At 68.4% G+C, this 57,185-nt stretch carries 48 protein-coding genes (1 of these 48 running past the window's edge); 30 read left to right on the top strand and 18 right to left on the bottom strand.

All coding sequences use genetic code 11. From position 1 onward, the window contains the following. A protein-coding gene (locus QZ814_RS18930; RefSeq protein ID WP_294335136.1) for a LamG-like jellyroll fold domain-containing protein crosses the window boundary here: on the top strand, positions 1–2,765 show its 3' portion. Its footprint begins 658 nt before the window's first position; 2,765 of the gene's 3,423 nt are visible here — the last part of the coding sequence; the start codon falls outside the window, past its left edge; it ends in the stop codon at positions 2,763–2,765. A 39-nt stretch (positions 2,766–2,804) separates the two neighbouring features. Here the strand turns inward: QZ814_RS18930 and QZ814_RS18925 are convergent, their stop codons facing one another. The 3 genes from QZ814_RS18925 to QZ814_RS18915 all read right to left on the bottom strand — a co-directional run bounded on the left by QZ814_RS18925 (position 2,805) and on the right by QZ814_RS18915 (position 6,861). After that, positions 2,805–3,044, bottom strand: a complete 240-nt coding sequence (locus QZ814_RS18925; protein ID WP_294335133.1) for a hypothetical protein — start codon at positions 3,042–3,044, stop codon at positions 2,805–2,807. Between the two features lie 44 nt (positions 3,045–3,088). Then, positions 3,089–4,342 carry an MFS transporter gene (locus QZ814_RS18920; protein WP_294335132.1) on the bottom strand — a complete coding sequence of 418 codons (1,254 nt, stop codon included), beginning with the start codon at positions 4,340–4,342 and terminating at the stop codon, positions 3,089–3,091. Between the two features lie 185 nt (positions 4,343–4,527). Beyond that, positions 4,528–6,861 carry a TonB-dependent receptor gene (locus QZ814_RS18915; protein WP_294335131.1) on the bottom strand — a complete coding sequence of 778 codons (2,334 nt, stop codon included), beginning with the start codon at positions 6,859–6,861 and terminating at the stop codon, positions 4,528–4,530. Between the two features lie 112 nt (positions 6,862–6,973). Between QZ814_RS18915 and QZ814_RS18910 the strand changes: the two genes are divergently transcribed. Continuing rightward, positions 6,974–7,624 (top strand): TetR/AcrR family transcriptional regulator, encoded by a 651-nt coding sequence (locus tag QZ814_RS18910; protein ID WP_294335128.1) that lies wholly within the window; start codon positions 6,974–6,976, stop codon positions 7,622–7,624. Positions 7,625–7,664: 40 nt separating this feature from the next. Then, positions 7,665–8,102, top strand: a complete 438-nt coding sequence (locus tag QZ814_RS18905) for a hypothetical protein (RefSeq protein ID WP_294335126.1) — start codon at positions 7,665–7,667, stop codon at positions 8,100–8,102. Here QZ814_RS18905 and QZ814_RS18900 read toward each other — a convergent pair. Both QZ814_RS18900 and QZ814_RS18895 read right to left on the bottom strand, forming a co-directional pair. Continuing rightward, positions 8,089–8,616, bottom strand: coding sequence for a DUF177 domain-containing protein (locus QZ814_RS18900; RefSeq protein ID WP_294335123.1), 528 nt, complete (start codon positions 8,614–8,616; stop codon positions 8,089–8,091). The two genes, QZ814_RS18905 and QZ814_RS18900, sit on opposite strands and share 14 nt — an antisense overlap. Then, positions 8,613–9,125, bottom strand: a complete 513-nt coding sequence (locus QZ814_RS18895; protein ID WP_294335121.1) for a ubiquinol-cytochrome C chaperone family protein — start codon at positions 9,123–9,125, stop codon at positions 8,613–8,615. The genes QZ814_RS18900 and QZ814_RS18895 overlap by 4 nt, the downstream gene beginning before the upstream one ends. A 116-nt stretch (positions 9,126–9,241) precedes the next feature. Between QZ814_RS18895 and bamE the strand changes: the two genes are divergently transcribed. From bamE to QZ814_RS18860, 7 genes are all read left to right on the top strand, one after another. Further along, complete coding sequence (gene bamE / locus QZ814_RS18890; RefSeq protein ID WP_294335120.1) at positions 9,242–9,730, top strand: outer membrane protein assembly factor BamE; 489 nt, start codon at positions 9,242–9,244, stop codon at positions 9,728–9,730. A gap of 116 nt (positions 9,731–9,846) precedes the next feature. Further along, positions 9,847–10,368, top strand: a complete 522-nt coding sequence (locus tag QZ814_RS18885; RefSeq protein ID WP_294335119.1) for an RcnB family protein — start codon at positions 9,847–9,849, stop codon at positions 10,366–10,368. 224 nt (positions 10,369–10,592) lie between these two features. Beyond that, positions 10,593–11,996, top strand: coding sequence for a glycosyl transferase family protein (locus QZ814_RS18880; protein ID WP_365899007.1), 1,404 nt, complete (start codon positions 10,593–10,595; stop codon positions 11,994–11,996). A gap of 344 nt (positions 11,997–12,340) precedes the next feature. Next, positions 12,341–13,033, top strand: a complete 693-nt coding sequence (locus tag QZ814_RS18875) for a hypothetical protein (protein WP_294335117.1) — start codon at positions 12,341–12,343, stop codon at positions 13,031–13,033. A gap of 69 nt (positions 13,034–13,102) precedes the next feature. Then, the gene (locus tag QZ814_RS18870; RefSeq protein ID WP_294335115.1) at positions 13,103–14,017 is read left to right on the top strand and encodes a sulfite exporter TauE/SafE family protein; all 915 of its coding nucleotides are present in this window, start codon (positions 13,103–13,105) and stop codon (positions 14,015–14,017) included. Between the two features lie 38 nt (positions 14,018–14,055). Then, entirely contained in the window at positions 14,056–14,778 is a 723-nt protein-coding gene (locus QZ814_RS18865; RefSeq protein ID WP_294335190.1) for a TIGR02186 family protein, read from the top strand. A 67-nt stretch (positions 14,779–14,845) separates the two neighbouring features. Next, positions 14,846–16,519: a DUF87 domain-containing protein gene (locus QZ814_RS18860; RefSeq protein ID WP_294335113.1), complete on the top strand. Its 1,674-nt coding sequence runs from the start codon at positions 14,846–14,848 to the stop codon at positions 16,517–16,519. Positions 16,520–16,659: 140 nt separating this feature from the next. On the opposite strand, the gene QZ814_RS18855 is transcribed toward QZ814_RS18860, so the two are convergent. Further along, positions 16,660–18,141, bottom strand: coding sequence for a M23 family metallopeptidase (locus QZ814_RS18855; RefSeq protein ID WP_294335110.1), 1,482 nt, complete (start codon positions 18,139–18,141; stop codon positions 16,660–16,662). A 235-nt stretch (positions 18,142–18,376) separates the two neighbouring features. Between QZ814_RS18855 and QZ814_RS18850 the strand changes: the two genes are divergently transcribed. The 6 genes from QZ814_RS18850 (at position 18,377) to QZ814_RS18825 (ending at position 23,795) form a co-directional block, all read left to right on the top strand. After that, the gene (locus tag QZ814_RS18850; RefSeq protein WP_294335108.1) at positions 18,377–20,854 is read left to right on the top strand and encodes a helicase-related protein; all 2,478 of its coding nucleotides are present in this window, start codon (positions 18,377–18,379) and stop codon (positions 20,852–20,854) included. Next, positions 20,847–21,158, top strand: a complete 312-nt coding sequence (locus QZ814_RS18845; protein WP_294335107.1) for a S4 domain-containing protein — start codon at positions 20,847–20,849, stop codon at positions 21,156–21,158. The genes QZ814_RS18850 and QZ814_RS18845 overlap by 8 nt, the downstream gene beginning before the upstream one ends. A 66-nt stretch (positions 21,159–21,224) precedes the next feature. Further along, positions 21,225–21,563 carry a ferredoxin FdxA gene (fdxA, locus tag QZ814_RS18840; protein ID WP_010545040.1) on the top strand — a complete coding sequence of 113 codons (339 nt, stop codon included), beginning with the start codon at positions 21,225–21,227 and terminating at the stop codon, positions 21,561–21,563. 256 nt (positions 21,564–21,819) lie between these two features. Next, a complete protein-coding gene (locus tag QZ814_RS18835; RefSeq protein ID WP_294335106.1) occupies positions 21,820–22,353 on the top strand; it encodes a CarD family transcriptional regulator in 534 nt (177 codons plus the stop codon). A 111-nt stretch (positions 22,354–22,464) separates the two neighbouring features. Further along, positions 22,465–23,190, top strand: coding sequence for a head GIN domain-containing protein (locus QZ814_RS18830; protein WP_294335105.1), 726 nt, complete (start codon positions 22,465–22,467; stop codon positions 23,188–23,190). Beyond that, positions 23,181–23,795 (top strand): hypothetical protein, encoded by a 615-nt coding sequence (locus QZ814_RS18825; protein WP_294335104.1) that lies wholly within the window; start codon positions 23,181–23,183, stop codon positions 23,793–23,795. The genes QZ814_RS18830 and QZ814_RS18825 overlap by 10 nt, the downstream gene beginning before the upstream one ends. Positions 23,796–23,904: 109 nt before the next feature. Here the strand turns inward: QZ814_RS18825 and pdeM are convergent, their stop codons facing one another. Continuing rightward, positions 23,905–24,567 (bottom strand): ligase-associated DNA damage response endonuclease PdeM, encoded by a 663-nt coding sequence (pdeM, locus tag QZ814_RS18820; RefSeq protein WP_294335102.1) that lies wholly within the window; start codon positions 24,565–24,567, stop codon positions 23,905–23,907. 41 nt (positions 24,568–24,608) lie between these two features. Next, on the bottom strand, positions 24,609–26,015 hold the full coding sequence (locus QZ814_RS18815; protein ID WP_294335099.1) for a M20/M25/M40 family metallo-hydrolase: 1,407 nt from the start codon (positions 26,013–26,015) through the stop codon (positions 24,609–24,611). A gap of 168 nt (positions 26,016–26,183) precedes the next feature. On the opposite strand from QZ814_RS18815, the gene QZ814_RS18810 reads away from it, so the two are divergent. From QZ814_RS18810 to QZ814_RS18795, 4 genes are all read left to right on the top strand, one after another. Beyond that, positions 26,184–27,647, top strand: a complete 1,464-nt coding sequence (locus tag QZ814_RS18810) for an esterase-like activity of phytase family protein (RefSeq protein WP_294335098.1) — start codon at positions 26,184–26,186, stop codon at positions 27,645–27,647. A gap of 102 nt (positions 27,648–27,749) precedes the next feature. Then, on the top strand, positions 27,750–29,336 hold the full coding sequence (locus QZ814_RS18805; protein ID WP_294335097.1) for a toll/interleukin-1 receptor domain-containing protein: 1,587 nt from the start codon (positions 27,750–27,752) through the stop codon (positions 29,334–29,336). Further along, a complete protein-coding gene (locus tag QZ814_RS18800; protein ID WP_294335095.1) occupies positions 29,333–29,953 on the top strand; it encodes a nucleotide synthetase in 621 nt (206 codons plus the stop codon). The genes QZ814_RS18805 and QZ814_RS18800 overlap by 4 nt, the downstream gene beginning before the upstream one ends. 43 nt (positions 29,954–29,996) lie before the next feature. Next, positions 29,997–31,583, top strand: a complete 1,587-nt coding sequence (locus QZ814_RS18795) for a TRAFs-binding domain-containing protein (protein ID WP_294335092.1) — start codon at positions 29,997–29,999, stop codon at positions 31,581–31,583. Here QZ814_RS18795 and QZ814_RS18790 read toward each other — a convergent pair. Beyond that, positions 31,573–32,241 (bottom strand): Crp/Fnr family transcriptional regulator, encoded by a 669-nt coding sequence (locus QZ814_RS18790; protein ID WP_294335091.1) that lies wholly within the window; start codon positions 32,239–32,241, stop codon positions 31,573–31,575. The two genes, QZ814_RS18795 and QZ814_RS18790, sit on opposite strands and share 11 nt — an antisense overlap. A 114-nt stretch (positions 32,242–32,355) precedes the next feature. Then, entirely contained in the window at positions 32,356–34,974 is a 2,619-nt protein-coding gene (locus tag QZ814_RS18785; protein ID WP_294335090.1) for a sensor histidine kinase KdpD, read from the bottom strand. A gap of 473 nt (positions 34,975–35,447) precedes the next feature. Between QZ814_RS18785 and kdpF the strand changes: the two genes are divergently transcribed. Genes kdpF through QZ814_RS18755 form a run of 6 tightly spaced genes read left to right on the top strand, consistent with a single transcriptional unit; the run spans position 35,448 to position 41,397 of the window. Then, the gene (gene kdpF, locus QZ814_RS18780; RefSeq protein WP_019368916.1) at positions 35,448–35,537 is read left to right on the top strand and encodes a K(+)-transporting ATPase subunit F; all 90 of its coding nucleotides are present in this window, start codon (positions 35,448–35,450) and stop codon (positions 35,535–35,537) included. A 10-nt stretch (positions 35,538–35,547) separates the two neighbouring features. Next, positions 35,548–37,251, top strand: a complete 1,704-nt coding sequence (gene kdpA, locus QZ814_RS18775; protein ID WP_294335089.1) for a potassium-transporting ATPase subunit KdpA — start codon at positions 35,548–35,550, stop codon at positions 37,249–37,251. A 12-nt stretch (positions 37,252–37,263) separates the two neighbouring features. Then, positions 37,264–39,282: a potassium-transporting ATPase subunit KdpB gene (gene kdpB, locus QZ814_RS18770; protein WP_294335088.1), complete on the top strand. Its 2,019-nt coding sequence runs from the start codon at positions 37,264–37,266 to the stop codon at positions 39,280–39,282. Positions 39,283–39,296: 14 nt separating this feature from the next. Continuing rightward, positions 39,297–40,118: a transporter gene (locus QZ814_RS18765; RefSeq protein ID WP_294335087.1), complete on the top strand. Its 822-nt coding sequence runs from the start codon at positions 39,297–39,299 to the stop codon at positions 40,116–40,118. Between the two features lie 11 nt (positions 40,119–40,129). Continuing rightward, on the top strand, positions 40,130–40,702 hold the full coding sequence (gene kdpC / locus QZ814_RS18760) for a potassium-transporting ATPase subunit KdpC (protein ID WP_294335086.1): 573 nt from the start codon (positions 40,130–40,132) through the stop codon (positions 40,700–40,702). A gap of 8 nt (positions 40,703–40,710) precedes the next feature. Continuing rightward, the gene (locus QZ814_RS18755) at positions 40,711–41,397 is read left to right on the top strand and encodes a response regulator (protein WP_294335085.1); all 687 of its coding nucleotides are present in this window, start codon (positions 40,711–40,713) and stop codon (positions 41,395–41,397) included. A gap of 19 nt (positions 41,398–41,416) precedes the next feature. On the opposite strand, the gene QZ814_RS18750 is transcribed toward QZ814_RS18755, so the two are convergent. Further along, positions 41,417–41,692 carry a cupin domain-containing protein gene (locus QZ814_RS18750; protein WP_294335084.1) on the bottom strand — a complete coding sequence of 92 codons (276 nt, stop codon included), beginning with the start codon at positions 41,690–41,692 and terminating at the stop codon, positions 41,417–41,419. Positions 41,693–41,717: 25 nt separating this feature from the next. Next, positions 41,718–42,137 (bottom strand): DoxX family protein, encoded by a 420-nt coding sequence (locus QZ814_RS18745; RefSeq protein WP_294335083.1) that lies wholly within the window; start codon positions 42,135–42,137, stop codon positions 41,718–41,720. Positions 42,138–42,476: 339 nt separating this feature from the next. Here QZ814_RS18745 and QZ814_RS18740 point away from each other — a divergent pair, with 339 nt between their 5' ends. After that, a complete protein-coding gene (locus QZ814_RS18740; protein ID WP_294335082.1) occupies positions 42,477–42,899 on the top strand; it encodes a PEPxxWA-CTERM sorting domain-containing protein in 423 nt (140 codons plus the stop codon). 87 nt (positions 42,900–42,986) lie between these two features. Here the strand turns inward: QZ814_RS18740 and pnuC are convergent, their stop codons facing one another. From pnuC to QZ814_RS18720, 4 genes are all read right to left on the bottom strand, one after another. Continuing rightward, positions 42,987–43,568: a nicotinamide riboside transporter PnuC gene (gene pnuC, locus QZ814_RS18735; protein WP_294335081.1), complete on the bottom strand. Its 582-nt coding sequence runs from the start codon at positions 43,566–43,568 to the stop codon at positions 42,987–42,989. A 27-nt stretch (positions 43,569–43,595) separates the two neighbouring features. After that, complete coding sequence (locus QZ814_RS18730) at positions 43,596–44,738, bottom strand: aminoglycoside phosphotransferase family protein (protein ID WP_294335080.1); 1,143 nt, start codon at positions 44,736–44,738, stop codon at positions 43,596–43,598. A gap of 13 nt (positions 44,739–44,751) precedes the next feature. Next, entirely contained in the window at positions 44,752–47,142 is a 2,391-nt protein-coding gene (locus QZ814_RS18725; RefSeq protein ID WP_294335079.1) for a TonB-dependent receptor, read from the bottom strand. Positions 47,143–47,319: 177 nt separating this feature from the next. Further along, positions 47,320–47,991 (bottom strand): PEPxxWA-CTERM sorting domain-containing protein, encoded by a 672-nt coding sequence (locus QZ814_RS18720; RefSeq protein WP_294335076.1) that lies wholly within the window; start codon positions 47,989–47,991, stop codon positions 47,320–47,322. A 332-nt stretch (positions 47,992–48,323) separates the two neighbouring features. Here QZ814_RS18720 and QZ814_RS18715 point away from each other — a divergent pair, with 332 nt between their 5' ends. The 3 genes from QZ814_RS18715 to QZ814_RS18705 are packed head-to-tail and all read left to right on the top strand — an operon-like array spanning position 48,324 to position 54,282. Next, entirely contained in the window at positions 48,324–51,113 is a 2,790-nt protein-coding gene (locus QZ814_RS18715) for an endonuclease/exonuclease/phosphatase family protein (protein ID WP_294335074.1), read from the top strand. Positions 51,114–51,172: 59 nt separating this feature from the next. Beyond that, positions 51,173–52,927 (top strand): type I secretion system permease/ATPase, encoded by a 1,755-nt coding sequence (locus tag QZ814_RS18710; RefSeq protein ID WP_294335072.1) that lies wholly within the window; start codon positions 51,173–51,175, stop codon positions 52,925–52,927. Further along, the gene (locus tag QZ814_RS18705; RefSeq protein WP_294335069.1) at positions 52,924–54,282 is read left to right on the top strand and encodes an HlyD family type I secretion periplasmic adaptor subunit; all 1,359 of its coding nucleotides are present in this window, start codon (positions 52,924–52,926) and stop codon (positions 54,280–54,282) included. The genes QZ814_RS18710 and QZ814_RS18705 overlap by 4 nt, the downstream gene beginning before the upstream one ends. Before the next feature lie 30 nt (positions 54,283–54,312). On the opposite strand, the gene QZ814_RS18700 is transcribed toward QZ814_RS18705, so the two are convergent. Both QZ814_RS18700 and QZ814_RS18695 read right to left on the bottom strand, forming a co-directional pair. Further along, positions 54,313–55,776 (bottom strand): carboxylesterase family protein, encoded by a 1,464-nt coding sequence (locus QZ814_RS18700; RefSeq protein ID WP_294335067.1) that lies wholly within the window; start codon positions 55,774–55,776, stop codon positions 54,313–54,315. A gap of 45 nt (positions 55,777–55,821) precedes the next feature. Further along, a complete protein-coding gene (locus tag QZ814_RS18695; protein ID WP_294335066.1) occupies positions 55,822–56,985 on the bottom strand; it encodes an alpha/beta hydrolase-fold protein in 1,164 nt (387 codons plus the stop codon). Positions 56,986–57,185 lie beyond the last annotated feature (200 nt).

The following is a 57,185-nucleotide window of genomic DNA, read 5'->3' as shown; positions in this document are numbered from 1 at the left end:
ATCCCTGGACGCTGCCGCAGAGCGCCACCGCCTATACCCCGCCGGTCGCCAAGCCGGTGCCGGCGCTGCCGAGCCTCGCGCCCGCAGGTCCGCTGCGCTGGCAGATCAACGGCTGGCAGCTCGCCGCCGCACCCGGCATCCCCGCCGATGGCGGCACGCTGTCGCGCCCCGGCAAGCCCGAGGGCACCTGGTATGCGGCGACCGTGCCCGGCACGGTGCTGACCACGCTCGTCGATCGCGGTGTGTACCCGGACCCCTATTACGGCCTCAACAACCTCAAGATTCCCGAGAGCCTGGCACGGCAGGATTATTGGTACCGCACCAGCTTCACCGTCCCGGCGGAGGCCGCCGGCAGGCGGCTGACCCTGGTGTTCGGCGGCATCAACTATGCCTCGGAAGTGTGGGTCAACGGCCAGCGCCAGGGCGGCACCCGCGGCGCCTTCATCCGCGGCCAGTTCGAAATCGTGCCGACGGCGGGCGAGAACGTCATCGCCGTGCGCGTCTCGCCGCCGCCGCATCCCGGCATCCCGCACGAACAGTCGATCAAGGCCGGCGTCGGCGAGAATGGCGGCCAGCTCGCGATCGACGGCCCCACCTTCGTCGCGACCGAGGGCTGGGACTGGATCCCCGGCATCCGCGACCGCAACACCGGCATCTGGCGCCCCGTCGAGCTGGTCGCGACCGGCGATATCAAGATCGGCGATCCGCATGTCGTGACCGACCTGCCGCTGCCGCGCACCGACAGCGCCGACGTCTACATCACCGTGCCGTTCGAGAACCGTGCCGCCACCGCCCAGCCGGTGACGATCCGCGCCGCGTTCGACGACGTGACCGTGGAGAAGACCGTCACCGCCCAGCCGGGCAAGGGGGAAGTGCGCTTCACGCCCACCGAATTCCACCAGCTCACCGTGCACAACCCGAAGCTGTGGTGGCCGAACGGCTATGGCGACCCGGCGCTGCACGACCTGAAGATCGAGGCCGCCGCGAACGGCCAGGCGAGCGACACCAAGGCGCTGCGCTTCGGCATCCGCGAGGTGAGCTACGACCTGTCGCTGTTCGACCATGTCGGCCAGCTGCGCCGGGTGAACCTGCAGTTCACCGACGGATCGCTTGCCGGCCAGCAGCTGATCGACGTGCGCCACGAAGCGCTCAAACAGAGCCCCACCGGCTGGGCGGAATCGCTCACCCCTGCGGGCGAGACCTCCAAGGCGGTCACCGCCATCCCCGAGGAGACGCTGCCCGAGCCGCACCTGGTGATCCGCGTCAACGGCGTGAAGATCGCCGCGCGCGGCGGCAACTGGGGCATGGACGATGCGATGAAGCAGGTCAGCCGCGAGCGGCTTGCCCCCTATTTCCGCCTCCAGCGCGAGGCGCACATGAACATCATCCGCAACTGGATGGGCAACAACGACGAAGAGGAGTTCTTCGAGCTCGCCGACGAGAACGGCATGATGGTGCTCAACGATTTCTGGCAGTCGACCCAGAATTTCCAGGTCGAGCCGGACGATGCCGCGCTGTTCCTCGCCAATGCCCGCGACGTGGTGGCGCGCTACCGCAACCATCCCTCGATCGTCGTCTGGTTCGGCCGCAACGAAGGCGTGCCGTACCCCACGCTCAACGAGGGCCTCGACCAGGCGATCCGCGAGCTGGACGGCACCCGCTGGTACACCGGCAGCTCGAACGTGGTGAACCTGCAAGGCTCCGGCCCGTACAATTACCGCGCGCCGGTGGGCTATTTCACTGATCTCGCCACCGGCTTCTCGGTCGAGACCGGCACGCCTTCGCTCTCCACGCTGGAATCGGTGTCGGCCAACATGCCGGCCAAGGATCGCTGGCCGCTCTCCGATACGCTCGCCTATCACGACTGGCATTTCGGCGGAAACGGCGACACCAAGAGCTTCATGACCGCGCTGACCACGATGTTCGGCGAGCCGCTGAGCTTCGAGGATTTCGAGCGCAAGGCGCAGATGATGAACCTCGAAACCCACAAGGCGATGTACGAAGGGTTCCTGGGCCATCTCTGGACCAAGAACAGCGGGCGTCTCTTGTGGATGACGCACCCGTCCTGGCCGTCGAACATGTGGCAGATCTACAGCTGGGACTATGACACCCAGGCCTCCTATTACGGTGCGAAGAATGCCGTGGAGCCGGTGCACATCCAGCTCAACCTGCCCGACAACCAGCTGGTGGTGCTCAACACCACGCGCGACGACCAGCGCGGGCTGACCGCCAAGACCCGCGTCGTCAGCCTCGACAATGTCCAGCTGTTCGCGCGCACCGACAAGGTGGATGCCAGGGCCAATCGGGTGACGACGCTCGACGCCGTGCCGCTCGACCGGCTCTACGCGGCCAGCCCGATGCTGCTCGTCGAGCTGACGCTGACCGACGCCAAGGGCGCGCTGGTCTCGCGCAACTTCTACTGGCGCGGCCGCGACGACACCGCGTATCGCGCGCTGGTCAGCCTCGCCTCGGTGCCGCTTGAGGTGCAGGCGAGCACGCCGAAGGTGGACGGCGAGGACAAGGCAATCACCGTCACCGTCGCCAACAAGGGCACGGTGCCGGTGCTCAACGCCAAGTTCACGTTGGTCGATGCCGAGGGCAAGCGGATCCTGCCGGCCTATTACAGCGACAATTATGTCTCGCTGCTCCCGGGCCAGCACCGCGTGTTGAGCGTGCGCTATCCGGCGGGGGTCACCGCCACACCGCACCTCACCGTGCGCGGCTGGAACGTCAATCCGGCGACCGTCGCGGCGACGGGGAAGTAGGCGCCGAGCCTCCTCCCGGTTTCGGCCGGGAGGGTCGGTTCAGGCGGCGACGCGCTGCGGCTCGCGGCTGCGCTCGCCGAGGCCGCTGGCGATCCAGTCACGGATGCGCTCGGCACGGGCGCGATCGGCTTCGAACTTGGCGAGCAGTTCCTCGGCACCGGCGGTGTCGGTGCCGGCGGCACGCATCATCGCGAGGACTTCCTGCTGGGCGGCAATGTGGCGCTCGGCGAGTACCACATTCTTCTCGGCTTTGACGAGGTCGGTCGGGGTATAGCTCATGTGGTTATTATAGGCGTAACCAGGATGGTGCGGGAATCGCGGGGTCAGTCGGCCCAGTCGCGCGCCAGCGTCCGGCTCGCCAGCGCGGTCAGGATGCCTGCGACGAGATACAGGCCCAGCCCCGCGGCGATCGCGTAGCGCAGGCCATCGGCGGCCCCGTATGTCGGTGCCAGCTGCTTGGAGAGTAGCCCGATCAGCCAGGGGCCGACGCCCAGCCCGAGCAGGTTGTTGATCAGCAGGAACGAGGCCGAGGCGGTGGCGCGCATCTGCGGCGGCACCAGGTGCTGGACGGCGGTGATCACCGGCCCCAGCCAGACATAGACCAGCGCCTGCGGTACGAGGAACAGCAGGAAGGCCGCCTGCCAGCTGTGCGCCAGCACGCCCGCCACGAACAAAGGCAGGCCGACGACATAGCTGATCGCGGGCGCGAGCGCGTACCACTTCCGATCGCGCTGCCCCAGCCGGTCGCCCAGCCAGCCGCCGAGCAGGATGCCCGCAACGCCGCCGGTGAGCAGCAGCCCGCCGAAGAACTGACCGACCTGCGCGATGTTCAGCTGGAAGCTGCGCAGCATCAGGCTCGGCAGCCAGAAGGCGATCCCGTACCCGCACATCGACCCGGCCGCCGCGCCGAAGGCGAGCAGCCAGAAGCTGGGCTTGGCGGCGAGGATCACGAAGACGCGGGCCCAGGGTACCGCGTCCGAGGTCGGGGCCGCGCGGGGAGGATCGCGGACGATCCATTTGAACGGGACGGCGATGAGCAGGCCGAGTACGCCGACGACGAGGAAGGCCGTCCGCCACTCCACCGCATGGGCGATATAGCCGCCGAGCAGCGCGCCGCCCGCCGAGCCCAAGGGGATGCCCAGCGAATAGATGGAGAGCGCACGGGATCGCCGCTCGGCCGGATAGGCGTCGGCGATCAGCGCATAGCTGGGCGCCACCCCGCCGGCTTCGCCGACCCCGACGCCGAGGCGGAAGAGGAACATCGTCGTGAAGCTGTGCGCCGTGCCGCAGAGCGCCGTGAACGTGCTCCACACTCCCAGCGAGACCGTGATGACCCAGCTGCGGCTGGTGCGATCCGCCAGCATCGCCAGCGGGATGGCGAGCGTGGAGTAGAGCAGCGCAAAGGCGAAGCCGCCGAGCAGCCCGAGCTGCCCGTCATCGAGCTTCAGGTCCGCCTTCACCGACTGGGCGAGGATGGAGAGGATCTGCCGGTCGAGGAAGTTGAAGATATAGACGAGCAGCAACATCGCGAGGACAATGCCGCGCGGGGTGCCGGGACGGGTGGGGTGCGTGGGCATGGTGGCTCCTCGCCGATGGATCGATGTTGCTGGCCGTCATTCTTACCGGGACGAGGGTCGACGCCAACCCTTGTCATCCCCGCGGAGGCGGGGATCCATTCGCGCAGGTGCTGCGGTTCCTGCCCCCAGCGCTCAGGCCAATGGATTCCCCCCTTCGGGGGAATGACCAAGGAGTGGGTGCAAGGTTAGAACTTCACGGTCCCCGTCACGAACACCTGGCGCGGATTGCCGTAATAGCCGGTCAGCACGCCTTCGGTGCCCAGCGTCGGGATATAATTGCCCGCCGCGTTGCGCAGGAAGTCGCCGGTGTCCGGGTTCTGGGCGAGGAAGTTGTAGCCCGAGACGATGTAGCGCTTGTCGAACAGGTTGCGGCCATGGACGCCGATCGACAGCTTCTTGTTGATGTCCCAGTTCAGGTTCGCGTCGAACAGCGTGAAGCCCGGCTGGTCGAGCATCGGGGTGCGCAGCTCGAACTGCTGCGAGGCGCTGCGGTACGAGGCGGTGAAGCTCGCCGCGACCTGGCCTTCGTTGCCCACCGGCACCGAATAGCCGATCGTCCCGCTCGCGGTCCAATCGGGCGTGTTCTGGATGCGGCGGCGATTGGCGACGTCGATGCCGCGCGAGTCGATGAAGCGGAGATAGCGCGCGTCGAGATAGCCGACCGACCAGCTGAGATCGAGTTTGCCGCCCGGCGCGCCCAGGTCGCGCGCGGCGATGAGGTTGCCTTCGAACTCGATGCCGCGCATCCGCGCCTTGCCGGCGTTGGTGGTGATGCCGATGAAGGTCTGCTGGCCGTTGATCGTTGTGCCGATCGAGCCGGGCACCTGCACATCGGTGTAATCGGCATGGAAGGCGGCCAGCGCGAAGCTCAGCCGGCGGTCGAACAGCGATGCCTTGTAGCCGATTTCGTAGCTGGTGACGTTCTCGGGGTCGAACGACATGAAGTCGTAGACCTGCGCCGGCGTGCACACCGCGCCGCTCGGCGTCTTGCACGCGCTGGTCTGGCCGCGCGGATCGAAGCCGCCGCCCTTGAAGCCCTTTGACCAGCTTGCGTAGAGCGTGTGGTCCTTGCCCGGCTTGAAGCTGATCGAGGCGCGGGGGGTGAACTTCTTGAAGTCGGCGCTGCCGCGGAAGTCGGAGGTGGTGGCGAACAGCACGCCCGCGCCGCCGAAAAAGGGCGAGCCGCCGCCCAGATAGGTCTGGCGTAGCACGCGCGACTGGCGCTGGTCCCAGGTATAGCGCCCGCCCGCCGAGACGCTGAACATCGGCGTGATGTCGTAGGTGAAATCGCCGAACACCGCGACGGTATCGGTCTTCACGTCGCCGAAGGTCAGCGCGGTGACGCCGCCGGGCAGCCGCACGTCGAACACGGTCTTGGCCTTGGCGTCGAGATAATAGACGCCGAGCAGGCCGGACAGGCCGCCGGTGTTCACCAGCAGCTGGGCTTCCTGGCTGAACTGCTTGTTGTTGTAATAGGCCGGCACGTCGACCTGCACCGCCGGCAGCGCGTCGAAGTCGATCGGGGTGGCGCTGTCGTCCTTGCGATAGGCGGTGATCGAGCGGAAGGTCAGCCAGTCGGCGGCATGCAGCTCGGCGAGGCCGGTGATCCCCCAGGCCTTCACGTCCTGGCGGGGCGTGACGAGGCCGCCCTGCGAATCGAACTTGTCGGTCAGCACCGGCGTGCCGCTGACGATGCCGGGGATCAGCCGGTGGCCGCCACGGGTGTTGCTCTTGTCATGGGTATAGTCGCCGGAGACGCGGAAGAAGGCGCTGCTGCTCGGCTCATATTCCACCGTGCCGCGCGCGGCCCACAGGTCCTTGTTGTAATTGTCCTGGCCGGTGGTGAGGTTGGTGCCGAAGCCGCCGCGGCTCAGGCGCGCCCCGGCGGCGCTGACCTTCAGGCCAGTGTCGCCGATGGGCGCGCTGCCGCTGACCACCAGATCGGCCTGGTTGTACGAGCCATAGGTGCCGCGCAGCTGCAGCTGGGGATCGTTGCCGATCCGCTTGGTGACGTATTTCACCGCGCCGCCGATCGTGTTGCGGCCGTAGAGCGTGCCCTGCGGGCCGCGCAGCACCTCGATCCGCTCGACGTCGTAGATGTCGAGAACGGCCGCCTGCGGGCGGTTGAGATAGACGTCGTCGAGATAGAGGCCGACGCCGGCCTCGAACCCGGCGACCGGGTCCTGCTGGCCGACGCCGCGGATGAAGGCGGAGAGCGTCGAGTTGGTACCGCGCGAAACCTCGAGCGAGACGTTCGGTGCCGACTGGGCGACATCGGTAATGTCGAGCGCGCCCTGGGCATTGAGCTGCGCGCCGCTGATCGCGGTGACCGCGATCGGCACGTCGAGCAGGCTTTCCGCGCGGCGGCGGGCGGTGACGATGATCTCGCCGTCCTGCTGGGTCTGCGTCGCCTCGGCGGTCTGGCCGGTGGTTGCGCTGTCCTGGGCGAAGGCGGGCGTGGCGGCGAGCAATGCGGCGCTCGCGAGCAGGGCGATACGAACGGAATCGTGCCGTGACATGGTAATCCTCCCCTGGTGCAACCCATCTTGAACGCGGGTTGTAAGCTGTTACGGGACGCTATACTGAAACCTGAACCGGGTTTCAACTTGGGATCTGTAGGGGAGGCGTAGCATGGCGGGCGAGCGTGGCATTTCAGCCACTTCCGTGCCGGAAGGCGGCGAGTCGCCGAACGATGCGAAGGTGCCGCGCACCGAGCGCGGACGGCGTACGCTGCGCGCGATCCTGGATGCCGCCGCCGCCGAATTCGGCGAGAAGGGCTTTCACGAAGGCTCGATCAGCGGAATCACGCGGCGGGCCGGCGTCGCGCTGGGCAGCTTCTACACCTATTTCGATTCGAAGGACGCGGTGTTCCGCGCGCTGGTCCGCGACATGAGCGATCAGGTGCGCGAGCATGTCGGCCCGGCACTGCGCGGCGCGCGCGACCAGATCGACGCCGAGCGCGCGGCATTGCTCGCCTTCATCCGCTTCGCCCGCGCGCACAAGGAAATCTACCGCATCGTCGACGAGGCCGAGTTCGTCGATCCCGCCAGCTTCCGCCACCATTATGCGAGCACCGCCGACCGTATCGCCGCCCGCCTGCGCGCCGCCGCCGATCGCGGAGAGGTGCGCGACGACGTCAGCGAAATCCACGCCTGGGCGATCATGGGGATGAACGTGTTCCTGGGGCTCCGCTACAGCGTGTGGGACGAGGGCACCCCGCCCGAGGCGATCGCCGACGTGGTGGCGCAGCTGCTCGCACGGGGCATCGGGACCGATCGCTGAGCGGCTTGCGTCGGCGCGGGAACGCGATACCGTGCATTATATGAGTGATACACTTGGTGCCGATCGTCGCGCACTGCGTCTGGCAAGCCTGGGCCTGCTGTTCGGCGCGGCGGTACATCTGTTCGCCTGGTGGGCGGGGCCGGCCTGGATGGCCTGGCTAGGTGCGCCCCCGTCGGCCATCGCATCGCGCGCGGCGGGAAGCTGGCCGGCGCTGGTCGGGACACTCATCCTCGCCGGCGGCCTGGTGGCACTCGCGGTGCTTTGCTGGATCCCGGTGCGCGGCACCATGCATCGCCTGGCGCGCGGGCTGCTGGTGCTGCTATATTGGGCGGGCCTGCGCGACCTGCACACGCCGTTCGGGAATTTCGTGATCCTGGGCGGGGCCTTCGCGCCGGGATCGATGGTCGTGCTGGCGATCGGCTTGCTGGTGGCGGGCGGGTTGTTCGGCACCCGCCCGCACCATCTCACTTCTTCGTGAGCAGATCCTTGAGACCGGCCAGCGCCTTGGTCGGCTCGGCTTCTTCCTCGCTCTTCACGCCGGCGGCGCGGAGCACTTCGGCGGCGCGGGGGCTGCGCGGATAGGGATCGAGTTCGAGCGCCATCGTCTCCGCCGCGGCTTCGCCCAGATCGATGGTGCCGCCGGTGTAGAAGACGGTGTCGCACTCGTCCTCGCTCAGCTCCACTTCGTCCTCGCCGGGGCTCGTCGTCTCGGGCACGAAGCGGATCGCGAAATCCTGCTCGACTTTCGCCGGCAGCGGATCGTCGGTGACGACGCAGAGCTGGGTGAGCCGGGCGGACAGGTGCCCGCGCGCGACCACGCCCTGCGCGTCGCGGCGCAGGTGATAGACGGCGTTCAGCGTGTCGATCGACTTGAGGCCGAAGCGGCGGCTGAGCGCGGCGCGCTCGGCTTCGTCGGCGGTGATCTGGACCTCGCTTTCGCCGGCGCCGATCTGGTCGAGCCGGTGGGGGCGGGAAAATTCGGGGTCGGTCATTCGGGAAGCTCTCCTGCGATTACCCGCGCCAGCGGCATCGCCGCCAGCGCATCGCGAAAGGCGCGCAAGCGCGCGTCGACATGGGTGAGGGCGGCCGGCGCCGGCGCCGTGCCGCGATAGAGGTTGCGGACCAGCGCGGGGCCAAGGTCGCCTTCCGCCAGCCCGCTGCGATAGGCGCCGAGCCGGCCACCGAGCATGCCCATCATCCGGCCGACATGCTTGCCGACGATGATGTCGCCGATGCCGATCTCGCGCAGCTGGCCGTCCATGTCGTCGATGAAGCATTCGGCCACCGCGGTGCTGGTGGGGATGCCGGCGGGTTCCGCCTCCAGCCGCAGCAGCACGATGCACAGCACCGCAGCGATCATGTCGAACCGGCCGTCGACCGTGTCGGGCACCCCGCCGTCGGTATACCAGTGCGCCGCCCGGCCGCGTGCGACGACGCCCGCATAGAGCTGCGGGGCGGTGCCGCGATCGGGTTTGCCGAAGAGCCGCTGGAGCATTCGCATTGCCGTTGTTCGTGCCTTCCTCGGTCGCGACCTTGTTTGGCCGCAATTTGCCGCATATTGAGGCCTTCGGCCCGCGATGCAATCCGGGGGCCGCACGTGTTTGCCTGGAGATCCTGATGTCGCTTCCCGTTCGCACGCTCGGCGCCGCCGCGTTGTTGGTCGTGCTCGGCACCACCGCCTGTACGCCGGTGCGGCTGCATCAGGGCTATGTCGTCGATCACGATCTCGTCGCTTCGGTGCAGCCGGGCATCGACACCCGCGACTCGGTGCTGCAGACGCTCGGCCATCCCAGCTTCACCAGCCAGTTCAACGAAGGCGAGTGGTTCTACGTCTCGCGCGACAGCAGCAACTTCGCCTTTCGCAACCCGAAGGTGAAGTCGCAGACCACGGTGCGCGTCCGGTTCGATCAGGCGGGCAACGTCACGTCGATCGACCAAACCGGCGTCGAGCTGGCCGCATCGATCAGCCCCTATGGCAAGACCACGCCGACGCTGGGCCGCCGCCGCAGCTTCTTCTCCGATCTGTTCGGCAATATCGGCACGGTCGGCGCGCCTGGTGCAGGCGGCCCCGGTGGCGGTGCCGGCGGCGGCGGTGGCGGCCAGTAATCCTCGCCTTTCGTTTCGCTGACGACAGCGTTCGCGGAGCGTTCAGCGAGACTTCTCCATTCCTGTGCCCAAGCCGGCCTTCGGGCCGGCGGGTTCGATCAGGATGGAGAAGACCGATGAAGAAGCTCGTACCCCTCGCGATGCTGACCGCGTTCGCGGCACCTGCGCTGCTGGTTTCGGGTAGCGCGATGGCCCAGTCGCAGGCGGAATTGCGCGGCGATCGCCGTGATATCCACGATGCCGAGCACGACCTGCGCCGCGCCGAACGCTCGGGCGATCCGCGTCGCATCCACGAAGAGCGCCGGGACCTGCGCGACGCCCACCGCGAATATCGCGAGGATCTGCGCGACCGCGACCGTCGCTGGGCCGAGAATGACTGGCGGGTCTGGCGCGATCACAACCGCGGGCTGTATGCGCGCGGCGAATGGCGGGCGCCCTTCCGCTATTACCGCTTCCAGCCGGGTGCCCGGATCGGCACCGTCTATTATGGCCCGCGCTATCTGATCGGCGATCCGTGGCGCTATCACCTGCCGCAGCCCGGCTTCGGCCGCGCCTGGGTGCGCCACTATAACGATGTCCTGCTGGTCGATACCCGCCGCGGCACCGTGATTCGCGTGCTCCCGGGCTTTTACTGGTAAGCAGGAAAAGAGAACCGGCCGTACCGATCAAGCGGTGCGGCCGGTTCAAGGTGCGGGTTGTCCAAAGAATCGGGCAGGCAACGGCCACCAGCACGCCGAGTTCCCTATCGCTTCGGAAAATCAACGCGGCGCGAGAGATGGTCGCACAAGCCTTTGCTGCGTATCTGCACATATAGGTTGATATTATCTTTTCGACCATAGATAGTAACATAATCCGACTCGGGATGCATCGTTTGGGGCGGGCGATGATGATCGAAGTAGTCGATACGATACTCTGTGAGATGCTGGTTGCATCTGTCGTATTCATGTTGATCGGCGGCATAGATGACCTGCTGATTGATGCGCTATTTATTTTTAGCTGTTTGTTCAGAAGGCGTAAGGCGAGCGCGCCGTTTGACAGCGCTTCCATCGTGTATGACGCACGATTTGCTATATTCGTCCCTGCATGGGATGAGTCGGCGGTAATCACCGAAATGTTGCGCGCAATGCTCGCGCAGTGGCAGTCCCAACCCTATCGAATCTACGTCGGTACCTATCCGAATGATCTGGCGACCATCGCTGCGGTTGCCGAGGTCGCGCAGTCGGATGTTCGTGTTCGGCTCGTCGTGGGCCCGCATCCCGGCCCAACCACCAAGGCCGACTGCCTCAACCGGTTATGGGAGGCGCTGGAGCGGGACGTCGCGGCGGAAGGCAGGCCGTTCACCGCGGTCGTGCTGCACGATGCCGAGGATGTGGTGCATCCGCGGGAACTCGCAGTCTATGCCGCCTGGATCGAGCGCTACGGCGCGGTGCAGATCCCGGTCGTGCCGCTCCGCCAGCCTGGATCGGTGCTGGTATCCGGCCATTATCTCGACGAATTCGCCCAGTCGCACGGGCTGGCGCTGCCGGTGCGGCAGATGCTGGGGGCCAGCCTGCCGCTCGCCGGGGTGGGCTGTGCGATACGCTGCGACGTGCTGCGGCGAATCGCCGCGGCGCGTGGCGACCCGTTCGATCCCGCCAGCCTGACCGAGGACTATGAGCTCGGCCTTACGCTGCGCGCGATGGGGGAGCGCGGCATCTTCGTTCGTTCGGCGGAAACGCCCGGCGGCCCGCCGGTGGCGGTGCGGGCCTATTTCCCGGCCAGCGTGACGGCGTCGGTTCGCCAGAAGGCGCGCTGGATGGCCGGCATCGCGCTCGCCGGCTGGGATCGTACCGGATGGGGGCGGCCCTGGGACCTGTGCGATCACTGGATGCGCATGCGGGATCGGCGCGCGACCCTGGCGATGCCGGTGCTCGCCATCGCCTATGCGACGCTGCTGTTCTGGGGATTCACCTACCTCCTGCATGCCGCCACCGGGATCCCGCAACCGCCACCGGCGCCTTGGCTGGAAACGGGCGCGGCGATCAACCTGGCGCTGCTGGCGTGGCGGCTGGTCGTGCGGGGCGTGCTCGTGGCCCGGCTGCATGGCTGGCGCGAGGGACTTTGGGCGGTGCCGCGGATGCTGGTGGCCAACTATATCGGTCTGCTCGCGGCGCGGCGCGCACTTTGGATCTATCTCCGCCTGCTCGCCGGCGGCGCGGTGCACTGGGACAAGACGGCGCACCAGTTCCCCACAGCGGCGATGCGCGCGCCCTTGGTCAGCGCATGACGGGTGTGCGCCGCGGCCGCCCGTTGCGGTTCGTCGGCGCGGTTGCTTTCGGATGGATCGGGGTGCGCGTTGCGATGCTGTGGCCTGCACCGCCGCCTGCGCTGCCGGCAGTGCTCCCCGCAACGCTCCGGCCGTCGCTGCGATTGCTGCCGCCGCCGGCAGCGTCAGCCGAGGCATCCCGAGGACGGGCGGTGTCGGAAGCGGGCGCCACAGGATCGCGCGCTGGCGGCGCGCGCCCAGTCCGGTCGCGGCCGGCCACCGGCGGCACGGTGCCGCCGCACCTGCCCGCGCTCGTTGCGCCCCTGCCGGACGCAGTAGCGCTACCGCCGGCCGTCCCGCCCGCCATGCCCTCGGCGCAGGGCCGCGCCGAGGCGGGCGTGTCGGCCGTCGCCTTACCCTTGCCCCGCCGTGATCATTGGCAGGCGAGCAGCTGGCTGGTGCTGCGGCCTGGCCGCGGCCTGGGCGCCGCGCCCGCTGCCAGCCAGCTGGGGGGCAGCCAATATGGCGTGCGGCTGGCCTATGGGCTGGGCCCCGGCCGGCGCCTCGCCGCTTATGGGCGTCTCGCCGGGCCCCTCCGCGGCACCGGCGCCGAGGCGGCTTTCGGCGTGGAATGGCAACCCGGCCGCGCGCCGGTACGGCTGAGCATCGAGCATCGCTTCGGGCTGGACGGCATCCACGACGGCCCGGGGGCGGGGGTGGTCGCGGGCCTCGACCGCGGCATCGCGCCGGGGTTCCGGCTGGAAGCCTATGGCCAAGCAGGGATGATCCTGCGCGCCGAACGCGCGCCCTATGCCGACGGCGCCGTGCGGCTCGCCCGGGAGGTCGCGCACGGCAGGCGCAGCGTGCTGGCACTGGGCGTCGGCGCGTGGGGGGCGGCGCAGCGCGAGGGCCAGCGGGTCGACATCGGCCCGTCGCTGGTTGCCGTCGTCCCGATCGGTTCGGTGCGGGCACGCCTTGCGCTCGACTGGCGGCAACGTATCGCCGGAGATGCGCGGCCCGGCTCGGGGCTGGCACTCACCCTCGGCAGCGACTTCTGACGGCGACGCGGCAATTCCGCCGCTTCGCTCTTTCGCGGCGCCGTCGAAACGGGTTAGGTCTACCCCCGCATGGATCTGTACCTTCCCATCGCCAATCTCTCGGTCAACGCGCTCCTGATCGTGGCGCTGGGGCTGGGCGTGGGTCTGCTCTCGGGCATGTTCGGGGTGGGCGGCGGATTCCTGACGACGCCGCTGCTGATCTTCTACGGCATCCCGCCCACCGTTGCCGCCGCCTCGGCTGCGAGCCAGGTGACCGGCGCCAGCGTCTCGGGCGTGTTCGCGCATTTCCGCCGCAAGGGCGTCGACGTCCAGATGGGGGTGGTGCTGGTGGCCGGCGGCATCCTGGGGAGCCTGATCGGGGCCTGGCTGTTCAAGCTTCTCCAGGCAAGCGGCCAGATCGACGTGGTGATCGGGGTGCTCTACGTCGTCCTCCTCGGGTCGATCGGGGGGCTGATGGCCAGGGAGTCGGTGAGCACGATCCGGGTGGCGCGCGGCGCGAGGCCGCCCAAGGCCCGCAAGCGCCGCCACCATCCGCTGGTCGCTGCGCTGCCCTTCCGTTGGCGCTTCTATGCCTCGGGCCTCTACATCTCGCCGCTGGCGCCCTTGCTGCTCGGCATGTTCACCGGCGTGCTGACGATGCTGCTGGGCGTCGGCGGCGGGTTCATCCTGGTGCCGGCGATGCTCTACATCCTCGGCATGGGCACGCAGACGGTGGTCGGCACCTCGCTGTTCCAGACGCTGTTCACCACCGCCGTCGCGACCATGGTGCATGCGACGACCACCAAGGCGGTCGACATCGTGCTGGCGATCCTGCTGCTGCTCGGCTCGGTGATCGGTGCCCAGCTCGGCGCGCGGTTCGCGGCCAAGGCCAAGCCCGAATATCTGCGGCTGCTCCTCGCGCTGATCGTGCTGGCGGTCGCCGCCCGCATGCTGCTCGGCCTCGCCTGGCGGCCGGATGAGATCTACTCGGTGGGGACGGCGTGAGACGGGCCTGGGCGCTGGCGCTGTTCGCCCCGCTGCTGATGGGGCAGGCCAAGCCCGAGCTGGTGCCCGACGTTTCGCAGCGCGACATCGAGATCGCCTACAGCTTCACCGGGGCCGAGCTGCTGCTGTTCGGCGCGATTGTCTATCCCGGCGGCATCGCGCCGCAAAAGGGCCAGCGCCCCGCCGATATCGTGGTGGTGATCAAGGGGCCGACCGAGTCGGTGGTGGTCCGCGAAAAATCGAAAGTCGCCGGCATCTGGGTCAACGCCGCGCAGACCCGCTATCGCTCGGCCCCCAGCTTCTACGCGATCGCCTCGTCGCGGCCGATCCGCCAGCTGGTCGACGACCGGACTCGGGCGATCTACGAACTGGGGCTGGACAGCCTGCAGCTTTCCCCCGCCTCGGGCGCGGCGCCGGAGGTGCAGCAGCGCTTCGACCAGGGGCTGGTGGACCTCAAGCGCCGCAGCGGCCTGTTCTACGAGGCGCCCGGCGCGGTGGAGATCACCGGCGGGGTGCTCTACCGCGCGCGGCTGACCATCCCGGCGCGGGTGCCGGTGGGGCGGTTCACCGCCGAGACCTTCCTGATCCGTGACGGCCGCGTGCTGGCCGCAGCGGTGCGGCCGATTGCGATCCGCAAATCGGGCTTCGAGCGGTTCGTCGCGACGAGCGCGGACCAGCATGCGCTCGTCTACGGGCTGGTCGCGGTCGGCGTCTCGTTTCTCTTCGGCTGGGGCGCAGGCGCGCTCTGGCGGCGGTTCTGATCGGACTGGATACCCCGTCTTAACCCGGCCAAGTCCATGGTGTGCCCGCCTTTTTTGGGGATGCACGATGGAAGGCCAGTTTCGCGTCGGTGGATTTGAAAGTGAAGGAAGCGGGGGCGGCGCGCCGACGAGCCGGGCGCCTGGCGGGCCGCGCGCGATCGGCGCGGTGTTCGAGATTGCCGGCGCCTCCAGCCAGGTGCTCCTCGACCTGGGCGAGCTCGATGCGCTGGCCGAGAGCGGCGACGCCGCGCTCGCCAATGCCGGGCAGGTGGGCGCGCAGGTCAAGATCCGGGTGGGCAGCGCCTGGCTGATCGCCAGCATCCGCACCGCCCGGCTCGATCCCTCGGGCAAGCGGATCGCGGCGACGATCGACTTCCTCGGCGAAGGCGACGAGGAGCGGCTGACGGGCAAGCTGTACCGCTTCCGCCGCGGCGTCACCCGCTATCCGGCGCCGGGCGCCGAGGTGTTCGCGGTCACCACCGCCGATCTCCGCCAGATCTACGCGGCGGACGATCGCGCGCATATCGAGGTGGGCACCGTCTACCCGACCAAGGACATTCGCGCCGCGCTTTATATCGACGCGATGCTCGGCAAGCATTTCGCGCTGCTCGGCTCGACCGGCACCGGCAAGTCGACCTCCGCCGCGCTGATCCTGCACCGCATCTGCCAGCTGGCGCCGCAGGGCCATGTGGTGATGATCGATCCGCACGGCGAATATGGCCGTGCCTTCCAGCACAATGGCGCGCTGTTCGACGTCTCCAACCTGCAGCTCCCCTATTGGCTGATGAACTTCGAGGAACATTGCGAGGTGTTCCTCACCAGCGAGGGCGGCGAGCGGCAGGTCGATGCCGACATCCTCGCCAAGTGCCTGCTGGCGGCCCGCTCGAAGAACCGGATCGGGCAGGAAATCGGCAAGCTCACCGTCGATGCGCCGGTGCCGTACCTGCTCTCGGACCTCACCAACGCGCTGACGCTCGACATGGGCAAGATGGACAAGGCGACCGACACGGCGCCCTATCTTCGCCTCAAGAGCAAGATCGACGAGGTGAAGGCCGATCCGCGCTATGCCTTCATGTTCTCCGGCATGCTGGTGGCGGACACGATGGCGGCGTTCCTGGCGCGCATCTTCCGCCTGCCGGGCGGCGGCAAGCCGATCTCGATCATCGACGTGTCGGGCGTGCCGAACGAGATCACCGCGGTGGTGGTCGCGGTGCTCAGCCGGATGGTGTTCGACTATGCGATCTGGTCGCGCGGCGAGGCCAAGCGGCCCGTGCTGCTCGTCTGCGAGGAGGCGCATCGCTATGTGCCCAACGAGCGCAATGCCGATGGCTCGTCGGTCGGGCGGATCCTCAGCCGGATTGCCAAGGAAGGGCGTAAGTACGGGGTGTCGCTGGGGCTGATCACCCAGCGGCCTTCGGATCTGGCCGAGGGCGTGCTATCGCAATGCGGCACCATCCTGTCGATGCGGCTCAACAACGAGCGCGACCAGGCCTTCGTCCGCGCGGCGATGCCGGAAGGCGCACGCGGTTTCCTCGATGCGATCCCGGCGCTGCGGAACCGGGAATGCATCGCAGTGGGCGAGGGCGTGGCGACGCCGGTGCGCCTGCTGTTCGACGATCTCGAGCCGGAAAAGCGCCCGGCCTCGGACGACCCGCTCTTCTCCGCGCTGTGGCGCGAGGCGGGCGGCGAAGAGGCGAGCATCGAGCGGACCATCCGTCGCTGGCGCGCGCAGGGGCGGTAGACCCCTCCACTCCAACCACCGTCATTCCCGCGAAGGCGGGAATCCATTGGCTGAGTCGTGGCGGCGCTTGCTGCGGCGGAACGGCGAATGGATCCCCGCCTTCGCGGGAATGACGCAGGGTCCGTGGTCCCCGCGGTTCGTTACTCCGCTGCGTCCTTCTGCACGCCGTGCCCGACCGGCACCGCCATCAGCCCGTGCAACTTCGCCTGAAACGCACCCAGCGCGCCGCCGGTCAGGCGACGGACCGAGACGAACGATACCGTGCGCGGGTTGACCGCCTGGCCGTTGCGAGTCGTCTCGAAATGGAGGTGCGGGCCGGTCGACAGGCCGGAATTGCCGCTGCGGCCGATCTGCTGGCCCTTGCGCACCGACTGTCCGGGGCGGACCATGATTTTACTCAGATGCGCATAGCCGGTGCCAAAGCCACCGCCATGCTCGATCCGCACCAGGTTCCCATAGCCTGCCGACCCGCCGGCGACACGAACCACGCCGTCGACGGCTGCATAGACCGGAGAACCATAAGGCGCGGCGATGTCGATGCCCTTATGCTCCCGCCTGTATCCCAGGATCGGGTGCATCCGCATGCCGAAGGCGGAGGAGAAGCGGCCATTGACCGGCATCATCATCATGCCGGTCTTGCTGCCGGTGCCGCTGGCGTCGAACCACTCGGTCTTGCCGTCGCTCTCCCAGGGGGCGAGCTGGACGCTGTTCGCGCAGCCCGTGACGCCGGCATACATCAGCTGGCCATATTGAACCTCGCCGGTGGCGGCACGCGCCTGGCCGAGGATCAGGTCGAACTTGCACGACGATCCCAGCTTGGACACCGAGACGCGGCTGGCCAGCGTGCGCAGGAATCCTTCCACTGCCTTGGCCGGCGCGCCGGCGGCGCGGGCCGAGCGGTAGAGGCTCGATCCGATCAGCCCCTGGACGCGCAGCGGCGTGCGGTCGATCGCAATCGGAATCGACTTGATCGCCAATGCGGCGCCCGTGCGGGCGATCTCGATCCGCCGATCGAAGGCGGCGCGGAAGGCGAGCTTTTCCAGCGGGCGCGGCTGCGACGTGTCGACGCGGCGGCCCAGCGTCATCTCGAGCACCGTGTTGCGCTGGATCTGGCCGAGCGGCATTGCCCCCGACACCAGGCTCGCGACGATCCCGGCATCGGCCTCGCCTACGCCCGAGCGCTGCAGCACGCCGCGCAGCATCGTGCCGCTGGCGAGCCGCGCTTCATGCTCGATGATCGGGCGTTCGGGGGTATCGCTGAGCGGCTTGACCAGGCCGGATGCCGCGACATGCACGCCGGTACGCGATCCCTTGGCGAGCGGCGCGATCGCCTGTGCCTGCTGCGCCTGCTCGGCTTCGCCGGTCAGCGGGGCAGGGACGATGCCGGTGATCGGCCGGTCGAAGCCCGGCGCGAGCATCCAGGTCGCGGCGCATAGCGCGGCACAGGTGGCAGCACCCCGAAGCCAGGTGCGCGAGCCGATATCGGCGCCGAGATCGGGGACGAGGTCGAGGGTCGCGAGCCGCTTGCCGATCCGCGCCGGCACCACCGCCGCCGGGATCGCTCGCGCCAGGCCACCGCCGCCGCCGGCCAGGCCCGAGCCATGTTCGTCGCGAAAGAACAAGCGGTGCTGCCCCTAAGACCCGTTCTGCGCACCGCAAAAGCGGCACGTCCATCGAATCACTCTGGAATCATGCCCTTAAAGTCAAATTAAGTTTGGAACCTGCACCTTCCGCACGCGGTGACCCGTGCGGAAGGTGCGGCGAAGGGACCGGATCGGCCGCAACCGTCGCGGATATGTAGAAAAGCGGTGCAAGGGAGTTGCCTAACGCCCTGCGGGCGACGATCTTGAAAGCAACATGAGCCAGTTCGCCCGTTCGCCCGTCACGGCAGTGCTGGGGCCCACCAACACCGGCAAGACCCACCTCGCCGTCGAGCGGATGTGCGGCCATGCCAGCGGCATGATCGGCTTCCCGCTGCGGCTGCTGGCGCGCGAGGTGTATGACCGCATCGTCCGGATGAAGGGGCCCACCGAAGTCGCGCTGATCACCGGCGAGGAAAAGATCCTGCCGCCCAAGGCGCGCTGGTTCTGCTGCACGGCCGAGAGCATGCCGCTGGAGCGCGAGACTGCGTTCGTCGCGCTCGACGAGGCGCAGCTCGGCGCCGACCCCGAGCGCGGCCATGTCTTCACCGATCGCCTGCTGCGCGCGCGCGGCCGGGAGGAGACGATGATCCTCGGATCGGACAGCCTGCGCCCGATGCTCAAGGCGCTGGTGCCCGAGGCGGAGGTGGTCGGGCGCCCGCGCTTCTCGACGCTCAGCTATGCCGGGGCCAAGAAGCTCTCCCGCCTGCCGCGCCGCTCGGCGATCGTCGCCTTCTCGGCGGAGGAAGTCTATGCCGTGGCCGAGGCGCTGCGGCGCTTGCGCGGCGGCGCGGCGGTGGTGATGGGGGCGCTGTCCCCGCGCACCCGCAACGCCCAGGTGGCGATGTTCCAGGCGGGCGAGGTCGACTATCTCGTTGCCACCGATGCGATCGGCATGGGGCTCAACATGGACGTCCACCATGTCGCCTTCGCCTCGCTCCACAAGTTCGACGGGCGCCGCCAGCGCCGCCTGACCATCGCCGAGATGGCGCAGATCGCCGGCCGCGCCGGGCGCCACCAGAAGGACGGCACCTTCGGCGCGCTGCACGCGGAAGGGCCGAGCGCGTTCACCCCCGAGGAGGTGCTGGCGATCGAAGGGCACCAGGTGCCCAGGCTCGAGCATCTCTACTGGCGCGAGGGCGAGCCCGATTTCGACAGCATCGACGCGCTGATCGGCAGCTTGGAGCGCAAGCCCGAGGCCGAGGTGCTACGCGCCGCACCGCAGGCGACCGACCTCGCCGTGCTCAAGCGACTGTCCGAGGAACGCTGGGTCCGCGACCGCGTGCGGCATCCCCGGATGGTCGCACGGCTCTGGGCCGCGTGCGGGCTGCCCGACTTCCGCAAGCTCGGCGTCGATCCGCATGCGCGCTTCGTAGGAAGGCTGTTCGGGCATCTGTCCGAAGGGCGCGGCCATGTGCCGCACCAATGGTTCGCCGACGAGATCCAGCGGCTCGACAATATGGGCGGCGACGTCGAGACGCTCGCCGGCCGCATCGCCGCCGCGCGCAGCTGGGCCTATATCGCCCACCGCGCCGACTGGCTGGAGGAGCCCGCCCATTGGGCCGAGCGGACGCGCGCGATCGAGGAGAAGCTGTCGGACGCGCTCCATGCCAGCCTCACCCAGCGCTTCGTCGACAAGCGCACGACCGTGCTGCTCCGCCAGATCGGTGCGGATGCCTCCACCCTGCCGGTGACGATCGGTCCCGAAGGCGAGGTGAGCGTCGAGGAGCATCCGCTCGGCACACTGGAAGGCTTTCGCTTCAAGGTCGCGGCCGAGGCGCGGGCGGGGGACAAGCGCATGCTGCTCGCCGCTGCGGAGAAGCGACTGGCGGGCGAATATCGCCGCCGCGGGTCGGCGCTGGCTGCGGCGCCGGACGCGGAGCTGACCCAGGTCGGCACCGCGCTCCACTGGCGCGGGCACGATGTCGCGCTGCTCAAGCCCGGCGCCAATCTGGTCCGGCCGCGCGTGCAGCTGGATCGCGCGCTCGACGTGCTCGATCCGCAGGCCAAGGCGGCGGTGCAGACGCGGCTGGAGCGCTGGTTCGCCGAGCGCGTTGCGGGCGACCTGCCGGTTCTTGCCAAGCTCGATGCGATCACGCGCGAGGAAGCCGCCGGTGCGCCCCTGCGCGCGCTGGCCAATGCGCTGCTCGAACAGGGCGGACTGCTGCCCCGCCGCGCGGCGGGCGGGATGATCGAGGCGCTGGACGGCCCCGCGCGGCACCGGTTGCGCAAGATCGGCATGACCATCGGCACGCTCGACCTGTTCGCCCCGTCGCTGCTCAAGCCCCGCGCCGCCGCCCGCCGTCGCGCGTTGATGGAGCTGGAGCAAGCGCCGCCCGATGCCGCCGTGGTGCTTGCGCGCGACGGCGCCGGGGCGGATCTCTCTTATGGCTTTCGCCCGTTCGGTGCGCAGGCGGTGCGGGTCGACTTGGTCGAGCGGATCGCCCGTGCGGCGCACGAGGCGCGGCAGGGCCGCAAGCCCTTCGCCCCCGATCCCGCGCTCGCCACCTCGATCGGGCTCAAACCAGAGACGATGGCGCGGCTGATGGCGCAGCTCGGCTTCCGCACCGCTCGCGGCGACGCCGACGCACCGCAGCGCTGGATCTGGCAGGGGCTGACGCCGCTGGCCAAGCCCAAGCCGGTCGTGGTTCCCGGCAATGCGTTCGCGGCCTTGGCGGCGCTCCGCAATGGCTGAGCCGTCGGGACACGGCCCGGCGATGCGGCTCGATCGCTTCCTGTGGTACGCGCGGATTGTGAAGACCCGCAGCGCGGCCCAGGCACTCTGCGAGAAGGGTCTGTTGCGGATCGACGGCCGCCGGGTCGAGCGCTCCTCCGCCGGCGTGCGCGTCGGCGCGATCCTCGCCTTCCCCATTCAGGGCAAGGTCCGCGTGCTCCGGGTCGAGGCCCTCCCGATCCGCCGCGGCCCGCCGGGCGAGGCGCGCGAATGCTACGAGGATCTCGTCACCGATCGCGGCGTTCAGGACATGCCCGGTGATTGACGTGGCGCCCGCCCGCGCATAGCAGGACCCCGAATTGATCGTTCGCAACCAAGGACCGTTTTCCCAATGACCTATGTCGTCACCGACGCGTGCATCCGGTGCAAGTACATGGACTGTGTCGAGGTCTGTCCGGTCGACTGTTTCTACGAGGGCGAGAACATGCTCGTCATCAACCCGAACGAATGCATCGATTGCGGCGTGTGCGAGCCGGAATGCCCGGCCGAGGCGATCCTGCCGGATACCGAGAACGGCCTGGAAAAGTGGCTGGAGCTCAACCGTACCTATTCGGAGCAGTGGCCCAACATCACCACCAAGGGGGAAGCACCGGCGGACGCCGATGCGATGAAGGCTGAGACCGACAAGTTCGATAAATATTTCTCGCCGAACCCCGGCTCGGGCGATTGATCGCGGGCGGCGCCCGCCGCCGCGCGCAACAGGCCCGAAATGGAGCAGGCGCATGGATTTATGCGCCGTGCGCGTGACCTTTCACTGGTAATTTTATTACGAGCGTGTTAAATAGTGCGCGACGAAGGCAGAAAGACTCGCCTTCGCCCGGAGACGCTAGCGTATGCCCCGTGTTTTCCCGTCCGCCGCGTGTCGCGCGCCTGGGCGGGGTCCGCAATCCAACCGGGGCCGGTAATTCACGAAAGGTTCCTCGCACATGGCTGCCAAGGCGCTGTCCTTCGATGTCGGCGATTATGTCGTTTACCCCAAGCACGGCGTAGGCCGTGTAATCGAGCTGCAAAAGCAGGAAATTGCTGGAATGCAGCTCGAACTCTACGTCCTGCGTTTCGAAAAAGAGAAAATGACGCTCCGCGTGCCCACCAACAAGGCCGAGAGCGTGGGCATGCGCAAGCTTTCCAGCGACAAGACGCTCAAGGAAGCGCTCGATACGCTGAAGGGCAAGCCCAAGGTCAAGCGTACCATGTGGTCGCGCCGCGCCCAGGAATATGAAGCCAAGATCAATTCGGGTGACCTGGTGTCGATCGCCGAAGTGGTCCGCGACCTGTTCCGCGCCGACGACCAGCCCGAGCAGAGCTATTCCGAGCGGCAGATCTTCGAAGGCGCGGCCAGCCGCCTCGCCCGCGAGCTGGCGGCGATGGAGGAGCTCGACGAGCCCGCGGCGCTCGAGAAGATCCTGGACATCCTGCGCAAGGCCGCAGCGATCCACAACAAGGACAAGGTTCCCGCCTGAGGCGCGGATCCGGGTCGGACGCAAAAGGGGGCGGAACCATGGGTTCGCGCCCCCTTTTCGTTGCGCGCCGATCGTGTATTATGGCGGCAACACACGATCGGGAGATCCGCCATGCGTCCGTTGCTCATCCTCGCCCTGCTGCCTGTTGCCACCGCCTGCCACGCCAGCTGGGACGAAAACAAGGGCACCAGGATCGAGGCCAGCGGCACTGGCGCCAGCCGCGCCTTTGCGGCGAACGGCTTTACCGGGGTCGCCCTGAAGAGCTCGGACGATATCGACGTGCGCACCGGCGCCGCCTTCTCGGTGCAGGCCGAGGGCGATCCCAAGGTGCTCGACCAGCTCGACATCCGCCTCGACGGCAAGACGCTCAACGTCGGCCGCAAGACTCGTGTCGGGATGATGTGGGACAAGAGCGGCGGGGCCAAGATCCATATCGTGATGCCGCGGCTGACCAACGCGACGGTGGCGGGCTCCGGCACGCTGCGGGTCGATCGCGTCGAGGGCAAGTTCGGCGGTGTCGTGGCGGGTTCGGGGGATCTCGACATCGCGGCAGCGGCGGCCGACGAAGCGTCACTGACCATCGCCGGTTCGGGCGACATCGCCGTTGCTGGCCGCGCCGACACGCTGGATGTGTCCGTTGCGGGCTCGGGCGATTTGCGCGGGCAGCAGTTCAGGGCTGCTCGCGCCGACATCTCGATCGCCGGTTCAGGCAGCGTGCGGGCGAATGTGAGCGGCCCGGCCTCAATCTCGATCCTGGGTTCGGGCGATGTCGAACTGCACGGCGGCGCGCAGTGCAAGGTCAGCAAGATCGGATCAGGCGAGGCGAAGTGCTCGTAAGCATTTCTGAAAGCCTCAAGGCGAAGGGCCGGCTCCGCGTCTTCGGATCGCTGCTCGCACTGCTGATTCTGCCGGAGGTCGCGAGCGCGCAACAATGGCGCGCTATGTCGACAGCGCAATCGCGCACCACAGCGGCCAAATTCGCCCATTGTACGGTCGTCGAGAATCGCAAGGCGGTGCGCGACTATCTTGCACGGCCCGTCGGCGGTGACGGCGAGGCGGGCATTCCTCCCGATCTGATGGTGGGATGCCTGAGGGTCTCGACCGGACGATTTGGCGGCGAACAGGAAATGCGCATGCCGAAGCTGCTGTTGCGCGGGCTGTTGTTCAATGCCCTGATCGCGCGTGACCTCAAGCGTCCGCCGACCACGGGATTCGAGTCCGTCGCGCCGCTTGCCTATCCGGTTACCGAGAGCGACCCCGCTACCGCCATACTTCGACGCGACTATCGCGCGCTGATGAAGATTGGCGAATGCACGGCTCGGGCCGCGCCGGATAAGGTATGGGCGTTGCTTGTAACGCCGGTCGCCACGCCGGGGAGAAGGCTGCGATCGTCGGCCTGCACACGGTATGGAGCGCGTGCTTGCCAGGGCGCAAGGATATGACGTTCAGCACCGAGATGCTGCGGGCGAGCTTGGCGGAACCCTTTCATCGCCTCAGCATGGCGAGCCGATAGCAAGAAGCGCTCGATCGAAGAGGGGGCGCGCTGCCGCTTCAGGCCGCCAGCGGAAACCGCAGCAGCTTGTGCTCCGTGGCCACCAGCGCTTCCGCGCCCGCGCCCACGGCGCGGATGATCTCCGGATGCCCGGCGTCCAGCCCGCCGGTGAGCGCGCCGAAGGCCGGCAGGATCAGCTTGGTCCCTGTAGCCACGAAACAGCGCCGCGCTACGTGGCGGCCGCGCACCGTCAGGCGCAGTTTGGGGTGGAAATGGCCCGAGAGTTCGGGGCGCGGCTCGCCGGCTTCGGCTTCGTGGCGCAGCACCAGCCCGTCGATCTCGGCCTCTTCGTGCACGGTGCCGCCGCAATGGTCGACCAGCACCGCGTCGTGATTGCCGGTGATCCAGTGCCAGGCGAGGCTGCCGGTCAGCGCCGTCAGCATCGCGCGGGCCTGAGCGGGCAGGCGCTCGCAGCCTTCGACATCGTGGAAGCTGTCGCCCAGGCACCAGAGCTCCAGCGGGCCCAGCCGCTCGACGATCGCGGTCAGCGCCGAGAGCGTGGCGATCGTGTCATAGGGCGGCAGCATCTGGCCGCCGAGCGCGAACCAGCTCGCCTTTTCGAAGTGCAGGTCGGCGACGAGCAGCGCGCGCCGCGCCGGCCAGTAGAGCGCGCCTTCGGGCAGCACGCGGAAGTCATGGCCGGCGAACGAAAGGGGAACCATGGCCGTCCTATCCCGCTTCCGCTCGCCGCCGTCAACGGGTCTCAGGCGGCGACCGTCGCCGCCTCGCCCCGCACCGTCTCGCCCAGCGCGCCGAGGATGCGCACCCAGGAACGAATGCCCTTGTGGAAGCTCTTCAGCTCGTACTTCTCGTTGGGCGAGTGGATATTGTCGTCGGGCAGCGCGAAGCCGACCATCACGCTGTCCATCCCCAGGATCGAGCGGATCGAATTGACCACCGGGATCGAGCCGCCGCAGCCGAGCAGCGCGGACGTGCCCCATTCGGCGTCGAGCGCGCCTTGCGTCGCCGCCAGCGGGCCGCTGTCGCTGGCCAGGCTGATCGCGAAACTGCCGGGGCCGCGGGTCACGAACTCGGCCGAGCAATCCTCGGGCAGGCGGCTGCGGACATGGTGCTGGAAGGCTTCCCACACCTGGTCCGGATCCTGGGTCCCGACCAGGCGGAAGCTCACCTTGGCGTGCGCTTCGGCCGGGATCACCGTCTTGAAGCCCTCGCCGGTATAGCCGCCCCACATCCCGTTGATCTCGGCGGTCGGCCGCGACCAGACCTGTTCGAGCACGGTCTTGCCCGCCTCGCCTGCGGCCACGCGCAGGCCGATCTCGCCGAGGAATTCGCCTGCATCGAAGCCCAGCTTGTTCCAGCTCTCCAGCACCACCGGATCGGTGTCCGGTACGCCGTCGTAGAAGCCGTCGAGGGTAACCCGACCCTCGGCATCCTTCATTTCGCCAAGGATGCCGGCGAGCAGCTGGAGCGGGTTGCGCGCCGCGCCGCCGTACAGGCCCGAATGCAGGTCGCGCGAGGGGCCGCGCACCGTCACCTGGCCCGCCGCCATGCCGCGCAGGCCGATGGTGATGCCGGGGGTGTCGCGGTCCCACATCAGCGTGTCGCAGATCAGCGCGAAATCGGCCTTCAGCTCCTCGGCATGGGCGTGGAGGAAGGGCTCCAGGCTAGTCGAGCCGGATTCCTCTTCGCCCTCGAACAGGATGGTGACGCGGCAGGGCAGGCGGCCCTCGACTTCCTTCCAGGCGCGGCAGGCCTCGACGAAGGTGCGCAGCTGGCCCTTGTCGTCCGAGGCGCCGCGGCCGACGATCGTCTTCGATCCATCGGCCCGCGTGTCGATCCACGGATCGAACGGGTCGCGCGTCCACAGCGCGATCGGGTCGACCGGCTGGACATCGTAATGGCCGTAGAACAGCACATGCGGGCCGTCCCCGTCATGGTGCGCGACGACCATCGGGTGCCCCGGCGTGTCCGCCACGCGCGCCTCGAAGCCCAGCGACGACAGTTCGGCGGCAAGCTGCTCGGCCGCGCGGCGACAGTCGGCGGCATAGGCGGGGTCCGTGGAGATGGAGGGCACGCGCATCAACGCGGCGAGGCGCTCGATGCTGGCATCGAGCTGGGCATCGGCGAACGCAAGAACGGAGTCGGTCATGGCCCTCAGCTATGCCGCCGCCGCACCGGCCGCAAGTCCGGCAAAGGGGCAGGGGCGAACCCTCAAGATTGCATTGTTGCAATGTGTCGCGGTGAGTCCCCGATCGGTCATAAAACAAGGTTAACGCACGGTTTACGTCAAGAAATGCCATGTTCAGGGGGAACATTCATGCTTCGCAAGACCGTCGCCGCGCTCGCGCTTTCCTGTGCCGCGATCTTGCCCGCGCACGCGCAGCTGGTGCTGCTCGCCCAGGGCCAGCTGACCGGCAGCAAGGCCGGTGCCGGCAAGGACCTGTCCGGCCTCAACTATACGCTGGAGAACGGCCTGCCTGCCAACATCCTGGGCGGCCTCGGCTCTGGCCTTACCTATGCCGGCGGCAACGTGTTCCTCGCGGTGCCCGATCGCGGGCCCAACGCCACCCCCTATAACAGCGCGGTCGACGATACCGCCTCATATATCAGCCGCTTTCAGACGCTGACGATGACGCTCACCGCCAATCCGAGCGCGGGGCTGCCCTTCACCCTCACCCCCGAGCTGCAGCGCACCACGCTGCTCTACAGCCCGACGGCGCTGCAGTACGGCACCGGCGCCGGGCTCGGCACCAAGGCGGACGGTACGCCCATCGGCTCGGGCGCGCCGGTGGTGAACACCGCCGGCCATTATTATTTCAGCGGCCGTTCGGACAATTACGGCGCCGGCGCCTCGAGCAACCCGCTCGACGCGCGCTTCGACCCCGAGGCGGTGCGCGTCTCGAACGACGGCAAGAGCGTCTTCATCTCCGACGAATACGGCCCCTATGTCCGCCAGTTCGACCGGGCGACCGGCGCGCTGGTCAAGACCTTCACCCTGCCGGGGAACCTCGCCGTCACCACGCTCTCGCCCAACGGCCAGACCGAGATCGACAAGAACGCCACCGGCCGCGTCGCCAACAAGGGCATGGAAGGCCTGGCGATCACGCCCGACGGCAAGACGCTGGTCGGCATCCTGCAGGCTGCGCTGGAGCAGGATGCCGGCACCGCCTCCAAGCTGCTGCGCATCGTCACCATCGATATCGCCACCGGCGCCACCCACGAATATGGCTATAAGCTCACCAACGGTTCGGGCGTGAGCGAGATCGTCGCGGTCAACAACCACCAGTTCCTGGTCGACGAGCGCGACGGCAAGGGCCTGGGCGACGGCACCGCCGCCAAGGTGAAGCAGCTGTTCCTGATCGATCTGGACGGCGCGACCGACATCACCAACCTCACCGGCAAGGCCGCACAGGACAAGGCGATCGCCAAGTCGTCCACGCCGTTCCTCGATCTGGTGGCCGAGCTGGGCAAGGCGGGGATCGCGGCGACCAATGTCCCCGCCAAGATCGAGGGCGTGAGCTTCGGCCAGGACGTCACCTATAACGGCGCGACCTACCACACGCTGTACCTCGCCAACGACAACGACTTCGTGCCGGCGACCTCGGGCCAGAACCAGTTCTATGTGTTCGGCTTCCAGGACAAGGATCTGAAGGGCTATGTCGCCCAGTCGGTCGCGGCCGCACCGATCCCGGAGCCGGGCATCTGGGCGATGCTGGTTGCCGGTGTCGGCGCGATCGGGAGCATGCTGCGCCGTCGTCGCCCGGCGACCGCGCGTTCCTGAATCATTTCCCCGGCCCGGTGCGACCCTGCGCACCGGGCCGGGGCGCAAGGACTTGCCGGTCCTCCGGCGCTCTGAGATAGTCGCGGCCGGGGAAGGGACCGCGTGACCACCACAGAGACCGGAGCGGGCGCGCGGTACGGCGCGTTCATCAGCTACAACCATGCCGACCGGGCCCGCGCGCGCTGGCTGCACCGGGCGCTGGAGCGCTATCGCATTCCCGCCAAGCTGGTCGGCACTGCGGGCGCGTTCGGGCCGGTGCCGCGACGGCTGGGGCGGATCTTCCGCGATCTCGACGAACTCTCCGCCGCCAGCGACCTCAGCGCCGAGGTGCGCGCGGCGCTGGCCGATTCCGCCTGCCTGATCGTCGTCTGCACGCCTGCGGGCGCGGCATCGCAATGGGTGGCGCGCGAGATCGCGCTGTTCCGCGAACTCCATCCCGATCGCCCGGTGCTGGCCGCGCTGTTCGACGGCGAACCGGCCGAGGCGATGCCGGCGGAGCTGCGGCGCGCGCCGGACGGCACCGAGGCGGAGCCGCTTGCCGCCGATTTCCGCGAGGGCAAGGATGGCAAGCGACTGGCGCTGCTCAAGCTGGTAGCGGGCGCGGTGGGCGTGCCGCTCGACGCGCTGGTCCAGCGCGACGCCCAGGCGCGGGTGCGCCGCGTGACCTTCGTCACGCTCGCCGCGGTTTTTCTGGTGCTAGCCATGGCGGGGTTGACGGTCCTGGCCGTCCGGGCTCGTGCGGAGGCGGAGCTTCGGCGTGCCCAGGCGGAGGGGCTGGTGGAATTCATGCTGACCGACTTGCGGGGGCGGCTGAAGGAGGTCGGCCGGCTCGACGTGCTTCGGGAAGCGAACGAACGCGCGCTTGCCTATTATGGCGAGCAGGATCTGGCGACGCTGCCCCCCGACGTCCTCGCCCGCCGCGCCCGCGCGATCATGACGATGGGCGAGGATGCGATGGAGGCCAAGGACACCCCCCGCGCCCGTGCGGCCTTCACCCAAGCCAACCGCATCACCCACACGCTGATCGCGCGCCAGCCCGATCAGTACGACGTCGTGTTCGCGCATGCGCAGAGCGAATTTTATCTCGGCCTGCTCCACTTCAAGGCAGGCGAACTGGCGGCGACGGAGCCGCATTTCGAAGCCTATGCGGCGCTGGCGCATCGGTTGATGGCGCTCGCTCCGGCCGATCCGCGTAGCGCGGAAGAAGTCTCCTATGCTGCCGGAAATTTGTGCGCTCTAAGGATGGAGCAGCGTCAAGCGGAGCGCGCGGTGACACTCTGTGGTGAAGCGCTACGCGCCAACGAAGCCCTTGCGCAACGCGAATCCGATTCGGAACAGCGCTGGCGAGACGTTGCCAATCGGCAAGGGTGGTTGGCTGATGCGCAGTTTGATGCTCGTAATATGAATGCTGCGTTAGACCTTCGCCGGCGACAGGTTGCACTGCTTGAGCGCCTTTTTGCTCGGGACCAAGGAAACGCACGCAACCGACGCATGCTGATTTGGGCGGAACGCGCTCTCGCGAAGTTGGAGAACCGCAATGGTGACGACGCCTTGGCTGTGCGTCGTATGCGTGCTGCCATCAGTGACCTCCGTACAATGACGGAGGAAGATACCGAAAATCAAGAACTCGCGACTAGGTTGAAGGAGATGGAGGCCGAACTGGTCCGAATCGAGGGGAAACGTAAATGAACGGTCAATATCCGCTGTCGATACTTCCGCCATCGTACATAAGGCTGGTCAAGCGATATCAGATATTTGCTAGCAGTAAGGGTGGTTATCCGCTGAGCGATTTGAACTTTCATATCGAAGGATATGAGGATGTCGATCGGTTTGGCAACGGAAAGCAAGTTACCGCTGCAGATGACTTTACCAAGATCGTCCGCGACTTCGTGGCTGCACCGCCCAACATCACGCCTATCCTCGTCGGTCCTACGACACCCCCGCCAACGCCGCTCGATATCGTCGTCCGCGAGCCTTGCTGCGTCATCTTCAAGCTGATCGGCGATTTTTGGGAATATACGCCCAATAGCCTGTATGTCAGCACGAAGCACGAATATCCGGACGGCAAGTATCGCCGTGCCTTCCCGCTGCTCGATGACAACGGCAGGATCGCTGCTGTCGGATTCTTCGTGGAGTACGTCACCAATCCGCAGGACCGTAAGACGTGCGAAGGGCTCAATCTGTACGTGGACTTTTTGCAAGGAGATATGCGCATGCCGACGATTATCGATCCGGACGTGGAGAACCAGGGTGGCCATGTACCGCCGAAGAACCCGAAGCCGCAGGAGCCCGATGGCGACGAGTGATCGGCGTTTCGCTGCAACGCTTTAGGGGAGTATGCCGAGCAGGATGACGGCGAACGTGCTTGCGATAACCGCCCAGGCGCGTGCCGGTGCGCTCGACCGCGCCTGGCAGATGTTTCGCGACGCGGGGTTTGACCGCGTCGCGGACGATCCCGCCGTGCTCAGCCTCAAGGGGCGGCTCCTCAAGGACGAGGCGCTGCTGCTTGCCGGCGAGGCACGGCGCGAGCATGCCCGTGCCGCTGCGGCTGCCTATGCCGCGGCGGCGCAGCTCGCGCCCGCGCCCTATCCGCTGATCAACGCCGCCACGCTGGCGCTGATCGCCGGCGACGTGCCCGGCAGCTACAGCCTCGCCGCCGATGTGGAGGAGCTGCTCCAGGCCGGCATTGCGGACGAAACCCCCTATTGGCTCGCCGCGACCGAGGCCGAGGCCCGGCTGCTCTCGGGCGACGTGGCCGGTGCCGAGGCCGCGCTCGCCCGCGCGATCGCCGAGGCGCCGCATGCCTGGGAAGACCATGCCTCCACCCTGCGCCAGCTCGGCGTGATCCTCGCCGAGCAGGGCGCATCGGCGGACTGGCTCCGCCCCTATCGGCCGCCGTGCAGCCTTCACTTTGCCGGCCATCTGCGTCTGCCCGAGGATGTGGGCGCGCTCACCGACAGCATCGATGCGCTGCTCAATTCCGAACGGGTGGCGTTCGGCTATGGCGCGCTGGCGGCCGGCGCCGACCTGCTGATCGCCGAGCGGCTGATCGCGCGGCGGGCGGAGGTGCATGTCGTGCTGCCGGGCACCGTATCCGAGTTCGTCGAGCGATCGGTGCGTCCGCATGGCCACCGCTGGGTGCGGCGGTTCGAGGCGGCGCTGGCCGAGGCGGCGAGCGTCCACGAACTGGGCGAGGCGAGCCCGGAGGCGTTCATGCCCTCCGTGCGGCTCGCCGATCTGGTGGCGATGGGCCGCGCGACGCTGCAGGCCGGGCTGCTCCAGTCCGAGGCGGTGCAGTTGCTGGTGGGGCCGGGCGCGCTGGACGATGCCGGGCAGAGCGCCCATGCCGGCGCGCTGTGGCACCGCGCCGGGCGGCGCCAGCATCTGCTGCCGCTGCCGGTTTCCGCCAGCCCGCAGCCGCCCGCGCCCAGCCGCGTGCAGATCCTCGCGGTGCTCGCGGTCGATCTGCTGGGCGGCGAGGGGGAAGACTATAGCGCGCTGGAGCGCGATCTCGCCTGCCGTCTTCCGGCACTGCACCGCGCCTTGGCCGAAACGCCGCCGGCGGTCGCGCGCTGGTCGGCGCAGCGGCTGCTGCTCGGCTTCTCTGCGGCAGGGGCCGCGTGGGAAGCAGCGCGCAGCATCGGCGCCGCGCTCGCCAGCACCGGTCCGCTTCGCCAGGCGCTGCACATCGGGTTGGCGATGCCGGTCCGCGATCCGGTGACCGGTGGCGCGGTGCTGCTCGGCAGCAGCTTCGATCTTGCCGAGCGGATCCTCGGCGTCACCGCGGCGGGCGCCACCTTCGCCAGCGAAGCCTTCGCCGCCAGCCTGGCTGCCTGCGAGGCCGATGCCGGGCGCGCGGAGCTGGTGGGAGAGCTCGGGCTGGTCGGCCAGGCGCCGGTCGCGCTCTACGCGATGCGGCCGCGGCTCATACGATAAGCGCCTCGAGGCGGGCGGGGGCGACGATCTCCAGCCCGTCCTCGTGTCGCCGCACGATCCCGCGCCGCTCCAGCGCCGATACCGCGCGCGACACGGTCTCGCGCGCGGTCTGCACTCGCAGCGCCAGGTCGGAGAGCACCGGCAGCGGGCGGATCCAGCGCCCGTCGCCCGCCTGCGCCATCCGCAGCAGCTCGGCATGGACGCGGCCGTTGGACGACAGCATCAGCCGCGCCGAAACGAGTTGGGTCAGCGCGCCGAACTGCCGCACCATCGCCCGTGCCAGCACCAGCCCGACACAGGCATGGCGTTCGGCCAGCGCATAGAAATCCTGGGTGGCAAAGCTGGCGACTCGCGTCGGCATGGTCGCGGTGATCTCGGCCGCCTGTTCGCGCCCGGGATCGACGCCGCCGAAAATCTCGCCGGGGCGATGCTCGGCCAGCTGCAGCAGCCGCCCGTCGAGCGTGACCATCGCCGCGCGGGCATGGCCGTCGAGCAGCACCATCACGCGGTGACACGTCTCGCCCTGGCGGATCAGCGTGGTGCCGGCCGCGTACTCGCGCGTCGACGTCGCCGCCGTCAGCTCCGCCGCAACCGCCTCGCTGCAGGCGAAGAGGTGGGCGAAGCGTACCGCCAGATCGATGTCAGATGTTGCCCCCACGCCTCAAATAATTCGCTGCCTTAGCTTTGTTGGCACCATGTTCATTGCAACGCAGCGTGGCAAGTCCGATCCGGATCTACGCCGCGAAATCTGGATGTTTCGATGCGCTGCGGTTCAGACGGGTTGGAGGTCGACGGCAAACAGCGCGCCGCCGCCGTCCGCGTCCATGGCGCGGATAGGCGCGCCCATCGCAGTGGCGAAGCCCTTGGCGATGGCGAGGCCCAGGCCGCTGCCGCCGGCGCGGTCGCTGCCCGTCCCGCGCGCGAAGGTCTCGAAGATGCTGGCCTCCTCGCCGGGGGGCAGCCCGGGGCCGTGGTCGCGCACTGCCAGCCGTACCGCGTCCGGGCGGCGTTCGCCGAGGATCTCGATCGCGCCGTCGCCGCCATGCACCGCCGCGTTCGAGAGCAGGTTGAGCAGGATGTGGTGGAGCAGCCGCGGGTCGGCGCGGACCAGCGGCAGGTCCGGCGGCACGCGCAGCACGAGTTGGCGCCCGGCCAGGACGTCGCGCAGGTCGTGCACGGCGGCGGCGGCCGCGTCGGTGAGGTCGATCGGCTCGAGGCTCAGGGCGATCGCGCCGGCATCGATGCGCACCATGTCGACCAGATTGTCGAGGAAGCGTCGCAGCCGGGCAACCTCGGCGCGGGCGATGCCGGTCGCGGTCTCGTCCGGGTGCGCGGCGGCGAGCGCGTCCACTGCCGCCGCGACCGAGGTGAGCGGGGTGCGCAGGTCGTGCCCGATCGAGGAGAGCAGCGCCGCGCGCAGCCGGTCGCGCTCGCGCAGGACCGAGACTTCGCGGACGTCCTGCTCCAGCCGCAGCCGCTCATGCGCCAGCGCCGCCTGGCCGAGCAGGGTGGAGAGCAGCAGCGCGCGGTCCGCGGTGATCGGCTCGCGTCCGTCCGGCGCGGCGAGGCCGAGCACGGCGAGCACGCCCATGCTGGTGCGCAGGGGGTGGAACTGCCAGTCGGCAGCGATCAGCGTGCCGGTGCCGACACCGCCCGCCTCGCCGCTGCTCCACGCCCATTCCGCGGCGGCATGGTCGACGGCGCCGAGCGGTGGGGCATCCTCCGGACAGCTGGCGATCCGTTCGAGCATGCCCTCGCGGCGGGTGAGCAGGACGACCGACAGGTCGAGCAGCCGCGCGACCTCCTCGCACACCACGCGGCTGGTGGTCTCGGTGTCCGAGGCACGGGCGAGCGCCTGGCCGAACGCGGCGACCGCGGCATTCTCCTGCGCGCTGCGGGTACCCAGCGTCGCGCGAGTGCGCAGCCTTGCGGTGAGGTTGGCGGTGAACAGCGCGATCGCCTCCAGCACGAAGAAGGTCAGCACGCTCTGCGGGTCGCCGATCGTGAAGGTGTAGAGCGGTGGCAGGAAGAAGAAGTTGTAGGCGAGGCCCGCCATCGCTGCCGTCGACACGCCGGGCCCGAAGCCATAGCGAAAGGCGATCAGGATTACCGGCAGCAGGAACAGCAGGTCGGTGCCGCCGGCACCGATCAGGGGCAGCGTGACCTTGCCCAGCGCCACGGTCAGCGCCACGGCCAGCGCGCCGACCAGATGCTCCTGCCAGCGGCCAAGCGCGGGGAGGTGCCCTCGTTGCCGCTCGCGGGCGCGCTCCTCGGCGGCCGGCAGGACATGCACCGCCACGCCGTCCGTCGCGCGCAGCAGCGACTCCACCACCGATCCGTGCCGCAGCTCGAACCACCAGCTGCGGCGCGAGCGGCCGATCACCAACTGCGTGGCGCGCATGCCGGTCAGGTGGGTACGCAGGCCGTCGATCACGGTCGCTGCGGGGACGGTAGCGACGGTGGCGCCCAGGCTGCTCGCCAGCTGCAGGGTTTCGGCGACGCGGCGGCGCTGGTCGGCGTGGAAGCGCTCGGCGCGCGGCGTCTCGATGAAGACGACTTGCCAGCTCGCCTTCAGCGCGTCCGCCAGCCGCTTGCCGGCGCGTACCAGCGCATCGCCGCCGGGCAGCTCGCTCACCGCCACCAGCACGCGCTCGCCCGCGGCGAAGGTGCCGGGCACCGCCAGCGCATCGAGATGGTCGAGCATCGCCCGATCGACACTGAGCGCGGCGCGGCGCAGCGCCATTTCGCGTAGCGCGGAGAGATTGGCCTTGGAGAAGAAATGCGCCAGTGCCCGGCTGGCTTCCGCGGGCACATAGACCTTGCCCTCCTTCAGCCGGTCGATCAACTCGTCCGGCGGCAGGTCGACCAGCTCGATCTCGGCATCGTCGAAGATCGCGTCGGGCACGGTCTCGCGCACCCGCACGCGTGTGACGCTCGCCACCACGTCGTTGAGGCTTTCGACATGCTGGACGTTGAGCGTGGTGTAGACATGGATGCCGGCGTCGCGGAGTTCCTCCACGTCCTGCCAGCGCTTGGGATGGCGGCAGCCGGGGGCGTTGGTGTGGGCGAGTTCGTCGACCAGCACCAAGGCCGGGCGGCGGGCGAGGATCGCGTCGAGATCCATCTCCTCCAGCCGGTGGCTCTGATGCTCGACGGCCTTGCGGGGGAGCACCTCGAAGGGCGCGACCAGCGCCTCGGTCTCGGCGCGGCCATGCGTCTCGACCACGCCGACCACCACATCGGTGCCGGCGCGCAGCCGCTCGGCACCCTCGCGCAGCATCTCGAAGGTCTTGCCGACGCCCGGCGCCGCGCCGAGGAAGATCTTCAGCCGCCCGCGCGTCTCGCGCCGGGCTTCGCGCAGCAGCGCATCGGGATTGGGGCGGTCGTTCAATGGACGGGCCTCGGTCGGATCGGGGAATCCTTGCGCGGGTGCGTGCGGGTACGACGTACCAAGCCGTCATCCCCGCGGAGGCGGGGATCCATTGGCGCTGGTGCCGCGGTTCCTTCCCCCAGCGAACAGGGAAATGGATTCCCGCCTCCGCGGGAATGACGAAGGTGTGTGGCAGGCGCCGACCCGCAATCCATTCGCGATCATCCTATCCAACGAGGAGCATGGCCCTCCCGATACGCCGAACCGGCAGCCGAACGCCACGCTCCGTCGCCCGACTATATGGAATCTTAATGCCGGTGGCCGGTTTCACCGTCGAAGCTTAACGGCGCACCGCACTAGATCGCGCCCAAGGCCGCCACCCGGCGGCGTAAGCAAGGGCCAACCCCATGTCCGACATTCTCTGGCTCGCCGCGCTCGGCGGGCTGTTCCTGCTGACGCTGGCCTTCGTCCAGCTGTGCGTGAAGGCCTGAGCGATGGGCCTGCACCTGATGCTCGCCGGCGCGACCGCACTCGCGCTGCTCGTCTATCTGGTCGCGGTGCTGCTGCGGCCCGAGCGTTTTTGAGGAGGGCCGCATGACACTCCAAGGCTGGGGCTTCATCGCCCTGTTCGTCGCCATCCTCGCGGCTGCGGCCAAGCCGATGGGCCTGTGGCTCTTCGCGCTCTACGAAGGCCGTCGCACCCCGCTCCATCGGGTACTCGGCCCCGTCGAAAGCGGCATCTATCGCATCGGCGGCATCGATCCGAACGCCGAGCAGGGCTGGCGCACCTATGCGCTGCACCTGATCCTGTTCAACCTCGCGCTCGCGGTGCTCACCTATGCGGTGCTGCGCCTCCAGGCGGTGCTGCCGTGGAACCCGCGCGGGCTTGCCGGCATGAACGCCGACGGCGCGTTCAACACCGCGATCAGCTTTGCCACCAACACCAACTGGCAGGGCTATGCGGGCGAATCGACGCTGTCCAACCTGTCGCAGGCGCTGGGGCTGACGCTCCACAACTTCACCTCGGCGGCGACCGGCATCGCCATCGCCTTCGCGCTGTTCCGCGGCTTCGCCCGCAAGGAAGCGCGCGGCATTGGCAATTTCTGGGCCGATTTCACCCGCGTGACGCTGTACCTGCTGATCCCGGCCTGCCTGATCTATGCGCTGTTCCTCGTCGCCTGCGGCGTGCCGCAGACGCTGGCCAGCAGCGTCGACGCCACCACGCTGGAAGGCGCGCGCCAGACGATCGTGCTCGGCCCGGTCGCCAGCCAGGAAGCGATCAAGATGCTCGGCACCAACGGGGGGGGCTTCTTCAACGCCAACTCGGCGCATCCGTTCGAGAACCCGACCGCGCTGACCAACCTGGTGCAGATGCTGTCGATCTTCCTCGTCGGCGTCGGCCTCACCTGGACCTTCGGCAAGGCCGTGGGCGACACGCGCCAGGGCTGGGCGATCCTCGCCGCGATGGCGGTGCTGTTCCTCGGCGGTGTCGCCGTCACCTATGCGGCGGAATCGGCCGGCAACCCGGCGTTGCATGCGATCCATGTCGCCGGCGCGAACATGGAGGGCAAGGAAACCCGCTTCGGCATCGTCGCCAGTTCGCTGTTCGCGGTCGTTACCACGGCCGCCTCGTGCGGCGCGGTCAACGCGATGCATGACAGCTTCACCGCGCTGGGCGGCCTGATCCCGCTGTTCAACATCCAGCTCGGCGAGATCGTCGTCGGCGGCGTCGGCGCAGGCATCTACGGCTTCCTGCTGTTCGCCATCCTCGCGGTGTTCGTCGCCGGGCTGATGGTGGGGCGCACCCCCGAATATGTCGGCAAGAAGATTGAGGCGCGCGAAGTGAAGCTGGCGGTGCTCGCCGTCGCGGTGCTGCCGCTCTGCATCCTGGGCGGCGCGGCGCTCGCCTCGGTGCTGCCGGCGGGCCTTGCGGGCATCGCCAACAACGGCCCGCACGGCTTCTCGGAAATCCTCTACGCCTTCACCTCCGCGACCGGCAACAACGGCTCGGCCTTTGCCGGCCTCTCGGCGAACACGCCCTTCTACAACGCCATGCTCGGGATCGCGATGTGGCTCGGTCGCTTCTTCGTGATCGTGCCGGTGCTGGCGATCGCCGGCAGCCTCGCCGCCAAGAAGCATGCGGCCGGTGGCGTCGGCGCCTTCCCGACCACGGGCGTGCTGTGGGTGGGGCTGCTCGTCGGCATCATCCTGATCCTGGGCGGGCTCACCTTCCTGCCGAGCCTGGCGCTGGGGCCGATCGCCGATCACGTCACGCTGCTTCGCGGCCAGCTCTTCTGAGGACGACAAGCAATGTCTGCACCCAAGTCCATCTTCGCGGCCGAGCTGATCGGCCCGGCCATCGGGGACGCGTTCCGCAAGCTGAATCCGCGCGAGCTGATCCGCAACCCCATCCTGTTCACCACGGCTGTCGCGGCGCTGCTGCTCACGGTCCTGCTGGCGCTCGGCGGCGAGCCGCTGCCGGTGGGGTTCCAGGTCCAGCTGATCGTCTGGCTGTGGCTCACCGTGCTGTTCGGCACCTTCGCCGAGGCGCTGGCCGAGGGCCGCGGCCGCGCCCAGGCGGCGTCGCTGCGCGCGACCAAGTCCGAGCTCGAGGCCAAGAAGCTCACCGGCGTCGGCGAGACCTGGCGCAAGGTCGAGGCGCACCTCCTCCAGCGCGACGACCTCGTGCTGGTCGAAACCGGCGACCTGATCCCGGCCGACGGCGAGGTCGTCGAGGGCGTCGCCTCGGTCAACGAGGCCGCGATCACCGGCGAAAGCGCGCCGGTGATCCGCGAGGCGGGCGGCGACCGCTCGGCCGTCACCGCGGGCACGCGCGTGATCTCGGACAAGATCATCATCCGCGTGACCCAGGATCCCGGCAAGGGCTTCCTCGACCGGATGATCGCGCTGGTCGAAGGCGCCGAGCGGCAGAAGACGCCCAACGAGATCGCGCTGACCATCCTGCTCGTCGGCCTGACGATCATCTTCCTGATCGCGGTGGGCACGATCCCGGCCTTCGCCAACTATGCCGGCGGGGCGATCCCGGTGGCCGTGCTGGCGGCGCTGCTGATCACGCTGATCCCGACGACCATCGCCGCGTTGCTCTCCGCGATCGGCATCGCGGGCATGGACCGGCTGGTGCGCTTCAACGTGCTCGCCAAGTCGGGCCGCGCGGTGGAAGCCGCGGGCGATGTCGACGTGCTGCTGCTCGACAAGACCGGCACGATCACCATCGGCGACCGTCAGGCGAGCGCCTTCCACCCGCTGACCGGCGTGGACGAACGCACGCTGGCCGAGGCGGCGCTCACCGCCAGCCTTGCGGACGAGACGCCCGAGGGCCGCTCGATCGTGACGCTGGGCCGCGAGAAGTTCGCCTTCGACGCGAAGCTCGATGCCGCGGCGGAGGTGATCCCGTTCACCGCGCAGACCCGCAGTTCGGGCGTGCGCCAGGGCGACACCGTGATCCTGAAGGGCGCGGTGGATTCTATCCTCAAGATGGATCCGGACGCTGTCGGTGCGGCCGAGCTCAAGCGCATCACCGACGGCATCGCCCGCGGCGGCATGACCCCGCTGGCAGTGGTCCGCAACGGTCGCCTGCTCGGCGCGGTGGCGCTGAAGGACGTGGTCAAGGCCGGCGTTCGCGAGCGCTTCGCCGAGCTGCGCCGGATGGGCATCCGCACGGTGATGATCACCGGCGACAACCCGCTCACCGCCGCCGCCATCGCGGCAGAAGCGGGCGTGGACGACTTCCTTGCGGAGGCCACCCCCGAGGACAAGCTGGCGCTGATCCGCCAGGAACAGCGGGGCGGCAAGCTCGTCGCGATGTGCGGCGACGGCACCAACGACGCACCGGCGCTGGCGCAGGCGGATGTTGGTGTGGCGATGAACACCGGCACCCAGGCGGCGCGCGAGGCGGGCAACATGGTCGATCTCGACAGCGATCCGACCAAGCTGATCGAGATTGTCGGCCTCGGCAAGCAGCTGCTGATGACGCGCGGTGCGCTGACCACCTTCTCGATCGCCAACGACGTCGCGAAGTATTTCGCGATCATCCCGGCGATGTTCGTCGCGCTCTATCCCGGCCTCGGCGTGCTCAACGTCATGGGCTTGTCGAGCCCGACCAGCGCGATCCTGTCGGCGGTGATCTTCAACGCGATCATCATCCCGTTCCTGGTGCCGCTGGCGCTGAAGGGCGTGACCTACAAGCCGATGGGGGCCGGCCAACTGCTCGCCCGCAACCTCGCCATTTATGGGCTGGGCGGACTCGTCGCCCCGTTCATCGGCATAAAAGTAATCGATCTGGCCGTCGCCGGCCTTCACCTCGCCTGAGGATCTGGACCACCATGTTCCGTACGTTTCTTTCGTTCGCGTCGTTCACCGTCGTCGCCGCTCCGGCCTTCGCGCAGGACAGCGTGCCGGCTACCCCGGCGGCGGCATCCGCACCGGCGCTCTGCACCGACCGCCCCACCAAGTCGAACTTCGCCTGCACCGTGCCGCAGGGCATGGTCCAGCTGGAGACCGACATCGGCAACTGGACCCGCGCCGATGCGGGCGATACCCGCGTCGACACGATCCTCTATACCAACCCTACGCTCAAAGTCGGCCTTACCGGCTCGACCGATATCGAGGCGAGCATCGCCCCCTATGAAACGGTGCGCACCCGCACCGCCACCGGCACCCAGACGCTGCACGGCGTCGGCGATCTCACGCTGCGGTTGAAGCAGCGGCTCACGGATCCGGCGGGGCAGGTGCAGATCGCGCTGTTGCCCTTCGTGAAGATCCCCACGGCGAAGACGGGCATCGGCAATGGCGAGACCGAGGGCGGCGTGGCCGTGCCGGTCAACATCGCGCTGCCCAAGGGGTTCACGCTCACTTTCGGCCCCGAGGGCGACATCCTTGCCGACAGCGACGGGCACGGTCATCACGCGCAACTGGTCGGCACCGTCAATCTCGGCAAGGCGATCACGCCGCAGTTCACGCTGATCGGGGAGTTCTGGGCCGCCCGCAACTTCGACCCCGCTGGCTACGTCACCCAGACCTCTGCGGACATCGCCGCCAGCTATCTGCTGCGCCCGACGCTCCAGCTCGATCTCGGTGCCAATTTCGGCCTGAACCAGGCCACCCCCGATGCCCAGGTCTATCTGGGCATTTCCACCCGCTTCTGAGGAGGAAAGCCATGCGTTCCGATCTCGTCTCCGCGCTTCGTCCGTCCATCCTGCTCACCCTCGTCTTCGCGGCGCTGCTCGGCATCGTCTATCCGCTGGTGCTGACCGGGGCGGGGCAACTGCTCTTCCCGGCGCAGGCCAATGGCTCGCTGATCCGCGACGATGCCGGCAAACTGCGCGGCTCGATGTTGCTCGGCCAGAACTTCGCCGGCGCCCGCTACTTTCACGGGCGTCCCTCGGCGGCGGGCAATGGCTATGATCCGCTGGCGTCGGGGGGCTCCAATCTCGGCCCGGCTTCGAAGAAGCTGATCGACCGGGTGACCGCCGATCAGAAGCGCCTCGGCGCGGACGCGCCGGCCGACCTGCTCCAGGCATCGGCCTCGGGCCTCGATCCCGAGATCAGCCCGGTCGCCGCCCGCTTCCAGGTCGCCCGCATCGCCAAGGCGCGCGGCATTCCGGCGGATCGCGTCGCGCAGCTGGTCGACGCGAACGTGCAGACGCCGCTGCTCGGGCTGATCGGTGAGCCGCGCGTCAACGTGCTCGCGCTCAATCTGGCGCTCGACCGGCAGGGCGGCGCTCGCTAAGCGAAGCCATGGCGAGCGCAACCAAGGTGCTGATCGTCGAGGACGACAGCCATATCCGGCGGCTGCTGCGCGGGGCGCTTGCCCGCGCAGGCCATCAGGTGATCGAGGCGGCGACGGCGCGCGAGGCCATTGCCGCCTTCGGCATCGACAAGCCCGATGCGGTGCTGCTCGATCTCGGCCTGCCCGATCGCGACGGCATCGAGTTGATCCAGCAGGCCAAGGCGGGCGGCGCGGCGGTGATGGTCGTCTCGGCGCGGACCGAGACCAGCGAGAAGGTCGCAGCCCTCGATCTCGGCGCTGATGATTACTGCACCAAGCCGTTCGATACCGAGGAACTGCTCGCGCGCCTGCGCACCGCGCTTCGCCACCGCATTGCGAGCTCGGCCGAACGCGAGCAGCTGACGATCGGCACGGTCGAGATCGACTTGCTCCACCGGCGGGTGCGCAAGGACCGCGAGGCGGTGCATCTCGCCCCCAAGGAATATGGCGTACTGGCGATCCTTGCCGCCCATCCGGATCGGGTGATCGCGCACGGGCAGCTGCTCCGCGACGTGTGGGGCCCGGCACATGTCCAGCAGCTCGATTATCTCCGGATCGTGGTGCGCAACCTGCGTCAGAAGCTGGAGGCCGATCCGGCCCGGCCGCAGCTGATCGTCAACGAACCCGGCGTCGGATACCGGCTGGTCGCGGCATAGCCGGGCGCGCGTGCCCGCGTCAGGCGCGGGACTGGACGAACAGGATGCAGCCGCCTTCGGTGCGGGCATCCTCGTGCCAGGTTCCGGTGCGCATGGTGTGATAATCGCCGACGCCGAAGCGGATGCCGTTGACCAGAAGATCGCCGGACACGACGAGGGGATGCTCGTTCACGTCATGGCCGTGCGGCGGAATCACCGCACCTGGTTCGCAGCGCAGCAGGAACGTCTCGCCGTCCCAGAGGTATTTCATCTCGATGCCGTCGGCATAGCGCTCCCCGATCTGGGGAGGACGCAAAACGCGGCTGGCGGCGTGAGGTCGGTCAATGCCGCCTGCGCCACGGCCAGTCCGTCACGCCGCCGGCGAACAATGCCGCCCATACCAGCAGCGGCTGCAACAGCAGGCGCGGCACATGATAGCGCCAGTCGAGCGCCACGCCGCTGATCACGACATGATCGACCGCATGCTTGATATTGGCAGGGTAGACCGCGACCGCATAGGCGGCGAGCCCGAGCGCGGCCCACCAGCGCAGCGGCGCGATCCACAACCCGACCGCGCCCAGCAGCTCCGCCACGCCGGTGACCAGTACCGTCTGGTGCGGCCAGGGTACCCAGCCGGGCACGATCTGTTCGAAGCCATGGGGTCGCAGCAGGTGCATCGCACCGGCGACCGCATAGAGGGCAGTCAGGAGGATGCGCAGACCCATCCGGGTCCTCGGGGCACTCGCGGTGTGGGTCGTCATCGGCCTTCCTTCTCGGGTCGTATCGGCGCGCAGGCACGTGCCGACAGCAGACATACGAGCGCGCGGTTGGGAACGGATGCACTGCAGAAATCAAAGGCGCGCATTCTCGATCTGATACAAATATCCCCGCATACGAAAATCCAGTCTGATCAGATGCATCGAATAAAAAAATATAGTCTTTGACGATCTCCGGATCTCGAGAATATCTCCTCAACAGCGCGCGATATTTTATTTGATGGAAGGGAATATTTCATGCGGAAGATGATCAAATTTGCTGCGGTTGTGTCGATGGTGTCGGTTACTTGTGGGAGTGCCAATGCTGCTACCTACCTATTTAGCTTGTCCGGATCGAAGAATGCCAGCTTCTCGATCGATCTCGGCAAGGGGCCGGATGACAGCAGCTCCAGCTTCGTCGGCGAACGCATCGGTTTCACCCATGTCGCCGGGATCTATGACGGCACCAAGGGGTTCGGGGACGTCAGCTTCGGGACCTTCCTGCTCGCCAGCCTCAACATCAACGGAACGCCGCTCGGCTTCACCCAGTTTGCGGGTCCGGAACTGTTCACCGGCACGGCCAGTGCGCCGGTCTTCAAGCTGGGCACGTTCAAGCTGACCAGCATCGTCTCGGGCAACAGCACGCTGACGATCAGCCAGGCGAACAGCGCGGTGCCGGAACCCGCCACCTGGGCGCTGGCGCTGGTCGGCTTCGGGACGCTCGGCGCAGCGCTGCGTCTCCGCCGCGACAAGCAGGTCTTCGCCTGACGCCGGTCCGGTGCCGCCGCACCCCGGGAGAAACCCCTTCCCGGGGTGCAGGCGGCACTTGGCGCGCGGGCACCTGCACCCTGCAGCTCAGGCGAGTTCGGTCGCGGCGCGCTCGGTTCGAGCGGCCTGGCGCCATCGGACAAAGCCGAGGACCGCCAGCACGGTCATTGCCGCGTACAGACCGGCGGTGAGCCACAGGCTCTTGAACAGGAACATGCCGACATAGACGGTGTCGACCGAAATCCAGAGCAGCCAGTTCGCCGGATAACGCCGCGCCGTCCATATCTGTGCGACAAGGCTGAAGCTGCTGAGCGCCGCATCGAGCCAGGGCAGCGCGGCATCGGTATAGCGCTGCATGAGCCAGCCGATGGCACCCGCGGCGATCGCGCCTGCTGCCAGACCCGCCGCGGCTTCGCGCCGCGACAGCCGCCGCATCGTCACCTCGCCGTCCGCTGCCGCGCCGCGCCGCCAGGCAAACCAGCCATAGAGGATCGAGAGGCCGAACAGCAGCTGGAGCACCATGTCCGCATAGAGGCGCACGTCGAGGAACAGCTTGAAGTACATCGCGCAGGCGACCAGCCCCAGCGGCCAGCACCACAGGCTGCGTCGTGCGGTGAGCCAGATCGCCAGAACGCTGACGAGCACGGCGACGAGTTCAAAAACCGACATTGCGGGAACCAGCCTTTCGACCTGACACTAGTACCGGCCCTCAGCCGCTACCGCAGCGAGGAGCCCCCGGCCGGGTTCGCTCAGGAACCAGTCGGCATGGCCGATCAGATAGTCGTGCCAGGCGAGGTCCGCGAGCGCCGGCCGTGCTGCGACCCCGGCGAAATAGTCGACTTCCGACAAGGCGAACTCGACATGCACCAGCGGCAGCAGCCGGGCGAGCAGGGCACGATCGGCCGGGCGGAGCGGCCGCACCGCAGCATAGCCTTCCAGCAGCGCGCGCGCATCGTCGCATTCGGCGATGTCGGAAGGGCGCCCGGGCCCGAGCTCCAGCCAGCGCACCGCGCTCCGCTCCAGCGCGGTTGCCAGGTCGTGCAGTGCGCAGGTCCGGTCGCTCAAGCCGAAATCCAGGATGCTCGCGATCGCGCCCGCGTCGGTCCAGAGCAGGTTGGACGGGTGCCAGTCGTTATGCGTCCACATCGCCGGCTGCGCGGCAAGGTCGGGCGCCCACTCTGCCAGCCGGTGCTGCGCAAAGATCTCGTCGAGCGCCGCCCGCCACGGCTTGGATGCCAGATAGGTGGCGAGCGCTGGCCGCTGCTCTGCATATTGTGCCGCAGCGGCGATCGGGTCGGTCGCGGTCAACAGGCTAAGGCTGGTGACGAGCGGCTGCGGCGGGCGTGCCGGCGCGGCGAATCCCCCGGCGCTCTTATGCAGCCGCGCCAGCGCCGCGCCCGCCGCGCGGGCATGGGCGGGTGACAGAAAGGGCGTCCACGATTGCCGGTCGCGATACAGGTCGAGGCCCGGTGCCTTGCGGTGTACCTCCCAGGTCCAGTTGCCGAGCTGGAGCGCGGTCGCGCCCGTTGCGGTGGCGAGCAGCTCGACCACCGGCTGCCCGTGCTGCCCCAGATGCTTCAGGAACGCGTGCTCGTCGGTCAGCTGACGCGGCGTCCGCAGCCGGTGGTGGTGGCGCTTGAGGAACAGCGTGCCCGCGGTCGTGTCCGCCAGGGTCGCGGCCGAGAAGGGGCGCGGGGAATGCCATGTCAGCCGCTCCAGCCTGCCCGCCGCCGGGAAGCGGGCAAGCAGCTGCTCCGCTTCGGCCGGCGTGATCGCCGGCCATTGCGGCGGTTCCAGATCGGTGCCCATGCCATGGGCGAGATGCGGATCGTCTGCCATCGCGCGTGGCCGGTCAGAAGCGGCGGGCGAGCGTGACGATGAACGCGCGTCCGCTGCCGATATAATAGACCGGCGCCGATCCGGCGATGGCAGTGCCGTGGATGCCCGTCGTGTCCCGTGCATTGGTGGTGATCGTCTGCACGCCCGAGAGGACATGCGGATCGGTGACGTTGATCAGGTTCAGGCGAAGGTCGGTCTGCTTGCCGCCCAGCCAGCCGGCGAGATGCGCGCCGATCGAGAGATCCAGCGTGGCATCGCCCGGGATGCGCTCGTCGTTGAGGAAGGTGGCGTATTGCGCGCCGACCCGTTTGAGCGCGAAACTGCCGAACAGGCACGTGTCGTCATAGGTGCCGCCCAGGCCGAACTGCGCGGCCGGGCTCTGCACCGCATGCTTCCCGCGCGTTGGGAGGAAATCGCTGTTTACCGGCAGATCGTCGTCGAGCCGGGCATGGAGGAGTTCGCCCGAGGCGTAGAAACTCAGTCCCTCGATCGGGCGCCAGTCGACCTCCGCGTCGACGCCGTAGGAGGTCTGGCCGCCGGCGTTCAGCGTCGTCGCGATCAGCGCGCCGTTGATATCGGCAATGGTGGCGAGCTGGCGGTTGCGGAATTTGGCGTGGAACGCCGTGACCGAGGCCGAGAGGTTGCGCCCGATATAGCGATAGCCGAGTTCCTCGCTCACCGACCGCTCGTTCTTCAGGTCGCGGGTGCCCTGGCTTGCCAGTTCGCCGTCATAGTACGTGTCGTAGAGGGTGAACTCGTTCGGGCTGCGGAAATTGGTGGTGACATTGGCGAAGAGCTGCTGCCGGTCGTCGAGCTGGTAGTGCACCGACGCGCGGGGCAGCACGACGAAGCTGTCGCTGCGGACCTTGTTCTGCGGGCTGGGCAGGTAATTGTCGCCCCGGCGCAGCACGTCCACGCCCTTCACGCCGGCCTCGACGGAAAGTCGCGGTCCGATCGTCACCTGATCGGCGAGGAAGACCGCCTTCATGGTCGTGGCCGTGCGGATGTTCTCGGCGGCGAGCAGGCGACCATCGGCGGTGTGGATCGCCTTGTCGATATAGCCCCATTCGTCCACCGGCCGGCCGTTGGCATCGATCGATGTGAAGCTCTGGGTCACCCGATCGGTGCCGTGATCGAACCACAGCCCGGCGGTGAGGCGGTGCGCGCCGGCCGTGTAGGTCAGCTTCGCGACCTCCCCGGCGCGGAACTGGTCGCCGACATAATTGCCGACCACCGTCGCCAGCCCGTCGACCGCACCGGGCAACGCCACCGGCTGTGCCAGCGGCTCGGTCCCGAGATAATTGCCGGTGCTGGTCAGCTGGGCGCCATAGGGCGAATTGCCATAGCCGAACTGCAGGTACGTCGTGCTGTCGAACGCCAGTCGGTCGCTCAGCGCCAGATGCACCGGCGCGGATACATATTCGTTGCGGAAGGGCGCGCGGTACAGGCGCCAATAGCCGGTGTCGCCGTCCGTGTAACGGGCGTTGTAGTTGAAGCCGCGCCCGGACTCGGCCCATTCGGCGAGCGTCGGCGCGGGATAGGTCGAGGTGATGGCATCGTTGAACGAGAAGGCGATGCTCGCCCGGTTGCTGTTGCCCCATTCGCGCAGCAGCTTGAGGTCGACATGCTGGCGAAGGTCATAGCCCGCGCCGCGCCAATTGTCGGCGCGGTTGTTCGAATAGGAGAGGAAGCCGCGCACGCCAGTGCCGGCGATGTCGCCGGTGTCGACGCGGAGAAAGCCGCGCCGCTCGTTGTACGATCCGAGCGCGCCGCTCATCGCCACGCCGAATGCCCGCGCCGGATCGTCGAGTCGCAGCGACAGCAGCCCGCCCGCCCCGACCACGGTCGGCGCATCGATGTCGACCGCGCCGGGCGACAGTGCGACGTGCCGGACATTCTCGGGATCGGCGAACTGCGAGGGATAGGCGTAGAAATAGCCGATATCGTTCTGCGGCGCGCCTTCCATCGTCACGCCGATCTCGTCCTGCCCCAGACCGCGCAGGGTCAGGCTGGAGCTGGTCGACAGACCGAACGGGTCGCTCGAAGAGACATTGGCGCCGGGCAGGAGGTTGACCAGCTGGAAGGCATTGAGCGTCGGCGCCTGCTTCTCGATGAACGCGGTGGCGATCGCGCTGACGGCGTTCGGGGCATGCTGATCGGGCAGCAGGCCTTCGGGATCGCGATGCCCGGTGACGACGACGTCGGTCTGGGCGGTGCTCTGCGGATCCGACTCCGGAGATGCCGTGGTGCGAACGCCCTTCCCGCGCGGCGTGTCGGTCGCTCGTGCCGGGGCGCAAGGTAGGATCGCGGCGGCTACCAGCCCGCCCGTCGCGACGAGGCGCGCGAACCGAGGCTGCGGGCAGCGGCCGCCGAGAGGAGCGCGGCGGCGCGCCGCGCTGCGCATCTTGCCGACAGGGCGATCTTCTTCACGACGGTCTTTTCTTGGCGAATCCATGTCGCGCTAGATAGAGCGTCGCGATCGTGCTGCACGACCTTTTCTCGGCGGGTCTGGGCAGCGCCGGCCCGCACCGGATCCCGCGCGAGGAGCAGGCCGGCAGCCTGCCCCTCGCGCGGCGCGCATTCAGCGGAAGGAGAGCGTCGTCCGGCGGCGGCGATAGCGCACTGCGCCGCCGATCATCGCGAAGCCGCCGAGCATCATGCCCCACTGCGCCGGCTCCGGCGCCGGGCTGGCGGTGGTGAAGCGGAAGCTCGCGTCGCAAGCCGCGGGCGTATTGCGGCAGGTGTTGTTGTTGAGCCTGGTCTGCAGCAGATAGCCGGGGACATAGCCCTCACCGGTGCCATAGGCGATCGCGATGTTGCTGGCGGCGCTGAGCACCACCGTATAGGCCGTGTTCGCCTTTACGCCCAGCGTGCCGGTGGAGAAGTCCACATAGTTGCCGACGCCGCGGTAGATCAGGTTGGAGACCGAGAACTGCTGCGAGAACACCGCGCTGGCCGGTAGCGCGTCGCCGGGCTTCACCGCGCCTTCATAGAGCGAGACGGTGACGTTGCCCGACTTGGTGTTGCTGTTGGTCGAGCCGAAGCGGAAGCCGATGCTGGTCAGATAGGCCTGGGTCGGCACGAACACCTGGCCGATCGTGTCCGGCGTCGTGGTCGACGAGATCAGCACCGTGGCGGTTGCCGACTCGTTCACCGTCGTGGTGACGGGGTGGGTGGTGACGACGGTGGCGGCCTGCGCCGAGGTGGCGGCGAGCATCGCGATCACTGCCGGTACGATCAGATTGCGGTACATGAATGATTTCCCCCTGTTTTCTAAACCGGCACGGCGACTGACACGGCTATGTTGCAGTCCCGCGACGCGGCGCCCCGATTGACCGCATTTTCGTTTCATGTTCGGCGCCGAGTCTGTGCCACATCGGAACATTGCTGTGGCAACGCCACGTAACATACCCGCGCGCGGGAGCGTTGCCGCGTCCGCTCAACGAATTGCAGGTCGTTGTTGTCCTTGACCTTTCATCTTCGTGTCACATCGCATGGTTAGCGAAACATGAACGCCGTGTGGCGCTGCCGGGAGCGGCAGTCGTCCGACGGCGCACCGAATTGCATCAAACGGGGGACGAGGACGTGAGCGCAACCTACTGGAAGCTGGCGAATGGCGATCTGGTGCAGGACTGGTCGAACACCAGCCTGCTCAACACCAACGACAACTGGGACAATGTCCCGAGCATCGTCGGCTTCCGCGGCGACGGCCTGACCAGCGGCACCGGCACCGATCCGCGCACCATCACCGGCAGCAGCAACGTCGTCGACGTCAACGTCAACCAGACCAACCCGCTGACCTTCACCACCGGCGGCGTCACCGAATTCCAGCTGGCCAATCCCGTCGTCGCGCTGGCCGGATCGGGCACCGCCTCGGCGCCATACCTCGCGCTCTATCTGGACGCGACCGGCCGCAGCAACATCAGCCTGTCGTTCCTGCTGCGCGACCTGGAAACCGGCCCGGACGATGCCGTCCAGCAGATTGCCGTCCAGTATCGCCTCAACGATTCCAGCCCCTGGACCAACGTGCCCGGCGGCTATGTCGCCGATGCGACGGCTGGCCCGAACAGCGCGAATCCGCTGCTGACCACGCCGGTCAGCGTCACCCTGCCGTCGGACGCGAACAACGCGCCCACGCTGCAGGTGCGCATCATGACGACCAATGCGGTCGGCAATGACGAATGGGTCGGCATCGACGATATCCATGTGAGTAGCGGCCAGCCGGTGAAGACGCCGGGCACGCTCAGCATCGCCGATGCCTCCACCGTCGAGGGCGATAGCGGTTCGCACAGTCTCGACTTCACCGTCACGCGCGTCGGCGGGGCCGACGGCGCCGTCGACACAACCTACACGGTGACGCTGCCGGGGGGCTATGGCGGCGCCAGCGCGGACGATTTCGGTCCGTTCAACCTGACCGGCACCGTGCATTTCGCCAGCGGCCAGACCTCGGCGACGATCTCGCTCCCGGTGCTCGGCGACAAGCAGCCCGAGCCGAACGAGACGTTCAACATCACCCTGTCCAACCCGACCGGCGGCGCCAAGCTCGATCGCGCGACCGCGACCGGCACGATCCTCAACGACGATGTGCTGCCGCTGCTGATCGGCCAGATCCAGGGCGAAGGGCATCGTTCGGCCTATGAGGGGCAGAAGGTCGTCACCACCGGCATCGTCACCGCGGTCGACAGCAACGGCTTCTACCTGCAGGACTTCGGCGACGGCAATGCGCGCACCAGCGACGCGGTGTTCGTGTTCACCGGCTCGGCGCCCGACGTGTTCGTCGGCGATTCGCTGTCGGTGCAGGCCACCGTCTCCGAATATAAGGCGGGCACCGGCGGGCTGACCGTCACCGAACTGACCGCGCCGTCGATCGAGCTGCTCGGCTATGGCAATGATCTCCCCGACGCGGTGCTGATCGGCAAGGGCGGGCTGACGCCGCCGACCCAGGTGATCGATGACGACGGCCTGAAGAGCTACGATCCCGCCACCGACGGCATCGACTTCTGGGAATCGCTGGAGGGCATGCGGGTCACGATCGACAAGCCGCTGGTCGTCTCCAACACCACCACCGACGCCTATGCCGAGACCGACGTCGTCGCCTCGCTCGGCCAGGGTGCCACGGGCGTCAACGATCGCGGCGGGATCACCATCTCGAAGGGGGATATGAACCCCGAGAAGATCCAGCTCCAGGGCGACAGCACCATCTACAGCGGCTTCAAGCCCAATTACTCGGTGGGCGACCAGCTGAGCAGCGTGACCGGCATCGTCAACTATGCCGCCGCGCACTACGAAGTGATCGTCACCGATGCGGTGACCGTCACCAAGGACGTGACGCTGACCAAGGAAGTCTCGGCGCTGAAGGGCGATGCCACGCACCTCTCGCTCGCGACCTACAATGTCGAGAATCTCGACGCATCGGACCACAAGTACGACGTGCTGGCGAGCGACATCGTCTACAACCTGCGCGCGCCGGACATCCTGGCGCTGCAGGAAATCCAGGACGCGGACGGCGCCGGCAAGGGAAGCGACCTGTCCGGCGTGAAGACCGCGCAGGGCCTGATCGATGCGATCAGCAAGATCAGCGGTGCGCACTACGCCTATATCGAGATCGCGCCGGACACGCCCAACTCGACCGGCGGCGAGCCGAACGGCAATATCCGCAACGGCTATCTCTACAATCTGGATCGCGTTTCCTATGTGCAGGGCAGCGCCGAGCTGATCACCGGTTCGGCCTATACCAACAGCCGCAAGCCGCTGGTCGCGACCTTCGACTTCAACGGCCAGAAGATCACCACGATCGACGTGCACCTCACCTCGCGCGGCGGCAGCGATCCGGCATGGGGCGCCACCCAGCCGCCGGCGGATGCGGGCGATGCCTCGCGCACCGCGCAGGCGGCGGGCGTGAAGGCCTATATCAACAACCACCTGGCCGATAATCCGGCCCTCAACATCGCCGTGCTCGGCGACTGGAACGGCTTCGCCTGGGAAGACGCCCAGACCCAGCTGACCGATCCGGCCAAGGGCGGCGTGCTGACCGATCTCGCCACCGCACTGCTGCCGAGCGAGGAGCGCTACAGCTACCTGTTCGACGGCAACGCGCAGCAGCTGGATCACATCCTCGTCACCGGCGGGCTAGCGAGCAAGGCGCAGTATGACGCCGTGCACCTCAACTCGCAGTTCGGCGACAATCGCCCGACCGATCACGATCCGCAGCTCGCGCTGTTCGACTTCGGCGTCGCCAAGACCCAGGTGGTGCAGGCACTTGCCGCGAGCGACGTGTCGGTCGCGTCGTCCAGCGATCCGCACAGCGACGGCTTCGCGACGACCGATCACTGGCTGCACGCGATGTCGCTCAACGACCAAGTGGTGTACGCCTGACGAACGCCGCCGCCCGGAACCGTTCCGGGCGGCGGCCCGGGGCATGGGGAAGGGCGGCGATGTCGATTTTATCCGCGAACGGGGCCGAGCGCCCCTTCGCTCCGATGCGGGCGGCGGTGGCGCTGTGCCGCCGGCATCTGCTCGCCGCCGCGGGGTTCAGCGCGGCGGTGAACCTGCTCTACATCGCGCCGACCCTGTACATGCTCCAGGTCTATGACCGCGTGGTGCCGACCCAGGGCGTGCAGACGTTGTTGTTCCTCACCCTCGTCCTCGTCTTCGCGCTGGGTTGCCTGGCGCTGCTCGACCGGATCCGCAGCCGGCTTCTGACCCGGGCCGGCGTGGTGCTGAACGCGGCACTCGCGCCAGCGGTGCTCGACGCGACGATCGGCCGGCCCGAGTTGCCGGTCGCGCGCTCGGCGGCCCGCGAGCTGGATTCGCTGCGCGCGACGCTCGGCGGACCGGCGATGCTCGCGCTATTCGATGCGCCCTGGACGCCCATTTATATCGGCGTGTGCTTCCTCGTGCATCCGCTGATCGGCGCAATGGCGCTGGCAGGCGGGCTGGCGCTTGCCGGCATCGCCTGGCGGAACGAGCGCGCCACCCGCGCGGGGCTCGACCGCGCGCAGGACGTGGCCGCGCAGACCTATACCGCGCAGGATGCGATGCTCGGCTCGGCGGACAGCGTCCGCGCGCTCGGCATGCGGCGCGCGCTGGTCGCCCGGCAGCTGCGCAAGCGCGAGACGATGCTGGCGCTGCAGACCGAGAGCGGCTTCCACGCCGGCGGCTATTTCACCGCGACCAAGTTCGTGCGGCTGGCGCTGCAATCGCTGGCGCTGGGGCTCGGCGCCTGGCTGGCGGTGGACAACCGGATCTCGGGCGGTGCGATCTTCGCCGCGTCCTTCCTGATCGCCCGCGCGCTCGCCCCGATCGAGCTGCTGATCGGCAGCTGGAAAACGCTGGCCCAGGCCCGCCACGGCTATAACAATCTCGACGAACTGCTCGCCAGCGCCGTCGCCAGGCCCGAGCCGACCCGGCTGCCGGCGCCGCAGGGCGGCCTGCTGGTGGAGGGCGTGACGATCCTCAACGCGGCGCGCGACGGCATGGTTCTCAATGGCGCGTCCTTCGCGGTGTCGCCGGGCGAAGTGGTGGCGATCGTCGGGCCATCGGGGTCGGGCAAGTCGACGCTGATGCGCGCGATCGTCGGCGCGCTGCCGGCCGATCGCGGCACGGTGCGCTTCGATGCGGCCGAGATTGCCGACTGGGATCCCGAGCGGCTGGCGCGCCATATTGGCTATCTGCCGCAGGATTCGATGCTGTTCGAAGGCAGCATCAAGGATAATATCGCCCGGTTCGAGGGCGAGCTCGGCGCGGAACCGGAGGCGGTCGATGCCGCAGTGGTCGCCGCCGCAGATCTGGTCGGCGCCCGCGACCTGATCCTGCGCCTGCCCGGCGGCTTCGATCATCGGCTGGGGCTGAGCGGGCGCGGGGTTTCCGCCGGCCAGGCGCAGCGCATCGCGCTGGCCCGCGCCGTCTATGGCGACCCCTCGATCTACGTGCTCGACGAACCCAATGCGCATCTCGATTCCGAGGGCGATGCCGCGCTCAACGCGGCGATCACCCGGCTCAAGGCGGCGGGCAAGACGATCCTGGTCGTCTCGCACAAGCTCGGCGTGCTGCCGGTGGTCGACAAGATGCTGGTGCTGCGCGACGGCCGGGTGGAACTGTACGGCCCGCGCGACGAGGTGCTGGCCAAGATCGCGCCGCCCAATGTCCGGCGGATGGTACCGGCGGCACAGGGAGGATCGGCGGCATGAGCAACGCGGTGATCGTGCAGAACCCGCGGCCGCAGCCGCTCGTCGAACAGCTGGGCGATCCCCGGCGCGATATCCGGATGGGCCTGCTGATCGCCGGGCTGTTCTTCGTGCTCTTCCTCGGCTGGGCGACGTTCGCGCGGCTCGATGCGGCGGCGACCGCGCCGGGCGTGCTCGAAGTCTCGGGCCAGCGCCAGAGCGTGCAGCACCGCGAGGGCGGCGTCGTCGGCGAAATCCAGGTCCGCGAGGGCCAGCGGGTGGTGCAGGGGCAGTTGCTCCTCCGCCTCGCCGCCGCGGATGTGTTGGCGCAGGAGCGGGCGCTTTCCGCCCAGGCGATCCGGCTGCTCGCCCAGCGCGCCCGGCTCCAGGCAGAGCAGCTGGGGCAGGGGAAGGTCCCGGCGCCGGCGGAGTTCGCCTCGCTCGGCGGCGAGGATCGCGACGCCGCCGCGCTGGCGCTGCGCCTCCAGCAGAGCGAGCTCGACGCCCGCCGCGCCACCCTCGTCGCGCAGCGCGGTGCGCTGGGGCAGCGGGCGGCGCAATCGGTGGCACAAGGGCGCGGCTATGGCACCCAGGTCGTCTCCGCTGAGGAGCAGCTGCGGCTGGTCGACGAGCAGCTGACTGCGCTGCGCCCGCTCGCCGATCGCGGCTTCGTCTCGCGGACCCGATTGCGCGAACTGGAGCGGGTGAAGGCCGAACTGGTCGGCCAGCGTGGCCAATATTCGGCCAGCGTCGCCCAGACCCGCGAAGCATCCCGTGAGAGCGAACTCACCGCGCTGGAGGCCGACCGCACCTTCCACGAACGCACCGCTGCCGATCTGCGCGACGTCGACACGCGGCTGGCCGAGGTGCTGCCCAAATGGGTGGCGGCGCGCGACCAGCTGGCGCGCACCGAGATCCGCGCACCCGCCACCGGCGCGGTGATCGGCCTCAGCGTCTTCACGCCGGGCGGAGTGATCGCGCCGGGGCAGAAGCTGATGGACATCGTGCCCGAGCGCGCGCCCTTGCGCATCCAGATCCGCGTCGCGCTCGACGATGCCGACGATCTGCATGTCGGCCAGGCGACCCTGGTCAAGTTCCCCAGCCTGCACGAGCGCGACCTGCCCAATCTCAAGGGCACGCTCACCCGCCTCTCCGCGGATACGCTGACCGACGAGAAGAGCGGTGCCAGCTACTTCACCGGCGAGGTGACGGTGCCGCCCGAGCAGATCGACCTCCTGCGCAAGGTCCGGGGCGAGGACTTCACGCTGCGGGCGGGCATGCCGGCGCAGGTGCTGGTGCCGCTGCGCAAGCGCACCGCGCTCGATTACGCGCTGGAGCCGCTGGTCGGCGCCTTCTGGCATTCCTTCCGCGAGCATTGATCGGACCCCACGGGAGGCGATCCGTTCGCTCTACTGCGACGGGCGGGGCGGCGTGGCCGGGGTGCGGGGCTGCAGCGCATCGATCTCTGCGCCCCAGGGGTCGCGCGCCGCCACCGCCTTGCCGTCGGCGGCGAAGTCGAGGATCTCGTCGCCCGCGGCAGTGAAGCGCGGCCAGGCGGGCAAGCCCGCGCCGTTCGGGTTCCCCGTCCTGGCGAAGTTGGCGAGATAGGCGCTGATCGTCTTGCCGACCCGCTCGTCCTTGGCCGTGGTCGCCGCGCCATATTTGATGCGGGCATTGTCGAAGAAGAACGGGATGTCGGTCGCATGGCCGGCACCCGGTTGGCCGACCGAGTCCGCCACATAGGAGAAGCGATACTCCCATACCGGCACCTTCTGCGCCGCGATCCGTGCGCTGGCCTCGCGGGCACCGGCGATCATGAAGCCGGTCTTGCCGCCCATGTCGGCGCTGGTCGCCCCGATCAGCATCGGCACATGCGCGAAGTTGCCGCTAGCATAGGCCTTTTCCTGGTCGACGAGCAGTTTGCCGTCGAGCACCGGGCCGCCATAGGTGCGCGGGCCCGGCTTGGGCTGGAACAGCTCGATCATGCTGAGGCCGTCGGTCACTTCCTCCGCCGAGAGCGCGCGCAGCCTGGCGAGCGCGTCCGGCGCGGCCGGATCGATGCCGTGCGCCCGCGCAAGGTTCTCGCCGATCGCCTCGGCGTCCTTCAGCGTCGCGCTGCTGGTGGTCCGGGCGTTGCCGCCCGACATCACCACCGCCTTGCTGAACAGCCCGCGCGAGAGCGGCGAAGTGACCAGCGTGTGGACCGACATGCCGCCGGCGCTCTCACCGATGATCGTCACATTGGCAGGGTCGCCGCCGAACGCGGCGATGTTCTTCCGCACCCATTTCAATGCGGCGATCTGGTCCATGAAGTTGTAGTTGCCGAGCAGCCCGCCATCGGGGTTCTCGCGACTGAGCTGGGGCAGGGCGAAGCTGCCGAAGCGCCCGACCCGGTAGTTGAAGCTGACGAACAGCACGCCCTGCCTGGCCATGTTCGCGCCGGCATAAGTGGGCGGGGAGGCGCCGCCGTTCACGAAGCCGCCGCCATAGATCCACACCATGACCGGCAGCTTCTTGCCTGCGGGTGCGGCGGCGGGTTTCCACAGGTTCAGATACAGGCAGTCCTCGGCCGGGGTGGTGCCGAGCGGCGCGGCATCGCTCGGGAAGGGCTTCTGCATGCAGTCATGGCTGTACGCAGTGGCCGGGCGAACGCCCTGCCAGCTCGCCACCGGCTGCGGCGCGCGCCAGCGTAGCGGGCCGACCGGCGGCGCGGCGAAGGGGATGCCCTTCCAGCTGGCGACGCCGTCTTCCACCGCGCCCTGCACCTTGCCGGTCTCGGTCGCGACGATCGGGCCGCGGGTCTGCGCTGCGCACTCCGACGCAATGGCGCAGGTCGCCGCTGCGCAGGCCAGCGCACGCCTCCATGCCTTCATGCTCGCATCTCCCCTTCTGTCGTTCCTCGGCTTTGGCGGTGCACCCTAGTCGCGGAACAACAGCGGCGCCATCTCGCGCAGGCTGCGGCGCCAGGTCTGGAACTCGTGCCCCGTGTTTGGGGACACATAGAACACGCTGTTCAGCCCGGCGGCTTTCAGCGCATCGGCATTGGCGCGCGGATCGACGCGGGGGCCGCCGGGCGGGCCGGCGCGGCCGCCCTCCAGCTCGCGGCTGCCGAAGCTGACGAAGGTCAGCCGCACCTTGTCGCGATAGCCGGGGGTGGCGTTCACATCGTCGAGCGACACCGTCCCGCCGCTGAGCAGGCCGATATAGCCGAAGCGATCGAGGTGCTTCGGCGCGATCAGCTTGGTCTCGAAGCCGCCCATCGAAAGACCTGCCAGCGCGCGGTGCCGCGCCTCGGAAAGGGTGCGGTAGTGGCTGTCGACATAGGGGATCAGCTCGTCCAGCAGGACGGTCTGGAACGGCGTGATGTCGAAGCTGGCGAGGCCGCCGGGCCGCACCTCGTTGGTCATGCCATAGGTCATCACGATCAGGAACGGCCGCGCCTTGCCGGCGGCGATCAGATTGTCGAGGATCAGGTTGGCATGGCCCTGGTTCGACCAGGCCGTCTCGTCCTCGCCCCAGCCATGCTGGAGGTAAAGCACCGGGTAGCGGGTGCTGCCCGCCCTGTCATAGCCCGGCGGGGTGTAGACGAAGGCGCGGCGCTGGCTGCCGGTGCTGGGGGAGGGGAACAGGATCTGTTCGACCCTGCCGTGCGGCACGTCCTTCAGCGCGTAGAAATCGGCGTCGTGCGCGGGGATCTCGATGCCGCTTTCCCAGCGCGTCGAGCCGTAGAAGTTGCCCGTCCCCGGATCGTTGAACGTGCCGCCGTCGACGGTGAGGTGGTAATAATGAAAGCCCTCGTCGAGCGGGCCGGCGGTGGTGCCGATCCAGCTGCCGTCGGCCGCCTTGGTCAGCGTGGTGCCGCCCCGCCCGCCCAGGCCGAGGCTGACTGTCACGGCGGTGGCGCCGGGCGCGACGATGCGGAAGCGCGCATAGCCTTGCGAATTGACCTGCGGATATTGCTGGCCCGGCTGGTTGAGCGTCGACGGCTGGAAGTCTTCGAGGACCGGCGCCGGCGCGGTCTGCGCCAGGGCGGGGGGCATGGTCAGCAGGGCCGCAGCCATGGCGGCGAACGCGATTCTCACGGCAGTTCCTCCCCAGAATGCCGCCCGCACGCTGCACGGGAGGCCTTGGATTATGGCGCCAGCAATAGGGCAGTTTAGTCAGAGAAAATCAAGGCACAGGACGCCGTAGATCCTTCTTGCGGATATTGGATAATGCATTCGAATTGCATGGGAAAACTGTTTCCTCGCCTTCGGCTCGCACATGGAATCGTTTCGTCAGT

The organism is uncultured Sphingomonas sp., from assembly GCF_913777625.1.
GTDB lineage: Bacteria > Pseudomonadota > Alphaproteobacteria > Sphingomonadales > Sphingomonadaceae > Sphingomonas.
Note: the sequence above shows the minus strand (reverse complement) of the source record. Positions and strands in the feature narration are given on the sequence as shown.

What these genes read in the sequence shown, in the direction of transcription:
- QZ814_RS18925 (WP_294335133.1), bottom strand. Translation starts at nt 3,044, where the DNA reads ATGAGCTATACCCCGACCGACCTCGTCAAAGCCGAGAAGAATGTGGTA.
- QZ814_RS18920 (WP_294335132.1), bottom strand. Translation starts at nt 4,342, where the DNA reads ATGCCCACGCACCCCACCCGTCCCGGCACCCCGCGCGGCATTGTCCTC.
- QZ814_RS18915 (WP_294335131.1), bottom strand. Translation starts at nt 6,861, where the DNA reads ATGTCACGGCACGATTCCGTTCGTATCGCCCTGCTCGCGAGCGCCGCA.
- QZ814_RS18910 (WP_294335128.1), top strand. Translation starts at nt 6,974, where the DNA reads ATGGCGGGCGAGCGTGGCATTTCAGCCACTTCCGTGCCGGAAGGCGGC.
- QZ814_RS18905 (WP_294335126.1), top strand. Translation starts at nt 7,665, where the DNA reads ATGAGTGATACACTTGGTGCCGATCGTCGCGCACTGCGTCTGGCAAGC.
- QZ814_RS18900 (WP_294335123.1), bottom strand. Translation starts at nt 8,616, where the DNA reads ATGACCGACCCCGAATTTTCCCGCCCCCACCGGCTCGACCAGATCGGC.
- QZ814_RS18895 (WP_294335121.1), bottom strand. Translation starts at nt 9,125, where the DNA reads ATGCGAATGCTCCAGCGGCTCTTCGGCAAACCCGATCGCGGCACCGCC.
- bamE (WP_294335120.1), top strand. Translation starts at nt 9,242, where the DNA reads ATGTCGCTTCCCGTTCGCACGCTCGGCGCCGCCGCGTTGTTGGTCGTG.
- QZ814_RS18885 (WP_294335119.1), top strand. Translation starts at nt 9,847, where the DNA reads ATGAAGAAGCTCGTACCCCTCGCGATGCTGACCGCGTTCGCGGCACCT.
- QZ814_RS18880 (WP_365899007.1), top strand. Translation starts at nt 10,593, where the DNA reads ATGCATCGTTTGGGGCGGGCGATGATGATCGAAGTAGTCGATACGATA.
- QZ814_RS18875 (WP_294335117.1), top strand. Translation starts at nt 12,341, where the DNA reads ATGCCCTCGGCGCAGGGCCGCGCCGAGGCGGGCGTGTCGGCCGTCGCC.
- QZ814_RS18870 (WP_294335115.1), top strand. Translation starts at nt 13,103, where the DNA reads ATGGATCTGTACCTTCCCATCGCCAATCTCTCGGTCAACGCGCTCCTG.
- QZ814_RS18865 (WP_294335190.1), top strand. Translation starts at nt 14,056, where the DNA reads ATGGGGCAGGCCAAGCCCGAGCTGGTGCCCGACGTTTCGCAGCGCGAC.
- QZ814_RS18860 (WP_294335113.1), top strand. Translation starts at nt 14,846, where the DNA reads ATGGAAGGCCAGTTTCGCGTCGGTGGATTTGAAAGTGAAGGAAGCGGG.
- QZ814_RS18850 (WP_294335108.1), top strand. Translation starts at nt 18,377, where the DNA reads ATGAGCCAGTTCGCCCGTTCGCCCGTCACGGCAGTGCTGGGGCCCACC.
- QZ814_RS18845 (WP_294335107.1), top strand. Translation starts at nt 20,847, where the DNA reads ATGGCTGAGCCGTCGGGACACGGCCCGGCGATGCGGCTCGATCGCTTC.
- fdxA (WP_010545040.1), top strand. Translation starts at nt 21,225, where the DNA reads ATGACCTATGTCGTCACCGACGCGTGCATCCGGTGCAAGTACATGGAC.
- QZ814_RS18835 (WP_294335106.1), top strand. Translation starts at nt 21,820, where the DNA reads ATGGCTGCCAAGGCGCTGTCCTTCGATGTCGGCGATTATGTCGTTTAC.
- QZ814_RS18830 (WP_294335105.1), top strand. Translation starts at nt 22,465, where the DNA reads ATGCGTCCGTTGCTCATCCTCGCCCTGCTGCCTGTTGCCACCGCCTGC.
- pdeM (WP_294335102.1), bottom strand. Translation starts at nt 24,567, where the DNA reads ATGGTTCCCCTTTCGTTCGCCGGCCATGACTTCCGCGTGCTGCCCGAA.
- QZ814_RS18815 (WP_294335099.1), bottom strand. Translation starts at nt 26,015, where the DNA reads ATGACCGACTCCGTTCTTGCGTTCGCCGATGCCCAGCTCGATGCCAGC.
- QZ814_RS18810 (WP_294335098.1), top strand. Translation starts at nt 26,184, where the DNA reads ATGCTTCGCAAGACCGTCGCCGCGCTCGCGCTTTCCTGTGCCGCGATC.
- QZ814_RS18800 (WP_294335095.1), top strand. Translation starts at nt 29,333, where the DNA reads ATGAACGGTCAATATCCGCTGTCGATACTTCCGCCATCGTACATAAGG.
- QZ814_RS18795 (WP_294335092.1), top strand. Translation starts at nt 29,997, where the DNA reads ATGACGGCGAACGTGCTTGCGATAACCGCCCAGGCGCGTGCCGGTGCG.
- kdpF (WP_019368916.1), top strand. Translation starts at nt 35,448, where the DNA reads ATGGGCCTGCACCTGATGCTCGCCGGCGCGACCGCACTCGCGCTGCTC.
- kdpA (WP_294335089.1), top strand. Translation starts at nt 35,548, where the DNA reads ATGACACTCCAAGGCTGGGGCTTCATCGCCCTGTTCGTCGCCATCCTC.
- kdpB (WP_294335088.1), top strand. Translation starts at nt 37,264, where the DNA reads ATGTCTGCACCCAAGTCCATCTTCGCGGCCGAGCTGATCGGCCCGGCC.
- QZ814_RS18765 (WP_294335087.1), top strand. Translation starts at nt 39,297, where the DNA reads ATGTTCCGTACGTTTCTTTCGTTCGCGTCGTTCACCGTCGTCGCCGCT.
- kdpC (WP_294335086.1), top strand. Translation starts at nt 40,130, where the DNA reads ATGCGTTCCGATCTCGTCTCCGCGCTTCGTCCGTCCATCCTGCTCACC.
- QZ814_RS18755 (WP_294335085.1), top strand. Translation starts at nt 40,711, where the DNA reads ATGGCGAGCGCAACCAAGGTGCTGATCGTCGAGGACGACAGCCATATC.
- QZ814_RS18745 (WP_294335083.1), bottom strand. Translation starts at nt 42,137, where the DNA reads ATGACGACCCACACCGCGAGTGCCCCGAGGACCCGGATGGGTCTGCGC.
- pnuC (WP_294335081.1), bottom strand. Translation starts at nt 43,568, where the DNA reads ATGTCGGTTTTTGAACTCGTCGCCGTGCTCGTCAGCGTTCTGGCGATC.
- QZ814_RS18730 (WP_294335080.1), bottom strand. Translation starts at nt 44,738, where the DNA reads ATGGCAGACGATCCGCATCTCGCCCATGGCATGGGCACCGATCTGGAA.
- QZ814_RS18725 (WP_294335079.1), bottom strand. Translation starts at nt 47,142, where the DNA reads ATGCGCAGCGCGGCGCGCCGCCGCGCTCCTCTCGGCGGCCGCTGCCCG.
- QZ814_RS18720 (WP_294335076.1), bottom strand. Translation starts at nt 47,991, where the DNA reads ATGTACCGCAATCTGATCGTACCGGCAGTGATCGCGATGCTCGCCGCC.
- QZ814_RS18710 (WP_294335072.1), top strand. Translation starts at nt 51,173, where the DNA reads ATGTCGATTTTATCCGCGAACGGGGCCGAGCGCCCCTTCGCTCCGATG.
- QZ814_RS18705 (WP_294335069.1), top strand. Translation starts at nt 52,924, where the DNA reads ATGAGCAACGCGGTGATCGTGCAGAACCCGCGGCCGCAGCCGCTCGTC.
- QZ814_RS18700 (WP_294335067.1), bottom strand. Translation starts at nt 55,776, where the DNA reads ATGAAGGCATGGAGGCGTGCGCTGGCCTGCGCAGCGGCGACCTGCGCC.